Source organism: Rhodococcus sp. IEGM 1379 (genome assembly GCF_030056815.1).
Classification (GTDB): domain Bacteria; phylum Actinomycetota; class Actinomycetes; order Mycobacteriales; family Mycobacteriaceae; genus Rhodococcus_F.
In genome coordinates this window covers 55,816-109,661 of sequence record NZ_JASHKR010000015.1, presented here as the reverse complement: position 1 = coordinate 109,661, position 53,846 = coordinate 55,816, and the positions used below count along the sequence as shown (strand labels likewise).

The following is a 53,846-nucleotide window of genomic DNA, read 5'->3' as shown; positions in this document are numbered from 1 at the left end:
GTTCGTCGGTTCGGGAATCTTCAAGTCGGGTAACCCGCAGCAGCGCGCCGAGGCAATCGTCAAGGCCACCACCTTCTTCGACGACCCGGACGTGCTCGCCAAGGTTTCTCGCGGACTGGGCGAAGCTATGGTCGGCATCAACGTCGACGAGCTGCCCGTCGGTCACCGTCTCGCTGAGCGCGGCTGGTGATTTTCCCGAGTCGGTAATCCGGCTAGGTTTCTGACCTTCAATCCCTAGGTCCGTTGGGGTTGACCATGGTCGGTGTGGCGGCGGTGGTTGCAGAAGCGGCCCCCGCCGCCGCTGTGTTCGTCGGGCTAGCGTTCGAGTGTGGCGAGAACCTCGGGATTCGAGCAGCCGTTCGCGAATCCGCTTATGCGTTTGTCGATATCGCGGCCGAGCACTCGCACTCCGATCGTTTCAGCGATGGGAGCGAGCCATTTCGGACGACACGTGAAGCTATAACGCCACGTCGCGACAGTTCTGTCGGGATCGCCGTCCACGGGTACGAAGCGCCATCCGGCGGCTAGATTTTCGAGAAACCATGGTCCCTCGATCATCTTCATCCCGACATTGGTAGGAGGATTGAAAGACACGTATTGGCTGATCATTTTCAGATGCCAATGGTGGTGGGTCAGGGTCCGAACACCACGCGCGGGTTCGTCGGCTCCGTCCAGAAAACTTTGCGACGCAATGAACGGATCCCACAGCAATCGAGTCGTTCCTGTGGTTTGAGAGACAGCGAAGGCGATCTGAGCGCTTACCGGGATCTCGACACTCGACTCGATGACTGGCATGAGCTCATGCTGCCACGAGCGAGGCTAGTCTCACGGTTGTGAACGCTCGAGAGAAACCTATGATCAATTCCGGAATCGGCGACATGCTTGTCACCTCCAGATCCTTCGTCGAATATGTCGCGATGTTCGCCATCACCGATGCCGATCTTGCCGGCACAATTCTGGATTGCCCGGCAGGCGCCGCGTCGTTCAGTGCCGTTGCCAGAGAGCGTGGAACTGCCGTGACGGCCTGCGATGTGGCATATGGCGATATGGCCCGAACCGTGGCGAATGCGCGAGCCGAGGCTGTTCGCGGTAACCAGTACGTCCAAGCGAATCCCGAACAATTCGCTGGCCAATTCTTCACCGATGCCGATCACCATCTGAGTCATCGACTGCAGGCGTCTGAGGACTTCGTCAGGGATGTGGCGGAGAATCCTGACTCGTATGTTGCTGCCGCACTTCCTGATCTGCCGTTCGATGACCGTTCCTTCGATCTGGTCCTGTCGTCACACCTCCTATTCACCTATGGTGATCGGTTCGACCAAGCGACTCACCTGCAGTTCGTTCGTGAACTGCTCCGAGTGGCGCGGAAAGAGATACGGATCTTTCCCTTGGTCTCCCATGTCACCCACCAGCGATATGAGCATCTTGATGAGCTCCGGAAGGTGCTGCATGCCGAAGGGGTCGAAACCGAGATCGTCGCGGCGGACTACGACTTCGAGATGGATGCTCAGGAAATGCTCGTCTGCATCCGTTGAAATGATTTCTCGGCTCTGCCGAGTGGCGCGTCCTGTCGAGAAAGCGCCGACTAGGGGGTGGCCGATCGGGCTGTGCGACTGGCGGTTGTTCAATTCCCGATAGCATGGCTCCGTTAGGGAACTCGAGACGGAAATGGTGCCAGCTGTGATCGGATTGGGTGACCTCGAGGCAGCAGTCATGGAGGTGCTGTGGGGAGCGGACTCGGCACTCCGAGTCCGAGACGTGATGGACCGACTCACGCCTCCTCGTCCACTTGCGTACACCACCGTGATGACGGTTCTGGATAACTTGCACTCCAAGCACATGGTGACCCGTGAGCGGAACGGACGTGCGTACCGTTACCGCGCCAGTCGGTCACGGGAGGAGCAGGCTGTCGAACTGCTCCGCGAAGTGCTCCGCTCCAGCGGGAATGCTGAACAGGTCATGCTGCACTTCGCCAGGTCGGCGAGCGACGAAGAATCCAAGATTCTTCGCCGCGCGGCGCGCAGAACGTCGAAGCACAAGTGATTCTCGCTGCAAGCCTGTGCGCGGCCGCGCTCGTCATCGGCGTCACGGCACCGCGCTATCTCCGACCGTTGCTGTCACCCACCCGCAACCCGAGCCTCGCGCTCTCGGCTTGGACGATCTCGCTGGTTCTTTTTGTACTTACGCTGGTAGCGACCCCGGTCGCGCTGGTAACACGGCCGGGGCAGTACATGCCGCGCCTGCGATCACTGGTACTGACCTGCGCCGAGTCACTGCAGAACGACGATCAACTTGCGTGGATGCCCTTCGCGCAACTGGCCCTTGTTTCAGCGGCGATCGCGCTTGTACTTCGGATCGGATTCATTGGATTCACGTTGGTCTCACGCCACCGACAGCACACTGCTCAGCACCTGGCGATGCTGAAATTGGTGTGCCATAAAACATCTCGCGATGGTGTATCGGAAACACTGTGGCTGAAGAGTGACCGCCCGGCGGCATACAGTATCGCAACCGGTCGGGGCGTCGTCGTTGCGACCGACGGGTTGTCTGCTCTTACGCCGCAACAGCAGCGGGCAATACTTGGGCACGAGCGTGCGCATTTACGTGGCAGGCACCATCAGTTGGTGTTGTTTGCCGAAATTCTCAGTGCAGCACTACCGTTCGTTCCGTTGTGCCGACAAGCGCCTGATTGGCTTCGTGTTCTGACGGAACTGGCGGCAGATCGTCATGCCGCCCGCGAATTTGGGGCCGAGGCAGTTCGATCTGCGTTGGTGCGGTCATCCGGGCGTCGCGTCGATAGTCGGCATGATCCGCTGGGCAAGACATTCCGTTCGCCGACAGCAGTATCGGATCGGATTCATTGGCTCGACGCGATGCCGGAGCGAGGACATGTTTCGTCTGCCGTCGACTATCCCGTGGGTGCACTGCTATCGGCATTGCCGTTGTTTCTTGTCATCGCAGTGGGTTTCGGCTCGGTTGCCCTTTTCTGTCTCACCTGACGGTGGCCAGGTCAGTTGTGCATGTGTCGTCAGAGCAATCGCGTCGGCGCCACCGATAGGTTACGGCCACGGTGAGTAGGATAAGCGAAACCACTGCGAGTATGGGCTGAATTGGCGCCCAGATCCCGAGTGCCCCAGAAACTCCGAGCGCCGCGACGACGAGTTTGTTGCATACCGGACAGCCGACTGCGAACAACGCGAGCGCAACCCCTGCGTACGTCTTGGTTGGGCGTTCTTCACTGCGCTGTGGCGCTTGGATTCCGAACCAGGCAGCGGTAAGCAGCACAGTCGCACCGAAGACCGGGTACTCCCACCAGCGAACAGGGATCTCTCTGCTGAACAGGGCTGTATCGACGATATCAGTGGGAATCCCGACGATGAGTGCCGTCGCCGCTCCCGCGACAGCGGCGCGCAGCCAGTGGGATCGGGTACGAAATTTTCGTTCGGTAACGGCGTTCTGCGGGGAATCTGGGGCGGGCATGGAGTCCTCTCCGGCGGTGGATGGCGCCTTCGCCAACTACTAAGTAGCTTAGTAGTTGTACTACTATCCTTGATAGTAGTTAAGCGTGCGTACATGCCAGTCAGGTCGAGAGGTTATCCGTGGGAGCAACACGCAAAAAGCCTGGAATCCGTCGAGAATTCTGGTTGATCGGAATCCTGGCAGTGGTGGCTGTCGTGCTCGGCACGGTGCTCGTGATCGGCAACAACGGTGAAGAAAAATCAGGCGAATTGACACCGCCGGCTGTGGCCAAGGTGGGTCCCGCCGGAGATCACTCACGACGTATCAGCGGCGACCCGCTGGCCGTCGGCTCCGTGGACGCGCCAGTTTCGCTCGTGGTGTATTCCGACTATCGATGCCCATTCTGTGCGAAGTTCAGTCGCGACACTGAGCCCGCGCTGATCGAGAAGTACGTCAACGATGGCGTATTGCGAATGGAATGGCGCGATCTGCCGATCTTTGGTGAACAATCAACTGCGGCAGCGCGGGCCGGTCGCGCTGCGGCCGCCCAGGGCAAGTTCTGGGAGTACAACTCGGCCTTGTATTCGCAGGCCCCTGATCGAGGGCACCCCGACCTCGCCGCGGCAACACTCCATGACATTGCCGCCAAGGCCGGTGTACCCGATCTCCAGCAATTCCACGCTGATGCCGCAAGTTCGAAATTTGACGAAGCGATTTCGCGAGACATGTACGAAGCCAAGATGATCGGCATTTCGAGCACTCCGTCGTTTATCGTCAACGGCACTCCCGTCCTCGGAGCGCAACCTCTGACGACCTTCGAACAGGTAATTGATCGGGCTGCGGGATTCTAGCGGCTAATGACGAATATCGGATTGGTCGGAGCCTTCTTCGGCGGCCTGCTTTCGCTGGTCAGCCCCTGCTCGGCACTGTTGCTGCCGTCATTCTTTGCCTACGCGTTCGACGGGATCGGACGCCTCGCGATGAGGACCGCTCTCTTTTACGCAGGTCTGGCTACCGTCCTCATGCCGCTCGGTGCGGGACTCGGCATGATGGGGTCCGTCCTGGTCGAGCACCGGACGCTCATAACCCTGATCAGCGGCGTCGTTCTGATCGTCCTCGGTGTTCTTGCAGTTCTGGGAAAAGGCTTTGCCTTCGCGCCGGCCCAACGAGCGTCGCAGTCGATCACGGTGTCGGGTTCAGTGTCGGTCTTTGTGCTCGGCGCGGTGTACGGGTTTGCGGGATTCTGCTCAGGCCCGTTGCTTGGCGGTGTTCTCACTGTTGCAGTTTCCGGTGGTTCAGCGGGGTACGGCGCGGTTCTGATGGCGTTGTACGCCTTGGGAATGGCGATGCCGTTGTTCCTGCTTGCCCTGGTGTGGGACCGCTTCGATCTCGGTCGGCGAAGCTGGCTTCGAGGGCGGTCGATAAAGATCGGTCCGCTGACCACGCATACAACATCGCTGATCTCAGGGTTGCTGTTCATAGCCATCGGGATGCTGTTTTTGTTCACCGACGGAACGGCGAATCTCGGCGCACTGATGGGCGTCGATGAGCAGTTCTCACTGCAAGTCGCCGCCGGCAATGTGGCAGAGAAGGTTTCCGATCTCGGCATTCTGCTGGCGCTAGTGCTGGTAGCCCTCGTGGTGCTGACGGTTCGACTTATCCGACGGATGCGGGCAGATGCAGCTGATACCGCCGACGAAAACGAATCTGAGGTGTAGCTTCAAGTGCGGGGAATCTGACCCAAAAAGCAGGCAGCCCTCAATGTTTCACCAATATTCGGACTTTTCCGACCACTTTGCTGTGGCCATTGTCTCCGAACATAGTTTCGAATACGGTGGAGGAATGTTCGAGTCGGGGGTGGGAAACTACGGCCTGTCAGCACCGCTGACCGGTACCGAATCCGATTGCGCCCTCATCGATCTCATCTCCGACCTGCATTCCTGTGAAGCGAAGTTGGTGGAACGCAAACTTGCTGCGGTCGCGGAGTTCTTCACCCGGCGTAGTGCCGAGCGCACCGCCACCGGCACCTGGTCGTCCACAGCGCACGAATTGGCGGAATCGGAAATCGGCGCGGTGCTCACGATGGGGCGTGCCGGCGCCGGGAAACTTATCGGACTCGGATTCGCGTTGAAAACCCGTCTGCACCGCACCCGGGCGGCGATGGCGCGCGGAGAATTGGATCTCTATCGGGTCTCCTTGATCGAATCCGCGACCGCGAACGTCTCGGAGGAGTTGATCGACGAGGTGGAACGCGTTGTCCTGGAACAAATCTTGGCTCCGGCTGTGGATGGTGGGACGGGGTTGACGGGTCGGCGGTTGACGGGCGTGATCGATCGGATCGTGGCGCGGGTGGATCCGGAAGGGATGCGGGAGCGGCGACGGCGTGCGTTGGCGGAGAGGTTTGTCGGGGTCAGTGCGATGGAGGACGGGATGGCCCGGATCGTGGGAAGTATCCCGGCGGAACAAGCCCGACTGTTCGACGGCCGGTTGCGAGAGTTGGCTCTCTCGGTGTGCCGACATGATTCGCGGACGTACGAGCAGCGTCGGGCGGATGCGTTGGGTGCGTTGCTGGATGGTTCGGCGGTGTTGCCGTGTGACTGCGGAAGAGTTGATTGCCCGCAGGACCGTAGTGGATTGACGGTGGTGCGTCGTCCGTTGGTGGTTGTGGTGATGACGGAGTCGACGTTCCAGGGTGGTGGCTGTGGCACTCCCGGCGGCGATGAACCGGCGCATCTGGACGGGTACGGGGCGATCAGTGCCGAGCACGCGCGGGACATCGCGAAGGACGCCATCGTCAAGGAGGTGCGAGTGCCGGCAGAGGAAGTCCCGGCATCGGCGTTCGTCTACCGCCCCGGCACGGCACTCGATACGTGGCTGCGGGCGGCGGCGGGGAGTTGTCAGTGGTTGCACTGCGATGTCCCGGCGTGGAATTGCGACCTCGACCATCTGGTGCCGTTCGATCACGCCGATCCTGCTCGCGGCGGGAAGACGACCGCGTCGAATCTGTCGGCGTATTGCCGGAATCATCATCGGCTCAAGCATTCCGGGCATTGGTTGCATACCCCGAACTCCGATCGGACGGTTGGCCTGGTTTCTCCGACGGGGCATTGTTACCGGACCCGGGCGGCGGGATTGTTGGCGGAGATACCGGATCCGATCCCGCCGGAGGGTGGGCCCAGGAGGCGTACGAGGTTGGAGAACAAGCCTGCCCGGATCCGGGGTGAACGCCGTCGTCGGCGTGCGCGGATGGATGTTCGGCTCGAAAAGTTGGCGCGGCAAGAGCGGCGGCTGGAAGTTCGGAAGCGGACTCGGCTGTTGCAGCGGTTGATGCGGGTGCGTGCGAGGGTGGTGGGGCGTGTGGTTGTGGTGCGTGGGCGGAAGCCTGTTGATTACGGGGATGATCCACCGCCGTTCTGAAGTGTGGTCATTCTTAGGCGATTTACGGAGGTGAGAGGCGCTGCGGTCGAGATAATTCGGGAGACCAGTGTGCACTCTTGTGACAGGCTCGGATGATGAATACCGAGGAACGCGACGAGTTGGCGGGTGACAGCCGTCCGACTGCAGATAATGGGCCGTTCGCCTTGACTGTCGACTGGGAGATCTCCACAGTGACGCTTCGTCCAGACGAACCGGGCGCATGTGACTACGACTGGGAATCCGGACCGAACAAAGGGTACGGATTTTCAAGCTCTCGGCACGTGGCCTATGGCAGCGTTCTGGACCTAGCGAACTCACCAACCGCTGCACTTGAGCCCGCCACGATTGACGAGCATCGCGAGTCGATCCGCGACTTCCTCCTCCAGATCAACCCCGCGACCGGATACATCGGAGCCTAGCTACAGTTCGTCATGCCTGAAATTGCCAGCCGATGTCGCACCCAACCACCGCCGCGTCACATCGTCTACGAAGCTCTCGTTAGTCCTGATCGTGACCCCGCGCGTCCGTGGCTCATCCTGCACGACGACGAGCTGCGACCCACGATCGCAGAAGCCATCGAACCGGATCTCGTCGTATGGACCTCGATCTGGCCGTCCCGCCCAGATGCACGAATCCGCTTCGATTTCGCTGGTCCACCGAATGGCAGCGTGAACGAACTCATCAATCAAAACCTGCGCTTCACTTTTGGTCAGTAGCGAGATGGGGAACGTCTCCGCGCTATCGTTCTGCGTACTCAGCGATCAGTGTCGTCGTGCGAGAAGTGAGTTCATCGATAGATCCCGTCCACCCCAGGACCCTCATTGCCGCGTCCGCGATAACGTCGGGAGACGGTGGGGTGCCGGCGCTTTCCGCCTCGACGTCCGACCTTGTGTTGATCACGGTCTCGACGAGACGGAACGGCAACTGAGCGGTACGGATGTCGACATCGCGCCGTGGATCGATCTGAACCAGCGCGTCCTCGGCGAATTCGGTGTAGAGGTCCATGAGTATCCTGCGTTGGGCGCGGAACGGCTCGAACCGTTCGGTTCGCAGCTCAGGTAGTAGGTACAGGGCGCCGAGATTCCATCGCGAGGTCGCCAGTTGATGGGCGTCGAACCATGTCAGGGCGTACATACGCACGGTGGCAGGTTCCTCACTCTCCGATAGTTGCTGTGCGAATGCGACGGGGGAGGTGACCGTCTCTACGAGCAGTGCTGCCAGCAGGTCTTCCTTGTTCGCGAAGTGGTGATAGAGAGATGCCTGTCTGATGCCCACCGCATCGGCGATCATCCGCGTCGATGTGGTGGTGAACCCGCCGGTTGTGAAGAATTCGGCCGCCGCATCCAGAATCTCGTCGCGTGCAGTTGCTCCGGGACGCTTGCGTGTCGACAGCCTCGGACGGCCCGCTCCGGTAGTGGTCATCACACCATCCTTCCATCACGGCGGTCCACGAGCGCGCGTCGCAGCAGCGGGATCAGCGGGCGCGGCGACGGTGCGCCGGTGCGGCGGAATGGGGCCGAGTCTTGCGAGCTGGCAACCCATTCCGCCGCATCGATGCTCGACAGGTCCAGGAGGAATCTGGTCGATCTGGTGAGCTGGTGCAGCAGCAGGGTGCCGGTGCGGCCGTTGCCCTCACGAAAGGGATGCGCATGGTTGTAGGTGACGTAGACGGTTGCCAATGCGTACGCGAGGCGGCCCCGGTCGACGCGATGCCAGTCCGTCGCGGCTACCGCGATCTCGACCTCACGCAGGTAGCGGCCGATCGCCCCGAGTGGTGCGAAGGTGTCGCCGTTCTTGGTGATATCGACGATGCGTTGTTGCCCCGCCCAGCCGAATACGTCGCCGAAAACATGCCGGTGCAGCCCGAAGATATGGTCGGCGTCCACCAATCGTGGCGACGGTACGGGCCGAAGGTGGGCCTGTAGCAGCCGGGCTGCCGTCGCGGCGAACTCGACGTCCCGCAGTTGGGCAGAGTCCCGAAATCCGAAGTTGTTGCGCAGCACAGTGGTTCCCGTGACCAGGTACGGGCGGGGTAGCGCTATTCGTCGTCGCCGGTGCGGGACCGGTCGAGCGGCGGCGTCTCGGCGGTGACGTTCGATGTAGTCCTCGTACGTGAGTGTGCCGGTGGCCAGTTCATTCAGATCGGTCAGGATTTCGCGGTGTGGCTGCCATCCCTCGAGCCGTTCGGCGGCCACGGTCTGACGGACCGCGTGCCGCTGTGTGGCGGTCAGTTCCGTCATGCGGGTGGTCCCGCGTAGGCGAGTTTGCGCTGCACCCCGGCGATCTCGCGAACCGCACTCGCGAGCAGGCTCCGATGCAGCGGTGTCAGGGAGTCCAGTTGGGTGACGTCGGTCGGAGTTTCGCCGCGGTCGATCTGCTCGCACTGGTGCCGCAGCCGGATCTGGGCCAGCGCGTCGAACGACTCCGCGAGCACTGCTGCGTCGTCGTCCGGCAATACCCCAGCGCCGGCTGCAGTTCGCAACCGAACCGCGGTGGACGGGTCGGTGCAGCCGGCCGCCAGCCCGGCCCAGCGCGCGATGTTCACGATCGGCATGACGCCCTGCGCTTTGATGTCGACAGTATTGGCTCGGCGGGTGAGTCGTTCGCGAAGCGAGTGCATCCGGGCCTTGCCTTCGACGGCGTCCTTCAGCAGCAATCGCAGTGAGTCCGGACCCAGTCGCTCGAAGACGGCGGGGGACAGGGCGAGCCGGTTGTGGCCGAACGCGACGCGGCTGTCGGCGAGCAGCGACACCATGACTACGCCCTGATCGGCGTACGGATCAGCGAGCCAGCCTTCCAGCCCGCGCAGCCAATCGGATTCGGAACGAGCGAACCTCGAACTCGACGCAATCGCCCCGTTGGCGTCCGAAGGGAGCCCGCAGCGTTCCAACAGTGCATGCACCCGATTTCCGTACCCGAGTTCGCGAGCCTGCCGTTCCGGATTGCCGTCTGCCCAGATCAGGGCGCTGTCGACGTCGGAGCTCGGCATGGCTTCGCGGCGGGCGATACTGCCGAGAGAGAGCCAGGTGGACCCTGAATCCGCGAGCAGAATGGCAGCGCGGGTGACAGTGGCGTCCATGATCACCGACGTGATGGCGCTGACGTCGAGCGCCGCTATTCGCGCTCGCCACAGTCCGACCACGAGCTCCGGTATCCGCGCCGTCGCAGCCACCAGTTCGTCCGCATCGGCCGCGCGGGAAATGCTGCCTCGCAGTAGGAATCCGCTCCGAGTAGCGGTAGCAAACAGGTCGGCGTCCTCGACCACACCCAAGACGTCCCCGCGTTCGGACAATATCGGTAGGTGCCGGATGCCACGTTCGAGCATGTCGAGCAGCACGTCCGCGCCCAGTCTGTCGGCGGTCGCCGTCTGCACGGGGGTGGTCATCACCTCGGCGATGGGAGTTGTCGTACCAAGCCCGGCAGCGACGACCCGCCGGCGCAGGTCTCCGTCCGTGAAGATGCCGAGCCGGCCGTCGCCGAGTGGAACGAGTACGTAGCGGCGGCTCGCGGATGTCATGGCGCGGGCGGCGTCGGCGGCAGTTGCTTGGGGCGTGCAGGTCAGTGCCGGTCCGCGCAACAGCTCACCGACCGGGCGCATGGATGGATCGCGGACGACGTTCATGTCCTTCATCTAAGGCTGTGCCGCGTCGCCCCGCGTCACCGACTGCCGCTGTGAGGGTTCGGAAACGCGTCGTTAACGGAAGTCATCGACTCGCAACGTAATTGCTACACGGCGAAACGTGCGGGACACCGCGTGGGAACGAAGCGACGGAAAACTATCAACTGACAGAAATACCGCCCACCGTTCCTCTCAGGAGAACCCATGACGATCGCGGCACCTAAGCCCAGCGACGACAACGACCTCGCCGAGTTCGGCTACGAGCAGCAACTGCATCGCTCGCTCGGCAAGTTTGCCTCGTTCGCGGCAGGCTTCTCGTTCGTCTCCATCCTGACCACGATCTTCCAACTGTTCGGGCTCGGCTTCGGTTTCGCGGGACCCGCGTTTTTCTGGACCTGGCCTTGCGTGTTCCTCGGCCAGTTCATGGTCGCGCTGTGTTTTGCCGAACTTGCTGCGCGGTACCCGATTTCGGGGGCAATCTACCAGTGGGCACGGCGGATGGGCGGCGAGATCATCGGATGGTTCGCTGGCTGGTTCATGATCATCGCGCAGATCGTCACTGCTTCGGCCGCGGCCATCGCACTGCAGGTGGTTCTGCCGAATGTGTGGAGCGGATTCCAGATCGTCGGCGACGACAGCTCACTCACCTCGTCGAGCGGTGCGACCAACGCGGTACTGCTCGGTTCGGTGCTGTTGGTGCTCACTACGGCGATCAACTGCGTCGGTGTCAACTGGATGTCGCGCATCAACAACATTGGCGTGACCTGCGAGATCATCGGCGTCATCGCGGTGGTCGGGATGTTCTTCACACATGCTCAGCGCGGCCCGCAGGTTGTGTTCGATACGGGCGCCGCCGGCACCGAGCCCGGTTACATCTGGGCCTGGATCGTCTCCGGCTTGATGGCCGCATACGTCATGGTTGGCTTCGGCTCGGCGGGCGAGCTCGCTGAAGAGACCCGTAATCCCCGCCGTGTCGCACCGCGGACCATCCGCCTTGCACTGTCGGTGTCCGCTCTCGGCGGCGGCCTGATGATCGTCGGCGCGCTGATGGCGGCTCCGAGCCTGACCGATGGTCGACTCGCCAGCGAAGGTCTGCCGTACGTGCTCGGCGCGATCCTGACCTCCCCGTGGGGAACCCTGCTGCTGATCGACGTTGCGATCGCGGTCTTCGTGTGCACCCTCGCGATCCAGACCGCGGCATCCCGGCTGATGTTCTCGATGGCCCGCGACGGCCGGCTGCCCGCATCGAAGACTCTCTCGAAAGTCAATGCCCGCACCGGAACTCCGATCGCTCCGTCGGTACTGATCGGGATCGCCTGCATCCTGGTACTTGCCGTAAACGTCGGAAACTCGGCAATCTTCACCACTCTGTCGAGCGTATGCATCGTGCTCATCTATCTGGCCTACCTCATGGTTACCGTTCCGCTGCTGCGTCGCCGGTTGCAGGGCTGGCCGTACGGGGACGTCCAGTACGACTCCGAGGGCCGCAAGTTGTTCTCGCTGGGCGTCTTCGGCATCCCGATCAACATTGCCGCGGTGCTCTACGGCGCAGCGATGGTGATCAACCTGTCCTGGCCGCGCGCAGAAATCTTCAATCCCTCCGGTGACATGCCCATCCTGCAATGGGCCGCACCGATCACCATTGTTGCCGTCGTCCTGGTGGGCAGTCTCTGCTACCCGCGCGGAAAAACCGTTCCGAACCCCGTCACGATTGGAGCCACGAAGTGACCACAAGCAGTACCCAGACCGACACAACGGCGGCCGCTCGCGACCATGCCCGCTCGCAAGCCGGCGCGATCACCAACGCGATGCCCGTCCTACCTGCCTCTCACTGGCCCGCATCTCCCGCCGGCATCGATGCCGACCGGCTGACCTGGGCGGAGACCGTGCCCGGCGGTCGGTACACCTCGAAGGTGCTGGCCCGTGGCACTCGAATCCGGTTGCGCGACATCGACGGCAGCGCGTGTGCGAACCTGTTGCTCTACCGGACCGATGCCCCACACGAGCGACTCAATATCGCCGACACCGTCAAGGTGCCGTGGCAGGCGTACCTGAGCGTCGGCCATCCGCTGCTCTCCGATCAAGGCCGAGTTCTGGCCACCGTCGTTGCCGACACCTCCGGTCACCACGACGCATTCTGCGGAAGTACGTCATTGGCCACGAACACAGCGAAGTACGGCGAGGGATCCGTGCACTCGGACGCACCCGCCGGCCGAGAACTTCTGACGCTGGCGGCAGCCAAGCACGGCCTGACTGCCCGCGACCTTCCTCCGGTGCTCACCTTTTTCCACGGAGTACGGGTCGAACCTGACGGTGCGCTTGTCAGCACCGGAAATGCCGGTGCCGGCAGGGAACTGGAACTGTTGATCCACCTGCCGGTGATCGTGCTGATCGCGAATACCGCCCACCCTCTCGACCCGGAACCCACGTTCAGCACTACGGCACTTGAAGTCCTGGCCTGGGCTGCGCCTGCAGACCTCGAATCCTTGCCGAACAACGACCCCGAGTATCTCCGCGCGGTCCTCAATACCGAGGACGCCTGGAACGCCGTCATGCCCGTCAATGAAGCCCAGTTTGGAAGGGACGTCAAATGACCACCGCTGTAGACACTCTCGCGCTCGTCCCCGGCGCCGTGATTCTCGACGAGACGGTCGGTGCGCGCGGGCCCTGGTCCGCGATCGTGCAGGCCGGCGACATCCTGACCATCGTGGACCTGCACGGCAATCAGGCCGTCGACTCTCTCTTCTATGCTGCTGACGATCATGGCATCCGATACTCGGCAGCGGCCACCGTTGCGGCACAGCGCAACCTTTTTCTCACGACGGGGTCCGTGCTTCGGGCTGACGACGGCACGGCGCTGATGACTCTGGTCGGCGACGAGGTCGGAAACCACGACACCGTCGGCGGCGCTTGTTCCCAGGAGTCGAACACCCTGCGCTACGGCCACCACACCAAGCACCAACACGCCTGCGTGGAGAACTTTCTGATCGAAGGTGCCAAGTGGGGACTGGGCAAACGAGACCTGGTCTCGAATATCAACTTCTTCATGAATGTCCCGGTCGACGCAGACGGCACCCTCGGCATCGTCGACGGACTGTCTGCGCCCGGTAAGCGGCTGGCACTTCGTGCCGAGATCGACACGCTGGTGCTGGTGTCGAACTGCCCCCAGATCAACAACCCCTGCAACGGTTTCGACCCCACTCCGGTGCGAATGATCGTCACCCGGCCCGAGGAGCAGCGATGACCGAGATCACCGTGCAACGTCCCGGAATGCTGAGCACAGTCCAGGACTGGCCCGGTCGTGTCGGCTACTGGCAGATCGGTGTGCCCCCGTCGGGGCCGATGGACGATCTGTCCTTCCGCCTGGGCAACGTTGCACTCGGCAACGAGGAGGGAGCAGCCGGACTCGAGTGCACGATGGCCGGTCCCGCATTGCGCTTCGCCGAGGCAACGGAAGTCTGCGTCACCGGTGCACCCGCCACTGTCCTGGTGGACGGTGTGCCGGTGCGGACGTGGGCGCCGGTGCAGGTTCCGGCCGGCGGCGTTCTCGATGTCGGGGCAGCCTCCGGACCGGGACTACGAATTTACGTGCTGGTGCGCGGCGGCATCGACGTGCCGGATTACCTGGGCAGCGGTGCGACGTTCACCCTCGGCAAGTTCGGCGGTCTCGAGGGCCGGACACTACGCGAGGGGGATGTGTTGCACTGTGGCGCCGGCCGTTCCAATCCCGATGACGCCCAGCCGGTTCCGATGGAGCACGTGCCCGTCATCGGAGGCCGCTGGGAGATCGCTGTCACCGAGGGACCACACGGTGCGCCGGAGTTCTTCACCCGCAAGGATATCGACACGCTGTACGCCACGGACTACGAGGTGCACTTCAACTCCGACCGCACCGGGGTCCGGTTGATCGGTCCGCAGCCGGATTGGGCGCGCGGTGACGGCGGCGAGGCAGGCCTGCACCCCTCGAACATCCACGACAACGCCTACTCGGTGGGTGCGCTCGATTTCACCGGTGACACTCCGATTCTGCTCGGACCCGACGGGCCGAGCCTCGGTGGATTCGTCTGCCCGGTCACCGTCGTGTCGGCAGAACGGTGGAAGCTCGGACAACTCAGCCCCGGCGACACCATCCGGTTCGTACCGATTCGGGCCGAGCGTGCCGCGTCGAAGCGTCAACTGGGTCTGCGTCGTCGCGCAAGTCAGCCGGCGGTATTCGGTGCCGGCGGCGACGGAGATGACGGCGTGATCGCCCGACGCGACGGCGCAACCGCGGTGACCTACCGCCGCTCCGGTGACGACAACGTGCTCGTCGAATACGGAGACATGACACTCGACCTCGCGCTTCGGGCGCGTGCGCACGCCCTGCATCAGCGACTCGAGGCCGAAAAGCCTGCCGGCCTACTCGATCTCACGCCGGGTATCCGGTCCCTGCAGGTGCGCGTCGACCCGGACGTGCTCCCGGTGTCGAAGCTGATGGGTCTCCTCGCGGAGGCCGAAGGGCAGATCCCGGACTCGTCCGAACTCGTCGTGCCCAGCCGGTCGGTGCGAATGCCCCTGTCCTGGGACGACCCGTCGACGAGGGAAGCGATCAAGCGGTACATGCACGGCGTGCGCGCCGATGCGCCGTGGTGCCCGTGGAACATCGAGTTCATTCGGCGGATGAACGGACTGGACTCTGTTGCCGATGTCTTCGACACTGTTTTCGACGCCGAGTACCTTGTGCTCGGACTCGGCGATGTTTATCTCGGTGCGCCGGTGGCTACCCCGCTCGATCCGCGGCATCGACTGGTCACGACGAAGTACAACCCGGCACGCACTTGGACGCCCGAGAACGCGGTCGGTATCGGCGGTGCGTACCTGTGCATTTACGGCATGGAGGGGCCGGGCGGTTACCAGTTCGTGGGACGCACCACGCAGGTCTGGAACCACCGCTATCCCGAGAAATCCGGTCCGTTCGAGCACGAAACACCGTGGCTGCTGCGCTTTTTCGATCGAATTTCCTGGTATCCCGTCGAGCCGGATGAGTTGCTCGAATTGCGCGCCGAGACCGCGGCCGGTGGGCCCGGCGGCGTGCAGATCACGGATGGCACCTTCTCGCTCGCCGAACATGAGCGGTTCCTGACCGACAACGCGGATCCCATCGCGGCGTTCCGGGCCAGTCAGGCGCTTGCTTTCGGAGCTGAGCGGGAAGCCTGGTCTGCCGCGGGCGAATTTGCCCGCGCCACAACAACAGTCAAGGAGGTGGCCGCATGAGTGCTCGGGAACGGGTATCGGCTGCGTATCGGGCTATCGAGGGCGCACACCGGCCGGAGATCTGGATACACCTGCGCCCGGAGGTCGACGCGTTGGCTGAGGCCGCAACTCTCGACGCGTCCGCAGCCCACTTGCCACTGCGAGGGGTGGTGCTCGCGGTCAAGGACAACGTCGACGTGGCCGGACTGCCGACCACCGCCGGGTGTCCCGAATACGCCTACACGCCAACAGTTGATGCCGCCGCAGTAGCGGCACTGCGGGCAGCCGGTGCCGTCGTACTGGGCAAGACCAACCTCGACCAGTTCGCGACCGGGCTCGTCGGTACGCGCAGTCCGTACGGGGCCGTTCGTGATGCCCGTCGGCCGGATTACATCTCGGGCGGCTCGAGTTCAGGGTCTGCGGTGGCCGTGGCGCTCGGATTGGTCGACATTGCGATCGGTACCGACACCGCCGGCTCCGGCCGCGTCCCGGCCGGCCTGCAGGGCATCGTCGGCATCAAGCCGACTTTCGGGGTCGTCTCGACGGAGGGCGTGGTGCCGGCCTGTCGCTCCTACGACTGCGTGAGCATCTTCGCCGCAGACTTGGCCGGTGCGGAGTCCGCGATGGCGGTGATGGCAACTGGTGCGCCGGACCGCTCGTGGCCGAGCGAAGTTCGGTTGGCCGCACCGCCGCGTCCGCGAGTGGCGGTACCGCGCGAGTTGCCCGGTCTCGACCCGCAGTGGGCGGCGGCGTTCGGTGCGGCCGTCGAAGGACTACGCGCCGCAGGCGCCGAGATCGTGGAGGTGGACCTCTCACTCTTCCTCGATGCCGCGAAGCTCCTCTACGACGGTGCGCTGGTTGCCGAAAGATATTCGGCGGTAGGCGAATTCGTCGATAGGCATGTCGATGCCGTGGACCCGACGGTGCGTTCGATCGTCGCGCCGGCGGGCGCCATCCCCGCGCATCGACTACTCGAAGACCGGGAACTGTTGGCGCAATTGCGGAATCGAGCCATGAATGAGCTCGACGGAATAGATGCCCTGATGGTGCCGACGGCACCGGAGCACCCAACGATCGCCGAGGTCGCAGCTGATCCGATCGGGGTGAACTCCCGGATGGGGACGTACACCAACTTCTGTAATCTGTTCGATCTCTCGGCCGTCGCGGTACCTGCTGGGATGGCCGGCGACGCGCAGTTCGGCGTGACGGTGCTGGCGCGCGCGTTCGAGGACGCCGTTGCCGCGGATATTGCGGCAATGGTGACGGGGGAGTCGGCCGGCGGATGGACCGACACACCGGCGGAGACCGTCGAACTGGCAGTATTCGGCGCGCACCTGCGTGGTCAACCGCTCGAACATCAGTTGACGACGTTCGGTGCCCGTTGGCTCGGACCAGTCGCCACTTCTCCCTACTACCGGCTCAGTGCCTTGGATAGGACCCCACCCAAGCCCGGTCTTGTCCGCGTCGCCGAGGGCGGGGTGTCGATAGTCGGAGAGCGCTGGAGTCTGGCACCCGCAGCACTGGGCAAGTTCCTGGCAGCTCTGCCGACGCCGATGATGCTCGGCGCCGTGGAATTCGACGACGGAAGCTGGGGAACGGGGTTCGGGTGCGACCTGGAAGCCGCGTCGAGCGGCAAGGACATCAGTGAGTACGGGGGGTGGACGGCGGCGTTGGAGGCAGGAGCGGTGGGCTGAGCAGTTTTCGCGTCGGTATCCGGTTTCACATGACTGCCGACCATCAGGCATTGTGTGAGGGTCGGAATTGGTCGGCTCACCTCAAGGTTTGGAGCATCGATGGCGAAGATCGAAGAAATCCTGGAACTGAAACGCCTCGAGCGCGATATCTTCCGAGGAATCACCGCTGAGACGACTTTGCCAAAAACTTTCGGCGGCCAGGTTGCGGGCCAGGCCCTGGTATCCGCGGTTCGCACCGTCGACCCCGCGTACTCGGTCCATTCACTGCACGGGTACTTCCTGCGTCCGGGAAACACCTTGAAGCCCACGGTCTTCCTGGTCGATCGGGTTCGTGACGGTCGATCCTTCGCCACTCGGTTGGTGACGGGGATCCAGGACGGCCAGGCGATTTTCACGATGTCGGCGTCGTTCCACGTCCAGGACGACGGCATCGAGCATCAGGACGAGATGCCGCCGGTTCCGGACCCGGAGTCGCTGCCGCTGGCTCGCGATTCAGAGGACGGGGAGACTGCCTGGCTGGCACGAGAATGGGCAGACTGGGATCTCCGACTGGTCCCGAACGCCGATGTCAGCAAGCGGCCAGGTTCAGTTGCCCAACAACAGGTGTGGTTCCGATCCCGTGAGGCGCTGCCCGACGATCCGGTTTTTCACGTCTGCACCCTCGCGTACATGAGCGATATGACGTTGCTCGGCTCTTCGCGTACGCCGCACCCAGATGTCGCGATGCAGTCTGCGTCGCTCGACCACGCGATGTGGTTCCTGCGCCCGTTCCGCGCCGATGAATGGCTGTTGTACGACCAGACGTCGCCGTCGGCCGGTTTCGGTCGGGCTCTCACTCAGGGGCGGATTTTCGACCGACGGGGAAACATGGTGGCGGCGGTTGTCCAGGAAGGTCTGACGCGTCTTTATCGGCCCAAGTGAGTGCGTACGGCCGGCCTAGCGGGATGGTCGTAACGCACTTCCAGATCAATCGGCTCCGTCACGGTTGCTCGATGCTCGAGCAGTGCGTCGACCGTCCACAAGGCCGCCGACGGCGTGTGTCGTCGCAGGGCGGCTTCGCTCATGTCCAACCGCACGGTGATGTCGAAGTCGAGTCCGCGGCCGAGCAGCATCGGTCCGGCGACGACGAGGACGTGGCGTTCGTGAACCGCCTCACGTGTAGACCGCACTGACCGGTCGGTGGCTTCGTCCCAGAGCTTGGGGAGCCACGTTCGCCGCGACCTCGACGACGTGATGACTTCCCGGTCGAGGGCCCCATAGTCAAACCACATGGTCCGATAGCTCAGGGTGTCTTCGTGCCCGAACTCGAACCGCAGAGATGCCGGGCGCACGTAGTCGTGAAGTGAGGCAACAGCACTCGGTCGATCGAGCGCTTCAACGGCAGAACCGATCAAACTGGCGAGTTCGACGGGCCGAGCACAATCCGCGCCGTCGACGGCTACCACCGTCACCGACGGACGTGACTGACACAACGCCGCGACCTGTCCGGCGAGAGCCTGTGGTGTGGAAGGTATGAAGATACTCACGTCACCATGGTGCCGTGCGCACCCGTCGAGGCGATAATGTGAACCAGTTCGGCCGGCGTTGTCGGCATCTACATCGCCGGAGGACACATGGTTGGTATCGAGGAGATCCTCGCTCTCGAAACGCTCGAGAAGGACATCTTTCGCGGGGCAGTTCATCCCACCGGGTTGCCGCGGACGTTCGGCGGGCAAGTGGCCGGCCAGTCGCTGGTGTCGGCGGTGGGAACGGTGGACGAGAGCTACCGCGTCCATTCACTACACGGTTACTTTCTGCGGCCCGGAAATCCGAAGATCCCGACGGTGTACCTGGTGGACCGGATCCGTGACGGGCGCTCGTTCTGCACTCGCCGAGTGAACGCAGTGCAGGACGGCAAAACGATCTTCACGATGTCGGCGTCGTTCCACATCGAAGATGAGGGAATCGAACATCAGGACCAGATGCCGACTGTGCCGGCGCCGGAGGATCTTCCCGACGCACTGACGATTCCGGAACTCGCGAAGCTGCCGTACTACCAGGAGTGGAAGAACTGGGATGTACGGATCGTGCCGGCCGACGAAGCGAGCGCGTCGCCCGATCTTGCAGCACAGCAGCGAGTCTGGATGCGGTACCGGGACACCCTGCCGGATCGTCCTCTCCTGCATATTTGCACGTTGGCGTACCTCAGTGACATGACCTTGCTCGGCACGTCCAAAGTTCCGCACAGAGATGTGCCGACGCAGAATGCGTCGCTCGACCACGCTATGTGGTTTCTGCGCCCGTTCCGGGCGGACGAATGGTTGCTCTACGACCAGACTTCGCCGTCGGCCGGTTTCGGCCGGGCACTGACGCAGGGGCGCATCTTCGACCGTGCGGGCAATATGGTGGCAGCGGTTGTGCAGGAAGGGTTGACGCGGATCGAGCGTGAACCTGCAGAACGTGAGAACAAGACAGGAACTTCGGCATGACTCGTCCGTTGATCGGTGTACTCGCTCTTCAAGGTGACGTCCGAGAGCACCTTGCTGCTCTGACGGATTCCGGGGCCGACGCGATCGGTGTCCGTCGTCCGGAAGAGCTCGACAAGGTTGACGGAATCGTCATTCCCGGTGGGGAATCGACGACGATGAGCCGACTCCTTCAGGTCTTCGAGTTGTTGGATCCGCTCCGTGAGCGGCTTCGCGGCGGTCTGCCGGCTTATGGTTCGTGCGCTGGAATGATTCTGCTCGCCAGCGAGGTGCTCGATACCCGGCCCGACGCCGAGAGCCTCGGTGCTATCGATATGACCGTGCGCCGCAACGCGTTCGGTCGCCAGGTCGATTCCTTCGAGTCCGATCTGGACTTCGAGGGAATCATCGGTGATCCGATCCGCGCCGTGTTCATTCGCGCGCCGTGGGTCGAGCGGGTGGGACCAGGTGTCGAGGTGTTGGCGCAGGTACCGGCAGCAGCGGGCGAAGCAGCGGGTCGCATCGTGGCGGTGCGGCAAGGTTCCGTGATCGCGACATCCTTCCACCCCGAGGTCACGGGAGACCGCCGCGTTCACGAACTTTTTGTCGACCTGGTGCGCGGCTAGCTCTCGTGCGGGCTGTGTGCCTGAACCAGTGAATTAATCAGGCGGACACCGTCTTCCGGTTGGTCGATGGTGACTGCGAAGACGCGACCAGTGTCGAGCGTCAGCACGATGGCTTCGCCGGATCGCAGAGTGATTGCAGTTCCGCGAGGGGTGAGGCGGTAGCCCCAACCGCCCCACTCCATCGGCCGGATGTTGTCGACGGATGCCGATTTCACCCGGGTGATGGCGATCTTCTTCCATCGAACGCCCCACGAACTGATACTCATGCCCGTGTTGTCGACTCGCACGGTCACCGATGCGAAGGCCGTGATGAGGACAGTCGAAGCGAGCAGGACCAGCACGACCCACCAGTCGGAGTAGGCGGCAGTTCCGACGGTGAGCGCCGTCAGGCCGACGGCGAGAATCCACGGCCAGATGCTGTGCGCGCGACCGATCCACACGGCGCGTTCAGTGGCCGAGAGCGGCGTGTCCAACGTCGGGGTGGGAAGTGCGGACACGGAATCTGATGCCGCCCGTGACGTCAGCGCCCACGCGGCGATTCCCGTCAGTGCTGCTGCGATCGGTGCAATGATCCACCAGCCGATTCGAGCGTTCTCCGGAGATCCGGCATCCAGGGTAAGCGCAACACTGAGGATCCAGATCGTTGCGAAAGTGGCACTGGTTGTCGCTGTGAGGGAGAGCAGAAGGGGCGAATTCTCGCTCGCGCGAACCGGCGAATTCTCGCTCGCGCGAACCGCAGTGACCGCGGCGACTACGGACGCGATCAGGGACAATGCCAGCGCACATGCGAAAAGTGTTGTGGTCGTGCTGAACCCGTCCGGAGTTGAACCGGACCAGTGGCTGGCGACGGTGTGTGGGAGTTCATGTCCCCACACCAAGCGCGCAATGATCAGGGCGGCCGTCGGAACGAATGTCAACGTCGCGGCAGTCCACAGTCGGACCTTGCTGATATTCATGAGTTGCTGGTCTCCTTGATGAGGTCGAGCATCTGGGCGGTATCGAGCCCCAGATTGCGGGCTAGCTTGACGAACTCACGGGCTGATTCGTTGAGAGCTGTTCGGCCGGAATCGAATTCGGCACGAATCACCGCGCCTCGGCCACGTCGTAGGTCAATGAGGCCTTCGTCGCGAAGTGCCGCGTAGGCGCGGAGCACCGTATGCAGGTTTACGTCGACCGACTCGGCGAGAGCGCGTGCCGACGGCAGTCGATCACCCGGTCCGATCTCGCCGCGGATGACGGAGCCACGGACACCCGCTGCAATTTGATCGGCGAGGGGGGTGGTGGACGCGTGGTCTATTCGAACCAACATGTTTGCATTCTATGCAAACAATCTCATGTTTGGCGAATTCATCTGCGGGGGATGCAGCATGTGGCGACGTGGGGCGGGTAACATCGGCAGAGCTGAAACCGCGCATTCGGCGTGCGCAACACAGCAGGAAAGGGGCTTGAATCGCATGAGCGGCCACTCAAAATGGGCCACCACCAAGCACAAGAAGGCTGTTGTCGACGCACGTCGTGGCAAATCCTTTGCGAAGCTGATCAAGAACATCGAGGTGGCGGCACGAACCGGCGGTGGCGATCCCACGGGCAACCCCACCTTGTTCGACGCCATTCAGAAGGCGAAGAAGACTTCTGTCCCCAATGACAACATCGAACGCGCGCGCAAGCGTGGCGCCGGTGAAGAAGCTGGTGGCGCAGACTGGCAGACCATCATGTATGAGGGCTACGGGCCCAATGGTGTTGCCGTGCTGATCGAGTGCCTCACCGACAACCGTAACCGTGCAGCCGGTGAAGTTCGTACCGCGATGACCCGTAACGGTGGCAACCTCGCTGATCCGGGTTCGGTTTCGTACCTGTTTGCTCGTAAGGGCGTCGTGACGCTCGAAAAGCATGGGCAGTCCGAGGATGACGTCTTGATGGCAGTTCTCGACGCCGGCGCTGAAGAGGTCACCGATCTCGGTGAAACCTTCGAAATCGTCTGTGAGCCACATGATCTCGTAGCGGTCCGTACGGCGCTGCAGGAAGCCGAGATCGATTACGACTCGGCTGAGGCAGATTTCCGTGCGTCGGTCGAGGTTCCCCTCGACGCTGACGGTGCGCGCAAGATCTTCAAGCTCGTCGACGCGCTCGAAGATTCCGACGACGTGCAGAACGTGTATACCAACATCGATCTGTCCGACGAGGTCCTTGCAGAACTCGACGCTGAATAAGTCGACAGTTTTCTCACTCGACCCGGTCGCGACGCACTCGTCGTGGCCGGGTTGCGTGTTGATGTCGGCAGTTCGCCCGCGCACCGCTAAGCTATCGAACAGCTGTTCGGTGTGGAGAGGTGTGATGGTGTGCGCGTGCTCGGGGTGGACCCTGGCTTGACCCGATGTGGATTCGGTGTGGTCGACGGGAGCAACGGCAGAGTTGTGCGGCCCATCGCAGTCGATGTGGTGCGAACGCCCCCCGACATGGCCCTGGGCTCACGGCTTCTACTGATCTCCGATGCAGCCGAACTCTGGATCGAGCAGCACAAACCGCAAGTGGTCGCCATCGAGCGGGTGTTCGCACAACACAACGTCAGTACCGCCATGGGTACGGCGCAAGCGGGCGGCATTGTTGCCGTCGCGGCAGCCAGACGCGGAATCCCGGTGTTCTTCCATACGCCTTCCGAGGTGAAGGCCGCAGTCACCGGCAGCGGCAATGCAGACAAGGCGCAGGTCACCGCGATGGTGACACGAATTCTCAATCTCAAGGAAGCCCCCAAGCCGGCAGACGCCGCGGATGCGCTGGCCATCGCGATTTGTCACTGCTGGCGGGCGCCGATGATCGAACGGTTGGCAAAAGCCGAAGCGATGGCGGCAGAACAGATGCGTAAGTATCAGGCAAAATTGGCCGAGACAACCAGAGTCGAAGCCGGCAGAGCAGAAATCACCAAGAAGGCAGGTTCACGATGATCGCGTCGGTACGCGGCGAAGTACTCGATATTGCGCTCGACCATGCGGTCATCGAGGCGGCCGGTGTCGGCTATCGAGTCAATGCAACTCCGATAACTCTGGGCGCGTTGCATCGGGGGAGTGAGGCTCGGCTCTTCACGACGATGATCGTTCGGGAAGATTCGATGACCCTCTACGGATTTTCCGATACCGAGTCCAAGGACTTGTTCAGCCTGTTACAGACGGTGTCCGGCGTCGGCCCCCGGTTGGCGATGGCAACGCTGGCGGTTCTCGAACCCGATGCGCTCCGACGGGCTCTGTCGGAGGGCAACCTGACGGCGCTGACGCGAGTTCCGGGAATCGGCAAACGCGGTGCCGAACGTATGGTCGTCGAACTGCGAGACAAGGTCGACGCAGTGCCTGCGACGGCCGGTGCATCCGGCGTGATTGCAGCCAACGCGATTCGCGATCAGATCGTCGAAGCACTCGAAGGTCTCGGATTCCCGCTCAAGCAAGCAGAACAGGCTACCGATTCGGTACTGGCAGAAACTCCCGAGGCGACCACGTCCGTTGCGCTTCGGTCCGCTCTCTCGTTGCTCGGTAAGACTCGATGAACTTCGATCCGATCGAAGATTTCGACGACGAGTCCCAGGTCAGCGCCGAGTTGGTCGCGGGCGATGGTGAGGTCGAAGCAAGTCTGCGCCCCAAGAGTCTCGACGATTTCATCGGCCAGCCGCGCGTTCGCGAGCAACTTCAATTGGTGCTCACCGGCGCGAAGATGCGCGGCGGAACCCCCGATCACATCCTGATGTCAGGGCCGCCCGGACTCGGCAAGACGTCGATGGCCATGATCATCGCGGGCGAGCTCGGTTCCTCACTTCGGCTCACGTCGGGTCCGGCTCTCGAACGAGCGGGTGACCTTGCGGCGATGCTGAGCAACCTGGTGGAGGGTGACGTTCTCTTTATCGATGAGATTCACCGTATTGCCAGGCCGGCCGAGGAAATGTTGTATCTCGCGATGGAAGACTTCCGCGTCGACGTCGTCGTGGGCAAGGGCCCCGGAGCCACCTCGATTCCGTTGGACGTTGCGCCGTTCACACTGGTCGGGGCAACAACACGATCCGGCGCTCTGACGGGCCCGCTGCGTGACCGTTTCGGTTTCACCGCGCACATGGATTTTTACGACCCGCATGAACTGCACCAGATTTTAATGCGGTCGGCCGGGATTCTCGGTGTGAATCTCGAGTTGGATGCGAGTGCGGAAATCGCACGACGGTCACGGGGAACGCCGCGTATCGCCAACCGGTTGCTCCGACGAGTGCGAGATTTTGCCGAAGTTCGTGCCGACGGCATCGTGACGATGGAGGTCGCGAGAGCGGCGCTTGCGGTCTACGACGTCGACCAACTCGGATTGGATCGCCTCGACCGGTCCGTTCTGAGCGCACTGGTGCGTTCTTTCGGCGGCGGCCCCGTAGGTGTGTCCACTCTGGCGGTTGCGGTCGGTGAAGAACCGTCCACAGTCGAAGAAGTGTGCGAGCCGTTCCTCGTCCGCGCCGGCATGATTGCCAGAACTCCTCGTGGGCGTGTGGCGACGGCCGCGGCCTGGACTCAGCTCGGAATGACGCCACCGCCGGACGCCGCTGCGGGCGGTATCGAGGTTCGCGTCAACGAACCACCGGCAATGTGACGCGCACCGGCAATCCCGCCGGCACCGGATGCGGTGTGATTGCCCGATCACTGAGGGAACCTTTCGGCCGAACTGTCGGGATTCTTAAGGAACTAGTGGCACACTGGTGTCTTGCGTAGGTCCATCCGGGGCCCGCGCGTCGAAAAATATGCAACAAAACCTGAGGTTGATCAAGACATGTCGAGTTTGCTTTTCCCCCTCCTGATCCTCGCGCTGCTGGTGCCCATGTTCCTGGGTATGCGCAAGCAGAAGAAGGCGCTGGCCGTGACTGCCGAAATGCAGGACTCGCTGCAGGTCGGTGACCGTGTGCAGACCACTGCCGGTCTGTACGCAACCATCGAGTCGATGAACGAAGACACCGTAGATCTCGAGATCGCACCCGGCGTCGTCACCACGTGGTCGCGTCTCGTTATCCGTGAGCGCGTCATTGAGTCCGTTGACACGGAATCCGTCGACGAAGATCTGGACTCCGAGTTCGAAGAGTCTACGTCCGACACCGAAATCCGACTCACCAAGGAATCCTGAACACACCCGTTTCAGGAACCTGTTCTAGAGTTGCCGCGTAGTTCGCGTACATCGCACGTTCGCGCATAAGTAGCTCTCGTGGTCATCGACCGCGCTCGTCCGGCACCTACTGAGGAGACTTAAAGATCGTGGCACCTTCCACCGGAACGGTGCATCCGGTCCGCTACCTAGCCCTTTTCGGGGTTTTGGTCGTGGCACTGTATGCACTGGTGTTCTTCACTGGCGATAAATCGGCCACGCCGAAGCTCGGAATCGACTTGCAGGGTGGAACGCGTGTCACGCTGACTGCGCGCACGCCGGACGGCAGCGCGCCTAGTCAGGACAGCCTGAAGCAGGCTCAAGAAATCATCGAGACCCGCGTCAACGGACTCGGTGTGTCCGGGTCCGAGGTTGTGATCGACGGTGACAACCTCGTCATCACGGTTCCCGGCGACGACAGCGCACAGGCGCGGTCGTTGGGTCAGACCGCACGTCTCTACATCCGACCGGTCACCGGATCGATCCCCGTGTCGACGCGCGATGCGAATCGCACTGCAACCACGCCACCGGCGACTGACGTACCGACGACAGAAGTGCCGGCTACCGGTGCCGAGACCCCGGCACCCGCCCCGCAGAATCGTCCGTTCCCGGCGCAAGAGCCGCCCACAGCGGAAGCAACACCCCCCGTAGAAGTAGCGCCCATCTCGGGAGTGACTCCGACTCCGGCACCGGAAACGTCGAGTGACGGAACGGATGCGGGTGATGCAGCAGCCGCAGAGATTACCGCTGCGCGGGCGCTACGTCAGAGCACTGATCCGGCTGTTCAGGAACAAGCTGTCGCCAATTTGGACTGCTCGGTACCCGACCCGTTGCGTGGCAATGACGATCCGGCCCTCCCGTTGGTGGCTTGCTCGCAGGATGGTTCGACCATCTACCTGCTCGGCCCCGCGATCATCGATGGTCAGGAGATCGCGGACGCGTCGTCGGTATTCAACTCGCAGCAGTCGCGTCACGAGATCAGCCTCTCGTTCAAGACCACCGGCAGCAACACTTGGGCACAGTTCACCTCGGCCAACATCGGCAAACAGGCAGCATTCACCCTTGACTCCAAGGTTGTCAGTGCGCCCACCATCCAGGGTGCAACGCCGGCCGGTAGCGCTACATCGATCACCGGCAGTTTCACGGCGGACAGCGCCAAGGAACTTGCCAACACACTGAAGTACGGTTCACTTCCGCTCTCGTTCGCGGCTTCCGAGGCCGAGACGGTCTCGGCCACACTCGGATTGGCTTCGCTGCAGGCAGCACTGATCGCCGGTGCGGTCGGCCTGGTGCTGGTGCTGATCTACTGCCTCGTCTACTACCGGATGCTCGGCGTTCTGATCGCGCTGTCCCTCGTGCTCTCAGGCATCATGGTGTACGCGATCATGGTTCTGCTCGGCAGATACATCGGGTTCACTCTCGACCTCGCGGGTATGGCGGGTCTGATCATCGGTATCGGTATGACAGCCGACTCGTTCGTGGTGTTCTTCGAGCGCATCAAGGACGAAATGCGAGAAGGCCGCAGTTTCCGTTCCGCGGTTCCGCGTGGTTGGGCACGAGCGCGTCGCACCATCCTGTCCGGTAACGCTGTCAGCTTCATTGCCGCCGCCGTTCTGTACGTGCTGGCAGTTGGCCAGGTGCGAGGTTTTGCCTTCACTCTCGGCCTCACCACGATCCTCGACGTCGTCGTGGTCTTCCTCGTGACCTGGCCGCTGGTCAATCTGGCCTCGCGTTCGGCGTTCTGGTCCAAGCCCAGCGTCAACGGCTTGGGAGCAGTGCAAGAGGTTGCCCGCGAACGTAAGGTTGCCGCCGCTTCGTCGGCTAAGGAGACACAGGCATGAGTGAGTCCAACAACAACTCTGCAGAAAATTCTTCGGCGGATACCGCAGCACGGTCCGAAACCACGGATTCCGGAGTTGACCAGACTTCGATGCCGAAACACAGCCTCTTGTCGAGGTTGTACACCGGTACCGGAGCGTTCGAGGTCGTCAGCAGGCGTCGGTTCTACTACGGGCTGACCGGTGCCTTGGTCGCGATCGCTCTGCTGAGCATCATCCTGCGCGGTTTCACATTCGGAATCGACTTCGAGGGTGGATCACGGATCCAGTTCCCGGCTACCGAAGGCATCGAGACGTCGCAGGTAGAAGCGGTGTACACCGAGGCTCTCGGGTTTGAACCGGTGACGGTGCAGACCGTCGGTTCGGGTTCGAGCGCCACGGTCCAGATTCGGTCCGAGACGTTGGACGAAAACCAGGTCGGAACGCTGCAGACAGCGCTGTTCGACGAGTTCCAGCCCGAGGACAAGAACGGAAATCCGTCAGTCAACGCGATCAGCTTCGCCGACGTCAGTGAGACGTGGGGTGGTCAGATCACCAAGAAGGCGTTGATCGCGCTGGTGGTGTTCCTGGTGATCGTGAGTATTTACATCGCCGTTCGGTTCGAGAGAGACATGGCGATCGCCGCGATCGTGGCCCTCTTCTTCGACATCATCGTCACAGCCGGTATCTACTCGCTGGTCGGCTTCGAAGTCACACCCGCGACAGTCATCGGGTTGCTCACCATTCTCGGTTTCTCCCTGTACGACACCGTCGTCGTGTTCGACAAGGTCGAGGAGAACACCAGAGGAATCCTGCATCTGACGCGTCGGACGTACGCCGAGCAGGCCAACCTCGCTGTCAACCAGACGCTCATGCGCTCGATCAACACCACCGTCATCAGTGTGCTTCCCGTGCTCGCCTTGATGGTTGTCGCGGTCTGGATGCTCGGCGTCGGTACCCTCAAGGACCTCGCGCTGGTGCAGCTGGTGGGCATCATCGTCGGCGCATACTCGTCGATCTTCTTCGCGACGCCACTCCTGGTGTCGATGAAGGAACGTTGGGGACCGGTCGCGGATCACACTCGTAAGGTTCTCGCTCGCCGGGCTACGCTTGCAGAAAAGGGGCTCGGCGACAAGGGGCTCGAAGACAAGGGCGCAGAGACCGTCAGAGTGGGAGCGTCGGCTGCACGACGTAGTGCGGTTGCCCCTTCGCCTGGTGCTCGGCCGACAGGAAAGCGAAACAAGAAGGCGCACTGATCATGCTCCACAGGAGGCGAGCACTAGTTCGCTCGCTGTCATTGGTTGCTGCCACGGCGGTGGTCACAGGTTCGTTGGCAGCCTGCTCGTCGGAAAATTTCGAGCAGGTTCCGTCCATCGGATATGCAATCGACAACACCATCACGACGTACAACGCGAATACGACGGCCGGATCCGTTTCGGGAGCGATGGCAGCTCTCGGCCGGGTCCTGCCGGGCTTCACGTTCACCGGTCCCGTCGGGGCGCCGGTGTCCGATACCGACATGGGTACCGCGGCAGAGTTGCCGGGTCAGACGTTGACGGTGGCGTACAAGCTGAATCCGTCATCCGTGTACTCGGACGGAATTCCGCTCTCGTGTGACGATCTGGTGCTCACGTGGGCGGCGTCTAACGGCCGGTTCACGAAGGACGCTGACGGCGCACAGGTACCGATGTTCGACGTGGCAAATACGTTGGGATATTCGGATATCGACCGGATCGATTGCCAATCGGGTTCCAAGGACGCCACCGTCGTCTTCAAGCCGGGCCGTGCGTTCACGGAATGGCGAACGCTCTTCGGAGCTACCTCGTTGATGCCGTCGCATATCGCGGCGCAACGTGCTGGGGTACCGGATCTGGTTGCCGCGGTGAATTCAGGCGACACCGCAGCACTCTCGAAGATTGCGGATTTCTGGAACACCGGCTGGAACATGGTGCCGGGGCAGTTGGACAAGACCGTCCTGGTGTCGTCCGGTCCGTATCGGGTCGACGAGTACACCGAAGACGGTGGGCTGGTACTGGTCGCCAATGAGCGATGGTGGGGCAACAAGCCTGCCACCGATCGCATTGTCGTCTGGCCCCGCGGGGTGGATCTTGTCAAGGATGTGGATTCGCAATCCATCGAAGTGATCGACGTGGGCGCCGGCGCGGCCGGAGATCTCGGCGAGCTGTCAGGATTTTCGACGGTCCACATCCCCTCGCGATCCATCGAACAATTCATCCTGGCGACGTCGGGGGTTCTCGGCGACGAGGCGGCCCGCCGAGCGTTTGCGCATTGTGTTCCGCGAGGAGCGTTGTTCGATCAGTTCGGCAAGACGCCGAATGCGCCGGCAACAGGTGTCGGGTCGGGTGTCGTGGATTCCCGTCTGGCCGTTCCTGATTCGCTCGTCTACCGCGATGCCGCGGCCACCGACGGCGATCGCTACAGCAATGCGGACGTTGCGGCGACCAAAGTTTCGCTGTCCGAGGCGGGGCTGGACGGGTTGACGGTGAGAGTCGGATATCTTGCTCCGGATCCGGCGCGCGCCCAGATCGTGTCCGAGGTGAAGGCTGCTTGCGCACCGGCGGGAATCACGATCGAGGATGTCAGTAGTTCGAGCTTCGAACCGCAGGTTCTGCGTGCCGGTGACGTCGATGCCGTCCTCGCCGGTACCGCCGGTCAGGCCGGCGCAGCGGGCATGGTGGACATGATCGACGCCCGGGGAGCGTTCCGCGGTGGAAACTCCTCGAATTTCAGTGGATACCACAACACGCGGATCGACCAGATTATCGATCAACTGGACACCGATCCAGGAATAGCTGCGCAATTGGGACTGTCGGTGGAGGCGGAGAACATCCTCTGGACGCAGGTGCCTACTATTCCTCTGTTCAATCAGGTGCGAACTGTTGTCGTTGCTCAGGGTATGAGTGCGGTGGTAGCCAATCCGACTCGCTCCGCCACAGGCTGGAATATGGATAGATGGGTATTGCGTAGATGACGATTTCGAGTGAGATCACTGTAGGGACTTCTGTGGCTGATCTGAGGGAAATTAACCGGGCGGCCGCGGACGCCGTTGTTCGTTTGACTCGGTGGGCGGACAATTTTCCGGCACCGGGTGTTCGATTCGCAGACTTGACGCCGGTCTTCGCCGACGCCGAAGGTTTCAGTGCGGTTCTCGACGCTTTGATCGCTTGCGCACCCGACGCAGACACGATTGCTGCCGTCGATGCGCGTGGCTTCCTGCTCGGTGCCGGTGCGGCGGCGCGTATGGGCGCTGGAGTCGTTGCGGTCCGCAAGGTCGGCAAACTGCCACCACCGGTGCTCTCGCGCTCGTACAGCCTCGAATACGGTTCGTCGACCCTCGAGATTCCAGCTAACGGCTTCGATCTCACCGGACGGAATGTTTTGGTGATCGATGACGTTCTGGCTACCGGAGGGACACTGGAAGCAGCGGTGCAGTTGGTGGAGTTGGCGGGCGCGAACGTCGTCGCCGTGGCAGTGGTGCTCGAGATCGAGGAACTTCGGGGCCGAAATCGCTTCGTTAAGTACCCACTGACATCCCTGGTCAAGGTCTGAGTATTAAAGTTGGCTCCTGGGGGTCGAAGTAGACCTCCAGGGCAATTTCCCGTTGCAGGGCGGTTGCCTCAACCAACTCGGTGGTAGGAGGTGGCGACATGACGTCGAATCTTGATCGATCACAGAACTCGGGTGCAGTGTCGCAGGAAGCGGGTAACACCCCGGTTCCGGATACGACACCATCGAAGTCCGGAATCCCGGATGCGGATACTTCTTCGCAAACAGCAGGCAACCGGATCGGTCAGGGTGTGGCGGTGCCCGCATCTGCGTCTCGGCGCGTTCGGGCGCGTCTGGCTCGCCGCATCACGGGTCAGCGCAACGCCACCATCCGCCCGGTTCTCGAACCGCTGGTCAGCCTGCACCGTGAGCTGTACCCGAAGGCCGATTTGGCGCTGCTGCAGCGCGCCTACGACGTCGCGGAAGAACGGCACTCGAGTCAGCGTCGCAAGTCCGGCGATCCCTACATCACCCACCCGTTGGCTGTCGCGAGCATCCTGGCCGAGTTGGGTATGGACACCACAACTCTGGTGGCCGCGCTGCTTCACGACACGGTTGAGGACACCGGGTACTCCCTGGAGGAGTTGACCCGCGACTTCGGTGACGAGGTTGCGCACCTCGTTGACGGTGTCACCAAACTCGACAAGGTTGTTCTCGGAACAGCAGCCGAGGGCGAGACCATCCGCAAGATGATCATCGCGATGGCACGCGACCCTCGGGTCCTCGTCATCAAGGTTGCCGACCGCCTGCACAACATGCGGACCATGCGCTTCCTGCCACCGGAGAAGCAAGCTCGCAAGGCGCGCGAAACTCTCGAAGTGATTGCGCCACTTGCGCATCGGCTCGGTATGGCGACTGTCAAATGGGAACTCGAGGATCTCTCCTTCGCGATCCTGCACCCCAAGAAGTACGACGAGATCGTGCGTCTGGTGGCTGATCGTGCGCCGTCACGCGACACGTACTTGGCGAAGGTCCGGGCGGAGATCAGCTCGACGCTGTCGGCTTCGCGGATCAATGCCGTCGTCGAAGGACGGCCCAAGCATTACTGGTCGATCTATCAGAAGATGATCGTCAAGGGCCGCGACTTCGACGACATTCATGACCTTGTCGGCGTCCGCATTCTGTGCGACGAAGTTCGTGACTGTTACGCCGCTGTCGGCGTCGTGCATTCGTTGTGGCAGCCGATGGCCGGGCGATTCAAGGACTACATCGCGCAGCCGCGATACGGCGTCTACCAGTCTTTGCATACGACCGTCGTCGGTCCCGAGGGTAAGCCGCTCGAGGTGCAGATCCGCACTCAGGACATGCACCGGACGGCCGAATTCGGTATCGCTGCTCACTGGCGATACAAGGAGACCAAGGGCAAGCACGCGGGCGACATCGCCGAGGTCGACGACATGGCGTGGATGCGTCAGCTACTCGACTGGCAACGTGAGGCCGCGGATCCGGGGGAGTTCCTCGAATCGCTGCGCTACGACCTCGCGGTCAAGGAGATCTTCGTCTTCACGCCCAAGGGTGACGTGGTGACCTTGCCGGCCGGTTCGACGCCCGTCGACTTCGCGTACGCGGTCCACACCGAGGTGGGGCATCGCTGCATCGGCGCACGCGTCAATGGTCGGCTGGTCGCGCTCGAACGCAAACTCGACAACGGCGAAGTCGTGGAGGTCTTCACCTCGAAGGCTGCCACGGCGGGGCCGAGTCGCGACTGGGCGACGTTTGTCGTCTCACCGCGCGCCAAGGCCAAAATTCGTCAGTGGTTCGCGAAGGAACGACGCGAAGAAGCCCTCGAGTCCGGCAAAGATCAGATTGCCAAGGAAGTTCGCCGCGTCGGACTTCCGTTGCAGCGCTTGATGAACGCCGAATCGATGAGCACCATCGCGCACGAACTCCGCTACCCGGATGTTTCCGCGCTCTACACGGCGGTGGGTGAGAGTCAGGTCAGTGCTCACCACGTCGTACAGCGGTTGGTGGCGCATCTCGGTGGCGTCGGCGCAGTCGAAGAGGAACTGGCCGAGCGCTCCACGCCGTCGAATATGCCGATCCGCACGCGCAGTACCGGCGACGCCGGAATCTTGGTTCCCGGTGCTCCGGGAACTGTGGCGAAACTCGCGAAGTGCTGCACCCCGGTGCCGGGCGATTCGATTCTCGGCTTCGTGACGCGCGGTGGCGCAGTCAGTGTTCACCGCACCGACTGCACCAACGCAGACTCGCTGCACGGTCAGTCCGAGCGGATCATCGAGGTGGAATGGGCGCCGTCGGCGTCGTCGGTGTTCCTGGTCGCCATTCAGATCGAGGCCCTCGATCGTCATCGTCTGCTCTCCGATGTCACCAAGGCGTTGGCAGACGAGAAGGTCAACATCTTGTCGGCGTCGGTCAATACTTCCGGTGACCGAGTTGCGATCAGTAAGTTCACGTTCGAGATGGGTGACCCCAAGCATCTGGGTCACGTTCTCAATGTCGTTCGAAACGTCGAGGGAGTCTACGACGTCTATCGAGTGACGTCGGCTTCTTAGGGGCTGAGGCGTGAAGCATGCACCGAGCAGTCTTGCTGCTCGGTGCATGCTTATCTCTGATCAACCGCAACGAGCGACCTACGGCGTTGAAACGCCCAACGCCTTCTCGAGCGTCGGCCACGCCTTCGGCAGTTGGTCCTTCCAGTACGGCCACGCGTGCACCCCGGCGGGTTCGTACGTCACCGTCACCGGAATATCCAATTCGGTCAGGCGATCTTCCATCGTCTTCGTGCAACGGTTCGAACCAGCCTCGATTGCACCGCCGACAACGACGGTTTTTGCGTAGTCCGCGTCCTCCGAATCTTCGTGCGGGCCAGGCGTTCCGTCTGCGGCCGACAGGTAGATCTGTTTGCCGCGCAGTGCTTCTGCATTGATGACGGAATCGTGCGCTTTCCACGTATCGTTCCCGAACTCGCCCCAGATATTGGCGGGGTCGCCGCTCTGGTGGGATACGGTCAGTTGGACCGAGAGTCGGCCCACGGCGTCAACGGTCGAATAGCACCCACTGAAAGCTGCGACTCCGCGGTACAGGGCTGGGTTTCGATGTGCCAGCATCATTGCTGCCTGGGCGCCCATGGAGTTGCCTGCGATGGCGTTGACGCCGTTGGTGTTCAGTTCGTTGTTGATCAGTGGCGGTAATTCCTTCGTGATGAAGGTTTCCCACTTGTTCAGGCCGAGGACGGGGTCGATCTCGGCCCAGTCGGTGTATAAACTCGAGCGGCCTCCATTGACCATCACGACGTTCACGTTCTTGTCCGCGAAGAAGTCGCGCCCGCCTCCCTGATTCATCCATGCATTGCGGTCGTCGCCGGTGTCCACTCCGCTGAGCATGTAAAGCGTCGGGCGCTGTACGGAATTGTCTTTTGGCAACAGGACATCCAGAGTTACTGCGCGCCGCAGTGCCGGAGATTCGACTTCGTACCGAATGTGCTTTCCGGATTCACTCGTCTTCATGATTGCCGGAACGAGGATGTCGTCGCGGAGAACTGGCGGCGGGCCGGGGTTCGTCTGGAACATCTCTGGCAGTACCGACCCGGAACTGACGCTGCCACTGCCCTGACTGCCGCTGCCCAGACTGCCACTGCCCAGACTGCCACTGCCCAGACTTCCGAAGTCCGGTGCGGCGGTCGAGATTCCGCTGAACATCAGAGTCGTGGCGGCGGCAATTGCCCCGACTGTACCGATCCGCGAGGTGCGGCTGAGAAACTGTGAACGAGCAGAGCGAACTGTGTGGCGCATCGGCAACTTCCTGATTTTTTCGAGTACAACTTTTGGATAAAGGTACAGCTAACAGAAATAGGCCTAATACGGACCAGCTGAAAAGTGATAATACGTTGTCGCGATATCTACCCCCTTGCGGTCTGAAATCAAGAAAAGGCGGTGCGAGATTATCTCTCGCACCGCCTTTGTGTCTCTGCAGTCGTTAAGCGACTACGGCTGTTTCAATCGTGATCGGGGTGTTGGGTGCACCGCCACCGGCTGACATTGAGCCGTCGTCGCCGCCGGCCGCAACCTTCTCGATGGTCGCCAGTCCGGCGTCGTCGATGGTCCCGAAGACCGTGTAGTTGGGCGGCAGGACCGAATCTTCGAAGACGAGGAAGAATTGGCTGCCGTTACTGCCGGCCTGTCCCGAGTTGGCCATCGCGAGGGTGCCGCGAGGGTAGACGGCCGAGAGCGTTGCCTTGGGATCACCTTCGGTGAATGCTGTAGTCGGGTACTCGTTGTCGAAGCCGTAGCCCGGGCCGCCGGTGCCCTTGCCCGACGGATCGCCGCACTGCAGGATCTGTAGACCGGGGCTGGTGACGAGTCGATGGCACGGGGTGTTGTCGAAGTACTTCTGCTCGACCAGGCTGACCATGCTGTTGACGGTGCAGGGGGCTTCGGTGCGGTTGAGATCCATACCGATGGGGCCGACAGTGGTGGTCAGCTGGACCGAGACGATGCCCTCAGCCGGCACGCCCGTGGCGTTCGGCGGGTTGACCGTCTTGGCTGCGCCCGCAGCGGCCGGGTAGGAGCAGTCGACCGTTGCGCCGGCGGGAGCCGGAACGGGAGGCAACTGAGCGAACTGTGACATATCCAGTGGCGGTGCCTTGGTTGTCGACTTTGCACTCGACTTCGCGCTCGACGTCGCCATCGTCGCAGTTCCGGAATTGTTGCTGGAGCAGCCGGCCAGGACCAGAGCGGTGGCGCCGAGAGCTGCAATCACCAGGGAAGCGCGTTTCATCAGTCGATCCTCACGGTCTTGATGTCGATGGGCGTGTTGGGCTTTCCGCCGCCGGCTGACATTGAGCCGTCGTCGCCGCCTGCAGCGACCTTCTCGATGGTGGCGATGCCCGTCTCGTCGATGGTGCCGAACACGGTGTAATTCGGCGGAAGCTGTGAATCGCCGTAAACCAGGAAGAACTGGCTACCGTTGCTGCCCGGTGCGCCGGAGTTCGCCATCGCGATGGTGCCGCGGGGGTAGGTGACTGCGGACGTCAATGCGGGATCTGACTCGGAGTACTGGTCTGTCGGGAATTCATTGGCGAATCCGTAGCCCGGTCCGCCGGTGCCGGTTCCGGTGGGATCGCCGCACTGGAGGATCTGGAGCCCACTGCCGGTGACCAATCGGTGGCAGGACGTGTCGTTGAAGTAACTCTGCTCCGCGAGGCTGACAAAGCTGTTGACCGTGCATGGCGACAGTGTCCCGTCGAGATTCAACCCGATGTTCCCCTGCGTCGTTTCGATGCTGATGCTCGGAGTTGCATCCGGAGCGGTGGTGGGAACGCCATCGGTGCGCGGCGGGTTGTTTGGCTTGGACGCCGACCCACCGTCCGTCGGGTACGAGCAGCTCACAGTGTCGGCGAGAGGCGTCGAACGACCGGCCGGCATGGATCCTGCCGACTGCTCCGACGTCGGTGTGGCGTCGGCTGCGGTGTTGTCGGTGTTGTCGTCGCCGCCTCTGGTGAGCGCCACGATGACTACGACAGCAGCGATGACCGCCACGACACCAGCTGCCGAATAGACGATCGTCATCTGCTTGCGCTTACGGGCACGTTCTGCGCGGTTCTCGAGCTGGCGCTCGAGCTTGCGTTTGGCCGTCTCGCGGCGCTGCTCGTTACTCGGCACTGCTGTAGTCCTCCATATTCGCGGGTGGAACGGGTTCTAATCAGTATTACGTGAGGCGTGAAGAAGTCTCCCACTGCAACCTGAGAACTTACTGGCTGGGCAGCGGCTTTAGGCTGTACGTGACACCGTGTTGCCTGATTGTGCCTTCGAAGAGGAGTTACCCAACGTGCTCGTGACTGGTTTTCCGGCCGGGATGTTCCAAACCAACTGCTACATACTCGCTCAGGATGACGCGTGCGAGTGCGTAGTCGTCGATCCGGGCCAGGATGCTGCTGCGCCGCTGTTCGAGTTTCTCGACTCCAAGGACATGACGGTGACGGCCGTATTGCTGACTCACGGGCATCTCGACCACATCTGGTCCGCCCGCGAGGTGTGTGAGCGGTACTCGGCTCCGGCATACATTCATCCGGACGATCGTTACATGCTCAGCGATCCGGCGCGGGGAATCGGACCAACGATGAAGGACTTCATTCAGGGAATGTCGTTCGTCGAACCGGACGAGGTCATCGAACTTGCGGACGGCGACGCTTTCGAACTTGCCGGAATGTCGTTCGAGGTCGATCACACTCCGGGGCACACCCAGGGATCCGTCGTCTTCCGCACCCAGGCCGGTACGGAAGAAGGGCCGGTCGATTTGGCCTTCACCGGCGACACCTTGTTCCAGGGCTCGATCGGCCGAAGTGACCTTCCGGGCGGCAACGGTGAGCAGTTGCTTGACTCGGTGGCCCGCAAACTTTTGATCTTGGACGACGCGACCGTCATTCTTCCCGGCCACGGCGATAACAGCTCCATCGGCTCCGAAAGAAACTCCAATCCGTTTCTCGTTGGACTCAGCGGACAGAAATAAGGAAAAGTAACCACTCGTGAGTAAAGCCAGCACCTTCTCTGCACCCAAAGGCGTTCCGGATTACGTTCCGCCGCAGTCCGCCGAATTTGTTGCCGTCCGCGACGGATTGACGCGCGCCGCACGACTTGCCGGATACGGCCATATCGAATTGCCGATCTTCGAGGACACCGCACTGTTCGCCCGCGGCGTCGGCGAATCGACCGACGTCGTCAGCAAGGAGATGTACACCTTCGCCGATCGCGGTGACCGTTCGGTGACGCTTCGTCCCGAGGGCACTGCGGGTGTCATGCGCGCCGTCATCGAGCACAACCTCGATCGGGGAACGCTTCCCGTCAAGGTCAGCTACGCCGGTCCCTTCTTCCGCTACGAGCGTCCGCAGGCCGGCCGCTACCGTCAGCTGCAGCAGGTGGGCGTGGAGGCCATCGGTATCGACGATCCGGCGCTCGACGCCGAGGTCATCGCCATTGCCGACGCCGGATTCCGGTCGCTGGGCCTTGACGGTTTCCGGCTCGAGATCACCTCGCTCGGTGACGACACATGCCGTCCGCAGTACCGGGAACTGCTTCAGGAGTTCCTGTTTGCACTGCCGCTCGACGAGGAGACCCGTCGCCGCGCCGAGATCAACCCGCTGCGTGTCCTCGATGACAAGCGTGAAGACGTCCGGGCGATGACGGCTGATGCACCGCTGATGCTCGATCACTTGTCGGAGAGCTGCAAGGCGCACTTCGACGAGGTCCTTGCGCACCTCGACGCGTTGGGTGTTCCGTACGTGGTCAATCCGCGTATGGTTCGCGGGCTCGACTACTACACCAAGACCACTTTCGAGTTCGTCCACGACGGTCTGGGCGCTCAGTCCGGTATCGGCGGCGGCGGTCGCTACGACGGTCTTATGGAGCAGTTGGGCGGACAGCCGTTGTCCGGCATCGGTTTCGGTATCGGCGTAGACCGCACGGTGTTGGCGCTCGCGGCCGAAGGCAAGTCTGTTGCACCGCCGGCGCGTGTCGACGTTTTCTGTGTTCCGATGGGAGCAGAGGCGAAGGGCAAGCTCGTTGCCATCGCACATCAGTTGCGCGGCAGCGGTATTCGCGTTGATCTTGCGTACGGTAACCGTGGCGTCAAGGGTTCGATGAAGGCCGCAGACAAGTCCGGTGCCGCCTTTGCGCTGGTTCTCGGCGAGCGTGAACTCGAAGAAGGCGTTGTCGTTCTCAAGCACCTCGCGACGGGTGAACAGGAATCGGTTGCTCTCGACGAGGTCGTCGGCAGGCTCGGGACTCTCGTTGTCTCCTGACCCCGAACCGGTTTCTCTCGACCTGGTTCCGATCGCACTGATTGCGCCGCGGCTCAAGAAGATCGCCGTGGTGGTGATCATCTTGGGCGTGGTGATCGGTCTGATCGTGAGCGTGTTTGCGTCGAACACGGTGGCGCTGTTGGTCGGCTTCATCATTTCGGTTCCGACCTCGCTCGCGATCTTGATGACACTGCGTCGACATATCACGTTGTACGGCAACAAGGTTCGGGCGCAAGCCGGGTTCCGCACCGCTGAGGTCGATGTGGCACAGGTCGTGTCCGCCGAGCTCATGGTGCGGACCAGCCGGATCAGTGAAGCCAGCATGAAACTGACCGACGGACGGTCGACCGTGCGAATTCCTCTCGCGCTGTACACCGCAGGCGGCGGGCGCGAGCTGGAGATTCTGGCGCTCCGCAAGCTTGCCGACGCCTTGGCGTCGAGCGAGTTGGTGCCGGCGGCAGCATTGTCGTCGGTGCTGATCGAACAACTTCGCGCGGAAGCGCGTGGTGCGGGGCTTGCGGAGCGGCCACTGTACCGGGCTGTCGAGCTTGTGACGACCGCTGGGCGAGTGCCGAGAACCACACTCACGGACCACGAAGTGGCGGGTTTGCTGGACTAGCGTGGAAGTCGTTCGCAGATGCGAAAGCAGAACGGCAAGTGGAGGAGTCGGCAATGAGTGTTTCGCCCGTGACTGTCACAGTAACCGGAGCGTCGGGCCAGATCGCCTACGGCATGCTATTCCGTATCGCTGCAGGTGACATGCTTGGTCTCGACGTTCCGGTTCGATTGCGACTGCTCGAGATTCCTTCTGCGGTGTCTTCCGCTGAGGGGGTGGCGATGGAACTCGACGACGGTGCGTTCCCGCTGCTTCGCTCCATCGACATCACTGACGACCCTGACACTGCATTCTCGGGGGCAAACGTCGGAATGCTGGTCGGTGCCCGGCCTCGCACCAAGGGTATGGAACGTGCTGACCTGCTCAGTGCCAACGGGGCGATCTTCTCGGTGCACGGCAAGGCAATCAACAACAACGCGGAGTCCGACGTGAAGGTGCTCGTGGTGGGAAATCCCGCGAATACCAACGCATTGATCGCGATGAACAATGCTCCCGATGTTCCGGGCACTCGCTTCACTGCGTTGACCCGGCTTGATCACAATCGCGCAATTGCGCAGGTAGTCAAGAAGACCGGCGCGCGGGCGTCGAGCGTTCGCAAGGTGTCGATCTGGGGTAACCACTCTGCTACCCAGTACCCGGACCTGTCTCGTGCCACGGTTGAGGGTAAGTCGGCGCTCGAGGTCATCAACGACCGCGAATGGGTGGAAAACGACTTCATCCCGACGGTCCAGGTGCGGGGTACTGCGATCATTGCGGCTCGGGGATCGTCGTCGGCGGCGAGTGCAGCCAGCGCCTCCATCGATCACATCCGTGACTGGGTGAGCGGTACCGCCGACGGGGATTGGGTATCGATGGCCGTGCCGTCGGACGGTTCGTACGGTGTTCCGGAGGGTTTGATCTCCTCGTTCCCGGTGACCTGCGCCGATGGTGACTACAGCATTGTTCCGGGTCTCGAGATCGACGATTTCTCACGCACTCGCATCAACATCTCGGTGAACGAGTTGGAGCAGGAACGAGATTCGGTACGCGCACTGGGATTTGTCTGAGTTCTTTCGCCGAACGCGTCTGATCGTGAAGGATTCTGCTCGCTCAGCGAGCAAAATCCTTCACGATCAGATGGATATCTAGGGAGCGACGATGCAACCAGGTCCGATGGGTACTCCCGGATTTACCGTCACCGTTTCGATCGGACCACCAGCTGAAGTTTGGTACGCCATCAAGGAATGCTCACCCGGTGCAGTCGGGGTCCACAGAGTGAAAGCGTGGCCGAGGATGACAGGGGAGGAGTAGTAGGGATCGATCGTGTCCCACATCAGTTCCTGTGGGAAGAACGTCGAAGCACGGTTGAAGTCGACGATGCCCACGCCCGGTTCTGTCAGACCGGAAGTCCTGGCCACCACCAAGTACGTGCAGCCTGCACCGTAGGGAGTGGTGGGTCCATTGCCGAGTCCGGGAATGACGCTGACGTCGACAACCTCAGCGGTAGCACTGGGCGCCGCCCACACGCCCACAACTGCACAGATGGCAACGGCTAGAGGAGTGGCACGGGCAAATCGCGAATGGCTCATACCGGTAAGTCGGTTTCATTGATGATGGCGTTACAGTCGATGTGAGCCGGAATTGCGCGGAAGATCAACGAGCTCACGCTTGGGGTTCTGCGTTCGCTGGATCCGGTGTCGCCTGCATGCACCGGCAATGGGATTTCGAAGGTGAAAGGCGCCGAATCAATGGGCATCGGACCTGTGTACTCACTGGGCTGAGATGTTTGCCAGCGGTCCTTTGGGGAGAATCGCGGACTAGTTTGAGCCCGGCACCTGAATTGGACAACTACATTGTCGGGCATAGGAATTGGAGTGATTCATCCCAGAAGGGAAAGAGGTCTGTAGTCGTCGCGGTGGGTTGATCGACACGTGCCAGATCATAGAAGTCGAGAACGGTCCGTCCCGCAGTGTTGTTGATGCCACATGCTTGCAGGCTCAGCTTTGCGGCAGCGGTGAAGCGGATTTCGCGGGAATACGGACCGAGTGCCCCCGAGTCGACAAAGCTCTCGAGACCGTGCCCCCACTGGTTGTATCCGGACTGCAGATCGAAACTGCAGGTTTCGTGAAACAGTCCGGCGCAGGTGACCGGCTGCCCGTGGATGACGACGACCGCATCCGCGGCCGTGTGCGAGTCGGGTTGCCGCGTGAAGCCGGTGAAAAACAGAATGGCGGAGGCCGCGAGAGCGAATACGACCGTTACGCCCAGCAGAAACATCAGGTACACCTTCATGAGCATTCCTCCTCGCGAGGTGCGCGCTGTGAGTCGTTTCTGTGTTACCCCAGCGGATGCCAGGTACCCGCGCCGTTCCGGCCACAAACATTCGGAGACAGGCGCCGTGGTCCGGTTCAGAAGGGCATCCCCTGATTGTGAAGTGGGGCATCTCCGAGTGCGTCGATGTCGGATACGAGGCTCACGTGAGAATTCGGCGAAGCTGTCTGGCCTGTGCCGCGAGTTCTCCTGTAGCGGTGAACAGCTCGGTTTCGTCAACGCACAGGGATTCCGTCGCCCACACCGTGCGGTGCCGTAGGCGATGCCACGGCGACCGTGCGGGGGACGTTGGTGCGAAGTGTGCACTGAATTCGACGGTCGGTATGGCTACCGGCATGGTGAGTGTCGCGAAGAGTCCTGGTGGCAGTGCATCGAGCAGGACTGCCGAATGTTCTTGTGTCGTGAAGTCGAGGTCGTCGAGTAGCCGGATCCAGACATCGAACTCGGGGGAGTCCCCGCCGGCAAAGGGTCTCGCGGCGTTGATCGGGCGGATATCGAGGTGCTGAGAGAAGGGGACAAAGTCGACGGGAATCTCGAGCGGTGGCAAGGTCGACGGGTCATCGGATTCCGGTGCAACACTCAGGGTGGATCGTGTCGAGGCGCCTATGTCGCGAGCAAGTCGGACGAGTGCCGTTCCTGAACCGGTAAGCGTGACAAGGCAACTGATGGTTCGTCCGCCAAGTGTCCGATCGACGACCATCTCTGCAGGTCCGGGTGGCACGGGTCGATCGAGGTGTGCTGTGACGGCGACTGGAATTGCCCCGGTTGCGTCGGCAGCAGACCGAATCATTTTCGCAACAGCAAGTCCGCCGTGGATTCCGTCGAAACTTTTCCAGGTGGCGTCAAATTCGGTGCGATGTGTTGTTGCGGTGGTGACGCTCATGTCGAGGCTCCGTAACTGGGAATGCTGGGTAACTGGGAATGCTGGCTATGCAATCTCGTAGTCAGCAAACTAGAAGCTGGCTATGTTTTTAGCAAGTCAGCATCGGATGCCCGGATGATTGTTTCAGTCCTTTCTGAATTCAGAAATTGATGTACTGTTTTCTCATGGAAACCAGGATTCACCGCGATGCGTTGTCCCGCTTCGGCAATGCGCTGTCGGACAAGACTCGAACCGAGATACTTTTGAGCCTGCGCACTGGCCCGCGATATCCCTCAGACCTTGCCGAACAGATCGGAGTTTCACGGCAGATCCTGTCGAACCATCTCGCATGCCTGCGTGGGTGTGGACTAGTTGTTGCGGTGCCCGAGGGGCGACGCAGTCGGTATGAGCTCGCAGATCCACGGATCGGGCGCGCGCTCGAGGATTTGATCGGCCTGGTTCTGGCAGTCGACCCATCCTGCTGCCCCGACGCCGATGCCGACAGATGCTGCTGATGGGTTCCGAACTCGAGGACGTCAGGCCCGTGTCCATGCTGTCAGATCAACGGCGGCAGGTACTTTCGCGGCGCATCCGAATTTTTGTCGCAGTGACCATCAGCTACAACGTGCTCGAGGCGATTATCGCGCTCACGGAAGGCGTTCGAGTCTCGTCGACGGCGCTGATCGGCTTCGGTCTGGATTCTGTGATCGAAGTATCGTCCGCAGCGGCTGTGGCCTGGCAGTTTTCGGCAAAGGATCCAGAGTCGCGGGAGAAGGTGGCGCTTCGGATCATTGCATTTTCGTTCTTCGGTCTCGCCATCTACGTCACCGTCGATGCTGTCCGATCACTGTTCGGTATCGGCGAGACGCAGCATTCTTCTGTTGGAATCATGCTTGCGGCAGTGAGTGTGGCGATTATGCCCGTACTCTCGTGGGCCCAGCGTCGTGCAGGTCGCGAACTCGGCTCGCTCTCCGCGGTTGCCGATTCCAAGCAGACACTTCTCTGTACGTACCTGTCCGCTGTCCTTCTGGTCGGACTGCTCCTGAACAGCCTCTTCGGCTGGTCGTGGGCAGATCCCATCGCTGCCTTGGTTATCGCCGTCATTGCCGCGAAGGAAGGGATCAATGCGTGGAAAGGCGACACGTGCTGCCCTGCGCCGGTGAAGATCACGGCCAGCGAGGAGTGCCACGAGTGTGGCTGTGGGAACGAGTAGTCACCACCAGTCGGTCGCTTAGATAACGGCCCCGCCACTCAGTACGCTCACGAGTCCGATTGTAATAAACGCGACGACGCAGAGGGTCCCGCGAATGGGGTCTCCGGCACTTGCACCCTCTTGAAGCCAATTCAATATGTTGACTGAACCCATCTGCATACTCCTTGCTCGATACTGACATTCGATACTGACAATCCTTCAGCGAGTTCATCGCGATCAGGATTGCGTTACGACGTGTAGCGAAAGTCTTCTTTCGAGGTGCCCTCTGGCCCCGGGGCATTCGGCCGAAAATGTGGTCCGTGCTCGGTAGCTGCGACCAGGGCGCCAGGTGGTGCCTGCCCGTACCGTCACACGAACAAGACGATAATTCGATCCCGTCTCGGAGGTCTTGTGACCTGGCGATCGCTCAGAACGGGTCGCCGTTCAGCATGAGCGGGAAATCGGCCACGATGAACAACAACGTGGAGAGGGTTTGCCTGAATAGGTCGTCTCCTTCTAGCCCAACGACTCTCACTGTGAGCTAGGTTGGGGACTAGTGCTCAGATGCCGGAAAACAACGCGCCATCGGGATCCTCGGTTCCGATCACGGCAGGTGTGACCATCGGCAGTTCTCCGATGACGGCGTGGTTATCGGACACGTCGATCAGGTAACCCGGCGTGGTGCGGGAAGATTCGTCATCCTGTTGTCCGCGCGTGCCCGCACCGCTGGCGCCGCCGCCCATCATCCCGCCGCCGGCAGGGCTGGTGCCCGGCATCGAGCCGGCCGGACTGCCCACTGCCGGTGCAGCAACGGAGGTCCAGCCGCTAGTCGGTCCGGACAGTCCTGCTGCTCCCGAAATTCCGCCGACCCGGCTTCCACTGGAGGCTCCGAATGTGCCGCCTCCAGCGCTGGCTCCGGTCACCGATCCGCCTGAGCCAACGGCATTCGCGACGTGTGGCGACGAGGATGCGGCGGTGGGAGAGAGTGGATTTCCCGTGCCCCAGAGTTTGTCGACGCCCGCGAGTGGCGATGCAGAAGCATTGGCCGCTGTGGTGCGCGCCGAGGTTGATTGAAGTTGACCATCCGGCGTCGATCCGCCTGCTGGCGGATGGCCTTGTGTTGCAGCGTCGATTGTTCCGGAGCCGGCTTGTTCGACGACCTGTGTCAGCTGTTGTGCTGCTGTCTGTGCGATTGGTGACAACGCAGCGAGAGCGTCGCTCACCGGAGGTGGTGGAACCGGGATCGATCCGGCAAGCGAGTTCATGACGGTTGTGTGCGCGAGCATTTCGCCGCGGGTCTGATTGACAGCAGCGATGGCTGCCTGCATGTGCTCGGACGCGGCGGCCAGCAGCATTGCCTGTCCCGGAGGAGTCCACGCGATTGGCGCTGCAGCAACAACTGCCGTCGCAAATGATTGCGCGATGGCTGCCAACTGAGCATTGCCGCGTTGTACTGACTCCGCAGCGGCAGCTGTTGTCGTGGAGATCGCGTTGCCGCGTTCGCTGAGTTCGGACCCGCTGCGATAGGCGGCTTCATTGGTATCTGTGGCAACTTCGTTGCCGGTGCCGTTCCAGGTCTGACTGACATCGGCCAGACCGCTCTTGGATAATCCGCCGGCCTTCTCGATGAGGGCACTGGCTTGATTGAGGACGTTGACGGGGTTGGTTCCGTTGAAGACTCCCGATCCGAGGCTCTTCGCCAGATCGATCAGGGGCTTGAACAGTGCGTCGACCCCTGGGAGCGACGGAAGTGCAATCCCTTGCGTCAGCGATTCGGCAGCGTTGGTCGGGAGTTGCGGCGTCGCCGGCGCGACGAGAAAATCGGGAATTGACGGTAGGTCGACTGCACCGGGGATCTGCATCCCGAGAACCGGAGCCAGCGCCGAGTGCTCGACGGCACCGAGCATCGCGGTACCGGCAGGGGTGTCGAGCATGGGTCCCACCGCACTGCCCTGCAGGAACTCGAGCACGGTTGTCGGATCGTGGGGACTGTTCATGCGAGGTCACCGTTGATTGTGGTCGTGCGTCGAAGTTCGGCCGCTGTCGATTGGTCGGTGGCGTCGTACGTGTCGGCTGCCGCACCGGCCGTTGCGGACGCTCCGGCATAAAATACTGCGAGAGCCGCAACATCTTTGGTGTGGGCGGCCTGTGCGCGCGCGAAGGCTTCGAGGAATTCGATACCGACAGGCCCCACTGCCGGTGCCACCGCTGCAAGATTTGCATTGAGATCGACAATAGCGGCTTGTGCAACGTGGCCCGCGGCTTCGGCAGTCGTAGCGCCGTACTTGCGGATGTCGTCAGTGACGACAGAAAGTTCGCTCATCTTTACCCCCGTATTTGGTAAGCGTCGTCAGGACTGTAACGGAAGCGAGTCTCCGAGTGCATGTTCGTGGGCGTCGGAACCTTTGACAGACTGAACCCATGAGAACCGCTTCGGACGTTATTGCCCGCCTCACGTCTGATCCCGCACGATCTGGACTGGTGATGGACTTCGACGGGGTTCTGGCCCCGATCGTCGACGATCCTTCGACGAGTGCTCTTTTGCCGGGCGCAGCAGACGTCCTCGGCTCGCTCTCACGTCATCTCGGATTGGTGGGTTTGCTCTCGGGTCGGCCGGTGTCCTTCTTGCGGGATCGAGTGTCGTTGGAGTCGGTGGTGCTTATGGGTTCCTATGGTGTCGAAACGTGGACGGACAGCGGCCTCGCGGTGCTTCCGGCCGTTGCAGAGTGGAAACCGACCGTTGTGGACGCCGAGGCCGAGTTGCGACGGGTGTTCGCAGCGTCGGCAACACCGGGGATCCATGTGGAGGGCAAGGGCCTGGCCGTGGCGGTTCACTGGCGGCAGGCAGGTGATCGAGTCGCTGCACAAGAACTGGTGGAGCGGGCAACCATCGATATCGCCGCCCGGACCGGGTTGCGCCGTGAACCCGGCAAGCTTGTCGAAGAGTTGCGCACACCGGTCCACGAGGACAAAGGGACGGGATTGCTGCGTGCAATCGCGGCAGCAGGCGTTGAAGTAGTTGCATACGCAGGCGATGACCGCGGGGACTTGCCGGCATTTGCGGCAGTCCGAGCTGTCGGGGGCGACGCGTTGGTGGTGGGCGGCGCCGATTGCGCGCCTGAGGTTGCCGCTGTGGACGGCGTCATGTTCGGCGGGCCGGAGGAATTTTTGGCCTGGATGAAGGAACTTGCATCGGCCTTCGAGGCACAGATGTGATAATAAGTCCGGCAATTCGGTGCGGCGAGTCACAAAGATCCTGTGATGGTAGTCACGTAACGGACGGATAACGATTGGTACGGTTGAAGTCTCAATTGAACCGTTGAACTGCGCATATAGGTGTCATCTGGTCAATTTTCTAATACGATCGTGCCAAAATATTGACCCGTGACCTTTCCGTGATCATCGCCTAGCGTCGTTGGCAGTCCGAAACAACCGGACAAACACCGACCCGCAACTGCGTGCTTCTGCCCCGCGGGTCCGGTACTCCCCAAACCTTCGCGGGGCAGGAGTGAAATAGGCGAGTCGTTCGATCCGGCGCACAAGTGCCCGATCCGATGTCGTCCGCGGTAGCGGAGAGGATTTCCCCTGATGACCAGCATTACCTTCAAGCGCGCCCTCGGCGCAGTTGCAACCGCAGGCGCAGTAGTCGCAATCCCTCTCGCCATGAGCACCGGCACCGCCTCGGCTGCAGGCCACGACTGGTCCGGAGTCGCAAACTGCGAGTCCACCGGAAACTGGGCGGCCAACACCGGAAACGGCTTCTACGGCGGCCTGCAGTTCACGCAGAGCACCTGGAACGCATTCGGTGGATCCGGCAACGCTGCCAACGCCAGCCAGGCAGAACAGATCCGCGTAGCCGAGAACGTTCTCGAAGGCCAGGGCGTCGGCGCATGGCCCGTCTGCGGTCAGTACCTCACCGGCGGAACCACGGCGGGCACCTATGAAGCAGTCTCGGCCCCTGTCACCACAGAGGCTCAGGTCGAATCTGCTCCCGCAGCAACCACCGGCGGCAACTACGTCGTGAAGGCCGGCGATACGTTGTCGAAGATCGCTGCAGCCCACGGTATTTCGCTCGAAAACCTTGCAAGCCAGGTCCCGAACCTGAACCTGATCTTCCCCGGACAGAGCCTGTCCGTCTAAATCTGCCGCTCATTCGGGCATAAGAACGCCGAAGTTGTTCGGAACCATAGGGTCCCGGACAACTTCGGCATTTCTGCATTCAGGCCAGATTCAGTTGATAGACGCCGTTCAACGCGGCGTCTGCGAAGATGAGTGTCTGCCCGTCAGAGGTGAGCGTGAGGCCCGTCAGACCGACTTTGCCGGTCTCGAATACTCGCCTGGGTGTGCCGTCCCAACCGAACTCGAGGATGCGCCCGTTTTCGTTGTCGGCGACGAACCACGAATCTTCACCTGCAGCGAGGCCGGACGGGCGGCCGACGATTCCTGAGTCGGTGGCGTCCTCGCGGGTCGCATTCCAGACGTACGAGTATTCGGAGAGAGTTTCCATCGGCGGAATCCAGTTCTCGCCGGCGGCGGCGATACGTTCGAGGTTGCCACGCGTGTTTACCCACTCCGTGACGGTGGCTGGGTCGTCGCCATCCCCAGGGCCGTTTTCGATGTGGCTCCAATCGATGACACCGGCACCGTGCTCGCCGTGGCTTGCGGGTGAATTGTTCCAGTTCTCGACCATGACTTCGGTGGTGCCGCTGTCAGGTTGGAAACGTCGCACCACGCCGGCGCCGGTATCGGAGTAGTAAACCCATCCGTCATGAGTGAACATGCCACTGGGTACCCTGTCCACTCGCTGAAACGGTAGGTCGATGTACCGCGCGGTGGTGCCGTCGCCGTGGAACCCGTTGCCTTCCTGATGATCCCGGTTGAAATCGACCCGACTTACATGGCCGGGCCCACGGCAGGTGTTGGTGTCGTCACGAGCGCCGCAGCCGTCAAGCACGAAGAATGCGTTGACCTGATCGTGCACGATTCCGGCGCTGAGCGGATTGCCGTGAAGCATGTCGAGGTGGCTGCCCTGGCGTGGCCATACGCAGCGGGCGGTCGAATCGGACCAGTATTCTGCCGGGCATTGATTCTGCGGAGTGTCGTCCGGCGGGTCGTGGCTGATGCCGGGTTGCGGCCAGTCGTCCATGTACTGCTTGTTTTGTCCCGCGATCGCAAACGTGTTGGTGGAGAACAGTGTTGGCCCCATGAAGTTGTTGCCCTTGAAGTGTGTTTCGCGTTCGGGGTTCAGTTTGAATTCGAGACCGCGGACCTCATTGTTGGAGTTGTTCGAGACCGCGAAGAACTGCCCGTCGTCGTTGAACGCGATCCCCGAAGGGTGTGCCATGAAGTGCTCGCCGTATCCGTCGCGTTGTTGCTGAGCAGGCTCGGGGTTCTCGAGGTCGATCACGGTGAGGGAATCGTTCCCGGCGTTGGTGATCCACAGTTGCGAAGTTCCCGGTCTTACCGCGAGCGACGACGGTGAGTCGAGAACTGCTCCCTGAGTGACGGATTTGATCTGACTTTCCTCCGGCCCGCCGCCGGCCTCTGTCGAGGACGAGCATCCCGCCAAAATCAGTACCGCGGCAGCTGGAAACACTCGCAGTGCGGTGCGAGCAACACAGAACCGGCGGCCCCATGTATTGCGGCGGGTATCGCTCATCCAAACCTCCGAAGTTATTCACAAAATCGGACAATTATGGCACGACGTCGGGCACGGCCGACGCAGATGCGGCGTACTCGAGGCGTCGTTGAACACCAGCCACCTCACGAACAGCGTTACCGAGCAGGTTGCGTGAAAGGGGAGTGAGATCGGCGATCATGATTTCGTCGGTGGGAGGGTTCCCGGCCGCAAACTGCTCCGTCTGGTGTCGGACACGGATTTGCTGGAGCACCTCGAAGGATTCGATGAGAACCTGGGCGTCGTCGCCGGGCAGGAAACCGTTGTCCGCGGCCACTTTCAACCGTTCGAGAGTGGTACTGGTTCGTGCTCCGACTGAAATGCCGGCCCAGCGTGCGATGTTCACGATCGGTTGGACGGCCGTGGTCTTGAGATTGACTGTGCCGGTGTGGCGGGTCATCACGTCACGTAGTGAATGCAGTTTCGCCTTCTGGCCCACAGCTTCTCGCAGGAGTAGTTGCATGACGGCAGGATGCAGACGCAATTGATCCAGCGCCGAGGCGCGCGGGTCGAGTGCGGGGTCGCCGGCGACAACCCGAGCATCTGCCAACATCGACAGCATGACGAGGGCATGGTCCTGGTAGGGATTGGACACCCATTTCCGTAAGGCCTCGCGCCACTGCGGAAGAGTGCGCGCGAATCTGGACTGAGCTCCCGCACTGTCCAGTTCGCGAGGGAACCCGCATCGGTCGAGGATGTCGTGAATACGTTTTGCCGCATCGGCACCTTCGCGGTGCGACTCGCCGCCCCACACGAGTGCACTGTCGATATCCGAGGAAGGGAGTGCTTCACGTCTGGCGACACTGCCCAGTGAAAGCCAGGCAAAGTCCGGGCTTTCGTCGCCGCCGACTACCAGTTCGATCGCACGCCTCACCGTCACGTCAATCAGAACCGACAGTGTTGCGCTGATATCGAGGGGTGAAACTCGCGACGCCACGAGGGCGGTCACCAGTTCCGGGACAGCACGAGCAGTGGTGATCAGCGCGGCGTCGTTCTGGGCGGTGGCAAGTTGGGCCCGGAGTTGGAAACCCTGATTTGTTGCCGACGTCAGGAGGTCGCTCAATTCGAGCACACCCAGGAGTGTCCCCGTGGCGGTGACAACCGGAAGGTGGCGCAATCCATGTTCGAGCATGTCGGTGACAGCGTCGACTCCGAGGCGGTCCGGATCGACTGTCACCGCTGACGGCGTCATCACGCTGGATACGGGTAGTGCGCTGTCGATTCCGCCGACAACCACGCGAGCGCGCAGATCGCCCTCCGTGAAAATTCCGTAAGTGCTTGTGTCTGTAGGGATCACGACGGCGCGACGGCCGGCTTCGGTCATCAGGGCGGCGGCTTCACGAATGGACGTATCCCCGGAGCAGACAATTGCCGGTCCGTGCAGCAGATCTCGCACCGGACGCATGGCCGGGTTCGGTGTTGCTGTTCGCGGTCCGTGCCCCGTCATGGACTCATTGTTGCAGGTATGTCCGATTTAGTGTGGGTGTTTACAGCCCGCCGACCTGCGAGAGGACGCCGAGGGCAGTATCGGTGGTGCGCCACAACGAGTCGATTTCCTGTTCGGTCCCGGCGCGGGTCTGCGGATTCTGTAGGGCGAATCCGTTGGCCAAAGTGATGGTGTTGTATCCGCTGTCGGCGGCGCGTAAGAGCAATTGTGACGGTTCGGATGTGCCGGCCAGTTTGTCGAGGCCTTCGCCGAGGAAGTAGAACCGCCACAGCGGACCCAGATCGGCGTTGTACTCGGTTTTGGTCTCCGTGACAATTGAACCACCTTTGACTGCAATGGAATCGACGATCTTGTAATAGTCCGGGATGTCGACTGGCTGGGTACCGGAGGCTTCGACGGCATGTGCGAGGTCGACAGTGAGGTGCGCGTTGTATCCAGCCATGGCGACTCGCGCTGGGCTGACGCCGCATTGGCGTGTCAAAGCAAAATAGTTGCTCCACGCGGGATCCGTCGGGGTACCGGTGAATTCGGCATGGACGTTGACGAGATAGCGGCGAAGCAGTTCGTAACTCACCGAATGCGCCCACTGTGCATCGGCGAACGACGCGGGGTCGCGTTGCAGGGGCATGACAGCGTCGTGTTCGACGGCGTCGAGGCCGATCGAGAACAAGCCGCGCCAATCATGATGGGAAACAAGGATTGTCGTGATCTGGTGATGGCGTTCGACGGCTGTTTCCAGGCGTTCGAGGCCTTCGCCGCGCAGGGTTGTGACATCGCTGAGGTCGGCAATTCTCGCGACGTCGCCGGGAGCCAACGGAGTTCCACAGGCGACCGAAAGACTCTCGCCCGGTTCCGCTGTTGCGAAACCGGGCGAGAGGAGAGTGATCGAGATGCCGAGTGCGATTGCCAGCGGTGTGAACCGACTCGATTTCATCCGCTCACACTAGGCTCGTTCACTCAGTGGTGCTGGGTGAACGATCAGCTCAGGACTGCGTCGGCTTCGATTTCGATGAGCAGAGCGGGATCGATCAGCGAGCTGACCTCGAGAATCGTGGTGGCCGGACGGATATCGCCGAAGACCTCGCCGTGCGCGAGTGCAGCCTGCTCCCACTGCGACATATCGCGCAGGTACATGCGGGTGCGGATGACATCGCCGAGAGTCGCACCCGCTTCTTCGAGCGACGACTTGATTGTTTCGAGTGCCGCACGAGTCTGGTCCTCGAGGGTTTCGCCGGGGGCGGTTGTGCCGGATACTGCGACCTGGTTGCCGATGCGGACGGCGCGCGAGTAACCGATCTTGGGTTCCCATTCGGAACCGGACGAGATGTTGATTCTGTTCGACATTGTCCAGATTCTGCCAGACCGGGAAGGGCGGGTTCGCAACCCTTTCCACTTTCAATTTATAGCGCACTGGTGGACTTGCGGCAAGGCCGGGGTGGTGCCGCAGAATGGCTGGCCTAGGCCGCAATTCAAGGAAATGGCAGTTGACGATGAACAGTGTGTTCGACCTTCCCGACCAACTCGCGCGCAAGGCTGATCCGGTTCTGATCGCCCGCGACGAGGAGCACTTCTCGGCCATCGCCGAGAACCTCGAGCGGGCCATGACCGACCTGACCGAACGTATCGATACCGAACGTAAGGCACCTCGCCGCTTGGGCCAGGAAGTCATGGAGCGCGACTTGATGGTCCATCAGCTCAGTTCCCAGTTGCGCACCCTTCGTCGATTCGGTGTCGACCTGTGCCTCGGGCACATCGTGACCTCGGACAGTCCCGAACCTGTGTACATCGGGCGTCAAGGCCTCCTTGACCGTGCGGGAAACCCACTGCTTGTCGACTGGCGCTCGCCGGCGGCCGAAACCTTCTTCGGGGCGACCCACGCCAACCCGATGGGCCTGGCGCGTCGTCGCCGGTACCGCTGGAGCCTGGGGCAATCGAGCGGGGCGCGGATCAGCGATTACTGGGACGAGGTGTTCTCCGCCGACGGACTGATCGGGTTCGAGGAATCGGCCGCGCTCGACGACCAGTCGGCATTCATCGCCAGCCTGGGCAGTAGCCGGTCAGCACGAATGCGAGACGTGCTCGGGACCATCGCATCCGACCAGGACGCCATCATCCGCGAAGGCTCGCGTGGCGCGCTCGTCGTCGACGGCGGTCCGGGTACGGGCAAAACTGTCGTCGCGTTGCATCGCACCGCGTACCTGCTGTACTCCGACGCACGACTGCGCCACGGCGTGCTGTTCGTCGGTCCGCACGAGCCTTACCTCGCCTATGTCGCGGACGTCCTGCCCAGCCTCGGTGAGGACAGTGTGCAGCTGTGCACTGTGCGTGACCTTGTCGACGAGGGCGCCGGCGCAACGATGGAGACCGATCCGGAGGTGGCCCGTCTGAAGTCGTCCGCGGACATGGTGAAGGCGATCGAGACCGCCGTGAGGTTCTACGAACAGCCGCCGACCGTGGGAATGACGGTTGAGACCGACTGGGCCGATATCTGGCTGAGCGCCGACGACTGGGCCGAGGCGTTCGGAGCCCCGGACCCGGGTACACCGCACAACGAAGCGCGCGAACAGATTTGGGACCTGTTGCTCACGATCCTGACGGATAAGTGCCGGGCCGCTCCGACCAGTCAACTCCGAAAATTGTTGCTGCGCAGCGATGAGCTACGTAAGGCGCTCGAGAATGCGTGGACGCTCGTCGAAGCAGCCGACCTCGTCGGCGACCTGTGGTCGGTTCCCGCTTACTTGCGCACGTGTGCTCCCTGGCTCAGCTTGGCGGACGTTCGGAAGTTGCAACGCGCCGATACCAAACAGTGGACCGTGTCCGATCTTCCGCTTCTGGACGCAGCGCGGCAGCGGCTCGGGGACCCGGAGGCGTCGCGACGTCACCAGCGCCGTATCGCCGCTGTTGCCGCCGAGCGGGAGCAGCGGTCCAGCGTCATCGATGATCTGATCGCGTCGGATGTC

Annotated in this window: 55 protein-coding genes and 1 pseudogene (1 of these 56 running past the window's edge); 36 read left to right on the top strand and 20 right to left on the bottom strand. The window is 62.0% G+C overall.

The features are described 5' to 3' along the window. A pseudogene (locus QM600_RS11690) lies at nucleotides 1–190 on the top strand (pyridoxal 5'-phosphate synthase lyase subunit PdxS); the annotation flags it as partial. Between the two features lie 125 nt (nucleotides 191–315). Here QM600_RS11690 and QM600_RS11685 read toward each other — a convergent pair. Beyond that, nucleotides 316–795 carry an SRPBCC family protein gene (locus QM600_RS11685; RefSeq protein ID WP_283261622.1) on the bottom strand — a complete coding sequence of 160 codons (480 nt, stop codon included), beginning with the start codon at nucleotides 793–795 and terminating at the stop codon, nucleotides 316–318. A gap of 59 nt (nucleotides 796–854) precedes the next feature. Between QM600_RS11685 and QM600_RS11680 the strand changes: the two genes are divergently transcribed. From QM600_RS11680 to QM600_RS11670, 3 genes are all read left to right on the top strand, one after another. After that, entirely contained in the window at nucleotides 855–1,535 is a 681-nt protein-coding gene (locus QM600_RS11680; protein ID WP_283261621.1) for a methyltransferase domain-containing protein, read from the top strand. A 136-nt stretch (nucleotides 1,536–1,671) separates the two neighbouring features. Next, on the top strand, nucleotides 1,672–2,043 hold the full coding sequence (locus QM600_RS11675; protein ID WP_283261627.1) for a BlaI/MecI/CopY family transcriptional regulator: 372 nt from the start codon (nucleotides 1,672–1,674) through the stop codon (nucleotides 2,041–2,043). Beyond that, a complete protein-coding gene (locus tag QM600_RS11670) occupies nucleotides 2,040–2,999 on the top strand; it encodes a M56 family metallopeptidase (RefSeq protein WP_283261620.1) in 960 nt (319 codons plus the stop codon). The genes QM600_RS11675 and QM600_RS11670 overlap by 4 nt, the downstream gene beginning before the upstream one ends. Here QM600_RS11670 and QM600_RS11665 read toward each other — a convergent pair. Further along, nucleotides 2,992–3,480 carry a hypothetical protein gene (locus QM600_RS11665; RefSeq protein ID WP_283261619.1) on the bottom strand — a complete coding sequence of 163 codons (489 nt, stop codon included), beginning with the start codon at nucleotides 3,478–3,480 and terminating at the stop codon, nucleotides 2,992–2,994. The two genes, QM600_RS11670 and QM600_RS11665, sit on opposite strands and share 8 nt — an antisense overlap. Nucleotides 3,481–3,599: 119 nt before the next feature. Between QM600_RS11665 and QM600_RS11660 the strand changes: the two genes are divergently transcribed. The 5 genes from QM600_RS11660 (at nucleotide 3,600) to QM600_RS11640 (ending at nucleotide 7,592) form a co-directional block, all read left to right on the top strand. Then, the gene (locus QM600_RS11660; protein ID WP_283261618.1) at nucleotides 3,600–4,310 is read left to right on the top strand and encodes a DsbA family protein; all 711 of its coding nucleotides are present in this window, start codon (nucleotides 3,600–3,602) and stop codon (nucleotides 4,308–4,310) included. Nucleotides 4,311–4,316: 6 nt separating this feature from the next. Then, nucleotides 4,317–5,177, top strand: a complete 861-nt coding sequence (locus tag QM600_RS11655; protein WP_283261617.1) for a cytochrome c biogenesis CcdA family protein — start codon at nucleotides 4,317–4,319, stop codon at nucleotides 5,175–5,177. Nucleotides 5,178–5,301: 124 nt separating this feature from the next. Next, complete coding sequence (locus QM600_RS11650) at nucleotides 5,302–6,876, top strand: HNH endonuclease signature motif containing protein (RefSeq protein WP_283261616.1); 1,575 nt, start codon at nucleotides 5,302–5,304, stop codon at nucleotides 6,874–6,876. Between the two features lie 95 nt (nucleotides 6,877–6,971). Beyond that, the gene (locus QM600_RS11645; protein ID WP_283261615.1) at nucleotides 6,972–7,295 is read left to right on the top strand and encodes a hypothetical protein; all 324 of its coding nucleotides are present in this window, start codon (nucleotides 6,972–6,974) and stop codon (nucleotides 7,293–7,295) included. A 12-nt stretch (nucleotides 7,296–7,307) separates the two neighbouring features. Then, the gene (locus QM600_RS11640) at nucleotides 7,308–7,592 is read left to right on the top strand and encodes a hypothetical protein (RefSeq protein ID WP_283261614.1); all 285 of its coding nucleotides are present in this window, start codon (nucleotides 7,308–7,310) and stop codon (nucleotides 7,590–7,592) included. 22 nt (nucleotides 7,593–7,614) lie between these two features. On the opposite strand, the gene QM600_RS11635 is transcribed toward QM600_RS11640, so the two are convergent. The 3 genes from QM600_RS11635 to QM600_RS11625 are packed head-to-tail and all read right to left on the bottom strand — an operon-like array spanning nucleotide 7,615 to nucleotide 10,498. After that, nucleotides 7,615–8,298 (bottom strand): TetR/AcrR family transcriptional regulator, encoded by a 684-nt coding sequence (locus QM600_RS11635; RefSeq protein ID WP_283261613.1) that lies wholly within the window; start codon nucleotides 8,296–8,298, stop codon nucleotides 7,615–7,617. Beyond that, a complete protein-coding gene (locus tag QM600_RS11630) occupies nucleotides 8,298–9,116 on the bottom strand; it encodes a Fic family protein (protein WP_283261612.1) in 819 nt (272 codons plus the stop codon). The genes QM600_RS11635 and QM600_RS11630 overlap by 1 nt, the downstream gene beginning before the upstream one ends. Further along, nucleotides 9,113–10,498: a putative nucleotidyltransferase substrate binding domain-containing protein gene (locus QM600_RS11625; protein WP_283261611.1), complete on the bottom strand. Its 1,386-nt coding sequence runs from the start codon at nucleotides 10,496–10,498 to the stop codon at nucleotides 9,113–9,115. The genes QM600_RS11630 and QM600_RS11625 overlap by 4 nt, the downstream gene beginning before the upstream one ends. A gap of 201 nt (nucleotides 10,499–10,699) precedes the next feature. On the opposite strand from QM600_RS11625, the gene QM600_RS11620 reads away from it, so the two are divergent. From QM600_RS11620 to QM600_RS11595, 6 genes are all read left to right on the top strand, one after another. Then, a complete protein-coding gene (locus QM600_RS11620; RefSeq protein ID WP_283261610.1) occupies nucleotides 10,700–12,223 on the top strand; it encodes an amino acid permease in 1,524 nt (507 codons plus the stop codon). Then, nucleotides 12,220–13,089, top strand: a complete 870-nt coding sequence (locus tag QM600_RS11615; RefSeq protein WP_283261609.1) for an urea amidolyase associated protein UAAP1 — start codon at nucleotides 12,220–12,222, stop codon at nucleotides 13,087–13,089. Before QM600_RS11620 ends, QM600_RS11615 begins: the two co-directional genes overlap by 4 nt. Further along, nucleotides 13,086–13,739, top strand: coding sequence for an urea amidolyase associated protein UAAP2 (locus QM600_RS11610; RefSeq protein WP_283261608.1), 654 nt, complete (start codon nucleotides 13,086–13,088; stop codon nucleotides 13,737–13,739). The genes QM600_RS11615 and QM600_RS11610 overlap by 4 nt, the downstream gene beginning before the upstream one ends. Continuing rightward, nucleotides 13,736–15,748, top strand: coding sequence for a 5-oxoprolinase/urea amidolyase family protein (locus tag QM600_RS11605; protein WP_283261607.1), 2,013 nt, complete (start codon nucleotides 13,736–13,738; stop codon nucleotides 15,746–15,748). The genes QM600_RS11610 and QM600_RS11605 overlap by 4 nt, the downstream gene beginning before the upstream one ends. Next, nucleotides 15,745–17,421, top strand: coding sequence for an allophanate hydrolase (gene atzF / locus QM600_RS11600; RefSeq protein ID WP_283261606.1), 1,677 nt, complete (start codon nucleotides 15,745–15,747; stop codon nucleotides 17,419–17,421). The genes QM600_RS11605 and atzF overlap by 4 nt, the downstream gene beginning before the upstream one ends. 99 nt (nucleotides 17,422–17,520) lie before the next feature. Further along, entirely contained in the window at nucleotides 17,521–18,342 is an 822-nt protein-coding gene (locus QM600_RS11595) for an acyl-CoA thioesterase (RefSeq protein WP_283261605.1), read from the top strand. Here QM600_RS11595 and QM600_RS11590 read toward each other — a convergent pair. Next, the gene (locus QM600_RS11590; RefSeq protein ID WP_283261604.1) at nucleotides 18,327–18,947 is read right to left on the bottom strand and encodes a hypothetical protein; all 621 of its coding nucleotides are present in this window, start codon (nucleotides 18,945–18,947) and stop codon (nucleotides 18,327–18,329) included. The genes QM600_RS11595 and QM600_RS11590 overlap by 16 nt on opposite strands. A gap of 87 nt (nucleotides 18,948–19,034) precedes the next feature. On the opposite strand from QM600_RS11590, the gene QM600_RS11585 reads away from it, so the two are divergent. Together QM600_RS11585 and pdxT are read left to right on the top strand one after the other, a co-directional pair. After that, a complete protein-coding gene (locus tag QM600_RS11585) occupies nucleotides 19,035–19,889 on the top strand; it encodes an acyl-CoA thioesterase (protein ID WP_283261603.1) in 855 nt (284 codons plus the stop codon). Next, a complete protein-coding gene (gene pdxT / locus QM600_RS11580; RefSeq protein WP_283261602.1) occupies nucleotides 19,886–20,491 on the top strand; it encodes a pyridoxal 5'-phosphate synthase glutaminase subunit PdxT in 606 nt (201 codons plus the stop codon). The genes QM600_RS11585 and pdxT overlap by 4 nt, the downstream gene beginning before the upstream one ends. On the opposite strand, the gene QM600_RS11575 is transcribed toward pdxT, so the two are convergent. Together QM600_RS11575 and QM600_RS11570 are read right to left on the bottom strand one after the other, a co-directional pair. Further along, nucleotides 20,488–21,447 (bottom strand): hypothetical protein, encoded by a 960-nt coding sequence (locus QM600_RS11575; protein WP_283261601.1) that lies wholly within the window; start codon nucleotides 21,445–21,447, stop codon nucleotides 20,488–20,490. The two genes, pdxT and QM600_RS11575, sit on opposite strands and share 4 nt — an antisense overlap. Continuing rightward, nucleotides 21,444–21,800: a GntR family transcriptional regulator gene (locus tag QM600_RS11570; RefSeq protein ID WP_283261600.1), complete on the bottom strand. Its 357-nt coding sequence runs from the start codon at nucleotides 21,798–21,800 to the stop codon at nucleotides 21,444–21,446. The genes QM600_RS11575 and QM600_RS11570 overlap by 4 nt, the downstream gene beginning before the upstream one ends. Nucleotides 21,801–21,945: 145 nt before the next feature. On the opposite strand from QM600_RS11570, the gene QM600_RS11565 reads away from it, so the two are divergent. The 10 genes from QM600_RS11565 (at nucleotide 21,946) to QM600_RS11520 (ending at nucleotide 33,539) form a co-directional block, all read left to right on the top strand. Next, entirely contained in the window at nucleotides 21,946–22,701 is a 756-nt protein-coding gene (locus tag QM600_RS11565) for a YebC/PmpR family DNA-binding transcriptional regulator (RefSeq protein WP_283261599.1), read from the top strand. Nucleotides 22,702–22,830: 129 nt separating this feature from the next. Beyond that, the gene (ruvC, locus tag QM600_RS11560) at nucleotides 22,831–23,433 is read left to right on the top strand and encodes a crossover junction endodeoxyribonuclease RuvC (RefSeq protein WP_283261598.1); all 603 of its coding nucleotides are present in this window, start codon (nucleotides 22,831–22,833) and stop codon (nucleotides 23,431–23,433) included. After that, nucleotides 23,430–24,026 (top strand): Holliday junction branch migration protein RuvA, encoded by a 597-nt coding sequence (gene ruvA, locus QM600_RS11555; RefSeq protein ID WP_283261597.1) that lies wholly within the window; start codon nucleotides 23,430–23,432, stop codon nucleotides 24,024–24,026. Before ruvC ends, ruvA begins: the two co-directional genes overlap by 4 nt. After that, a complete protein-coding gene (ruvB, locus tag QM600_RS11550; RefSeq protein WP_283261596.1) occupies nucleotides 24,023–25,099 on the top strand; it encodes a Holliday junction branch migration DNA helicase RuvB in 1,077 nt (358 codons plus the stop codon). Before ruvA ends, ruvB begins: the two co-directional genes overlap by 4 nt. Before the next feature lie 177 nt (nucleotides 25,100–25,276). Then, a complete protein-coding gene (yajC, locus tag QM600_RS11545) occupies nucleotides 25,277–25,624 on the top strand; it encodes a preprotein translocase subunit YajC (protein WP_283261595.1) in 348 nt (115 codons plus the stop codon). Between the two features lie 128 nt (nucleotides 25,625–25,752). Continuing rightward, entirely contained in the window at nucleotides 25,753–27,483 is a 1,731-nt protein-coding gene (gene secD / locus QM600_RS11540) for a protein translocase subunit SecD (RefSeq protein ID WP_283261594.1), read from the top strand. Continuing rightward, nucleotides 27,480–28,715 (top strand): protein translocase subunit SecF, encoded by a 1,236-nt coding sequence (gene secF / locus QM600_RS11535; protein WP_283261593.1) that lies wholly within the window; start codon nucleotides 27,480–27,482, stop codon nucleotides 28,713–28,715. The genes secD and secF overlap by 4 nt, the downstream gene beginning before the upstream one ends. Nucleotides 28,716–28,717: 2 nt before the next feature. Beyond that, nucleotides 28,718–30,451, top strand: a complete 1,734-nt coding sequence (locus QM600_RS11530; RefSeq protein WP_283261592.1) for an ABC transporter substrate-binding protein — start codon at nucleotides 28,718–28,720, stop codon at nucleotides 30,449–30,451. A gap of 32 nt (nucleotides 30,452–30,483) precedes the next feature. Beyond that, nucleotides 30,484–31,029 (top strand): adenine phosphoribosyltransferase, encoded by a 546-nt coding sequence (locus tag QM600_RS11525; RefSeq protein ID WP_502942941.1) that lies wholly within the window; start codon nucleotides 30,484–30,486, stop codon nucleotides 31,027–31,029. A 98-nt stretch (nucleotides 31,030–31,127) separates the two neighbouring features. Then, complete coding sequence (locus QM600_RS11520; RefSeq protein WP_283261590.1) at nucleotides 31,128–33,539, top strand: RelA/SpoT family protein; 2,412 nt, start codon at nucleotides 31,128–31,130, stop codon at nucleotides 33,537–33,539. A 78-nt stretch (nucleotides 33,540–33,617) separates the two neighbouring features. On the opposite strand, the gene QM600_RS11515 is transcribed toward QM600_RS11520, so the two are convergent. The 3 genes from QM600_RS11515 to QM600_RS11505 all read right to left on the bottom strand — a co-directional run bounded on the left by QM600_RS11515 (nucleotide 33,618) and on the right by QM600_RS11505 (nucleotide 36,647). Beyond that, nucleotides 33,618–34,778: an alpha/beta hydrolase gene (locus tag QM600_RS11515; RefSeq protein WP_283261589.1), complete on the bottom strand. Its 1,161-nt coding sequence runs from the start codon at nucleotides 34,776–34,778 to the stop codon at nucleotides 33,618–33,620. Between the two features lie 184 nt (nucleotides 34,779–34,962). Next, nucleotides 34,963–35,763 (bottom strand): peptidylprolyl isomerase, encoded by an 801-nt coding sequence (locus QM600_RS11510; RefSeq protein ID WP_283261588.1) that lies wholly within the window; start codon nucleotides 35,761–35,763, stop codon nucleotides 34,963–34,965. Then, nucleotides 35,763–36,647, bottom strand: coding sequence for a peptidylprolyl isomerase (locus QM600_RS11505; protein WP_283261587.1), 885 nt, complete (start codon nucleotides 36,645–36,647; stop codon nucleotides 35,763–35,765). The genes QM600_RS11510 and QM600_RS11505 overlap by 1 nt, the downstream gene beginning before the upstream one ends. A gap of 166 nt (nucleotides 36,648–36,813) precedes the next feature. On the opposite strand from QM600_RS11505, the gene QM600_RS11500 reads away from it, so the two are divergent. The 4 genes from QM600_RS11500 to QM600_RS11485 are packed head-to-tail and all read left to right on the top strand — an operon-like array spanning nucleotide 36,814 to nucleotide 40,444. Next, nucleotides 36,814–37,494, top strand: a complete 681-nt coding sequence (locus QM600_RS11500) for an MBL fold metallo-hydrolase (RefSeq protein ID WP_283261586.1) — start codon at nucleotides 36,814–36,816, stop codon at nucleotides 37,492–37,494. 16 nt (nucleotides 37,495–37,510) lie between these two features. Further along, nucleotides 37,511–38,782: a histidine--tRNA ligase gene (hisS, locus tag QM600_RS11495; RefSeq protein ID WP_283261585.1), complete on the top strand. Its 1,272-nt coding sequence runs from the start codon at nucleotides 37,511–37,513 to the stop codon at nucleotides 38,780–38,782. After that, entirely contained in the window at nucleotides 38,772–39,401 is a 630-nt protein-coding gene (locus tag QM600_RS11490) for a hypothetical protein (RefSeq protein WP_283261584.1), read from the top strand. The genes hisS and QM600_RS11490 overlap by 11 nt, the downstream gene beginning before the upstream one ends. 53 nt (nucleotides 39,402–39,454) lie before the next feature. Continuing rightward, nucleotides 39,455–40,444 carry a malate dehydrogenase gene (locus tag QM600_RS11485; RefSeq protein ID WP_283261583.1) on the top strand — a complete coding sequence of 330 codons (990 nt, stop codon included), beginning with the start codon at nucleotides 39,455–39,457 and terminating at the stop codon, nucleotides 40,442–40,444. Nucleotides 40,445–40,522: 78 nt separating this feature from the next. Here the strand turns inward: QM600_RS11485 and QM600_RS11480 are convergent, their stop codons facing one another. From QM600_RS11480 to QM600_RS11470, 3 genes are all read right to left on the bottom strand, one after another. Further along, complete coding sequence (locus tag QM600_RS11480; protein WP_283261582.1) at nucleotides 40,523–40,966, bottom strand: hypothetical protein; 444 nt, start codon at nucleotides 40,964–40,966, stop codon at nucleotides 40,523–40,525. 259 nt (nucleotides 40,967–41,225) lie between these two features. Continuing rightward, nucleotides 41,226–41,669 (bottom strand): hypothetical protein, encoded by a 444-nt coding sequence (locus QM600_RS11475; RefSeq protein WP_283261581.1) that lies wholly within the window; start codon nucleotides 41,667–41,669, stop codon nucleotides 41,226–41,228. A gap of 181 nt (nucleotides 41,670–41,850) precedes the next feature. Then, complete coding sequence (locus QM600_RS11470) at nucleotides 41,851–42,591, bottom strand: acyl-CoA thioesterase (protein ID WP_283261580.1); 741 nt, start codon at nucleotides 42,589–42,591, stop codon at nucleotides 41,851–41,853. A gap of 164 nt (nucleotides 42,592–42,755) precedes the next feature. Between QM600_RS11470 and QM600_RS11465 the strand changes: the two genes are divergently transcribed. Continuing rightward, nucleotides 42,756–43,085, top strand: coding sequence for an ArsR/SmtB family transcription factor (locus QM600_RS11465; RefSeq protein ID WP_283261579.1), 330 nt, complete (start codon nucleotides 42,756–42,758; stop codon nucleotides 43,083–43,085). After that, nucleotides 43,076–43,783 (top strand): cation efflux transmembrane domain-containing protein, encoded by a 708-nt coding sequence (locus QM600_RS11460; RefSeq protein WP_283261578.1) that lies wholly within the window; start codon nucleotides 43,076–43,078, stop codon nucleotides 43,781–43,783. The genes QM600_RS11465 and QM600_RS11460 overlap by 10 nt, the downstream gene beginning before the upstream one ends. A gap of 539 nt (nucleotides 43,784–44,322) precedes the next feature. Here the strand turns inward: QM600_RS11460 and QM600_RS11455 are convergent. Next, complete coding sequence (locus QM600_RS11455; protein WP_283261577.1) at nucleotides 44,323–45,759, bottom strand: hypothetical protein; 1,437 nt, start codon at nucleotides 45,757–45,759, stop codon at nucleotides 44,323–44,325. After that, nucleotides 45,756–46,085 (bottom strand): type VII secretion target, encoded by a 330-nt coding sequence (locus tag QM600_RS11450; protein WP_283261576.1) that lies wholly within the window; start codon nucleotides 46,083–46,085, stop codon nucleotides 45,756–45,758. The genes QM600_RS11455 and QM600_RS11450 overlap by 4 nt, the downstream gene beginning before the upstream one ends. 98 nt (nucleotides 46,086–46,183) lie before the next feature. Here QM600_RS11450 and otsB point away from each other — a divergent pair, with 98 nt between their 5' ends. Together otsB and QM600_RS11440 are read left to right on the top strand one after the other, a co-directional pair. Further along, nucleotides 46,184–46,978, top strand: coding sequence for a trehalose-phosphatase (gene otsB / locus QM600_RS11445; protein ID WP_283261575.1), 795 nt, complete (start codon nucleotides 46,184–46,186; stop codon nucleotides 46,976–46,978). Between the two features lie 372 nt (nucleotides 46,979–47,350). Continuing rightward, entirely contained in the window at nucleotides 47,351–47,902 is a 552-nt protein-coding gene (locus QM600_RS11440; RefSeq protein WP_283261574.1) for a LysM peptidoglycan-binding domain-containing protein, read from the top strand. Nucleotides 47,903–47,981: 79 nt separating this feature from the next. Here the strand turns inward: QM600_RS11440 and QM600_RS11435 are convergent, their stop codons facing one another. The 4 genes from QM600_RS11435 to QM600_RS11420 are packed head-to-tail and all read right to left on the bottom strand — an operon-like array spanning nucleotide 47,982 to nucleotide 52,230. Beyond that, nucleotides 47,982–49,421, bottom strand: coding sequence for a hypothetical protein (locus QM600_RS11435; RefSeq protein ID WP_283261573.1), 1,440 nt, complete (start codon nucleotides 49,419–49,421; stop codon nucleotides 47,982–47,984). Nucleotides 49,422–49,455: 34 nt separating this feature from the next. Further along, complete coding sequence (locus QM600_RS11430) at nucleotides 49,456–50,886, bottom strand: putative nucleotidyltransferase substrate binding domain-containing protein (RefSeq protein WP_283261572.1); 1,431 nt, start codon at nucleotides 50,884–50,886, stop codon at nucleotides 49,456–49,458. A gap of 40 nt (nucleotides 50,887–50,926) precedes the next feature. Continuing rightward, the gene (locus tag QM600_RS11425) at nucleotides 50,927–51,820 is read right to left on the bottom strand and encodes a DUF5995 family protein (RefSeq protein WP_283261571.1); all 894 of its coding nucleotides are present in this window, start codon (nucleotides 51,818–51,820) and stop codon (nucleotides 50,927–50,929) included. A 44-nt stretch (nucleotides 51,821–51,864) separates the two neighbouring features. Then, entirely contained in the window at nucleotides 51,865–52,230 is a 366-nt protein-coding gene (locus tag QM600_RS11420) for a RidA family protein (RefSeq protein ID WP_283261570.1), read from the bottom strand. A gap of 146 nt (nucleotides 52,231–52,376) precedes the next feature. Between QM600_RS11420 and helR the strand changes: the two genes are divergently transcribed. After that, nucleotides 52,377–53,846 carry the 5' portion of an RNA polymerase recycling motor ATPase HelR gene (gene helR / locus QM600_RS11415; protein WP_283261626.1) on the top strand. It continues 687 nt past the right edge of the window, so only the first 1,470 of its 2,157 coding nucleotides appear in the window; its start codon is at nucleotides 52,377–52,379; its stop codon lies beyond the right edge, outside the window.

What these genes read in the sequence shown, in the direction of transcription:
- QM600_RS11530 (WP_283261592.1), top strand. Translation starts at nt 28,718, where the DNA reads ATGCTCCACAGGAGGCGAGCACTAGTTCGCTCGCTGTCATTGGTTGCT.
- otsB (WP_283261575.1), top strand. Translation starts at nt 46,184, where the DNA reads ATGAGAACCGCTTCGGACGTTATTGCCCGCCTCACGTCTGATCCCGCA.
- QM600_RS11640 (WP_283261614.1), top strand. Translation starts at nt 7,308, where the DNA reads ATGCCTGAAATTGCCAGCCGATGTCGCACCCAACCACCGCCGCGTCAC.
- QM600_RS11625 (WP_283261611.1), bottom strand. Translation starts at nt 10,498, where the DNA reads ATGAACGTCGTCCGCGATCCATCCATGCGCCCGGTCGGTGAGCTGTTG.
- secF (WP_283261593.1), top strand. Translation starts at nt 27,480, where the DNA reads ATGAGTGAGTCCAACAACAACTCTGCAGAAAATTCTTCGGCGGATACC.
- QM600_RS11420 (WP_283261570.1), bottom strand. Translation starts at nt 52,230, where the DNA reads ATGTCGAACAGAATCAACATCTCGTCCGGTTCCGAATGGGAACCCAAG.
- QM600_RS11450 (WP_283261576.1), bottom strand. Translation starts at nt 46,085, where the DNA reads ATGAGCGAACTTTCTGTCGTCACTGACGACATCCGCAAGTACGGCGCT.
- QM600_RS11585 (WP_283261603.1), top strand. Translation starts at nt 19,035, where the DNA reads ATGGTTGGTATCGAGGAGATCCTCGCTCTCGAAACGCTCGAGAAGGAC.
- QM600_RS11435 (WP_283261573.1), bottom strand. Translation starts at nt 49,421, where the DNA reads ATGAGCGATACCCGCCGCAATACATGGGGCCGCCGGTTCTGTGTTGCT.
- ruvB (WP_283261596.1), top strand. Translation starts at nt 24,023, where the DNA reads ATGAACTTCGATCCGATCGAAGATTTCGACGACGAGTCCCAGGTCAGC.
- QM600_RS11685 (WP_283261622.1), bottom strand. Translation starts at nt 795, where the DNA reads ATGCCAGTCATCGAGTCGAGTGTCGAGATCCCGGTAAGCGCTCAGATC.
- QM600_RS11635 (WP_283261613.1), bottom strand. Translation starts at nt 8,298, where the DNA reads ATGACCACTACCGGAGCGGGCCGTCCGAGGCTGTCGACACGCAAGCGT.
- QM600_RS11480 (WP_283261582.1), bottom strand. Translation starts at nt 40,966, where the DNA reads ATGAGCCATTCGCGATTTGCCCGTGCCACTCCTCTAGCCGTTGCCATC.
- QM600_RS11455 (WP_283261577.1), bottom strand. Translation starts at nt 45,759, where the DNA reads ATGAACAGTCCCCACGATCCGACAACCGTGCTCGAGTTCCTGCAGGGC.
- pdxT (WP_283261602.1), top strand. Translation starts at nt 19,886, where the DNA reads ATGACTCGTCCGTTGATCGGTGTACTCGCTCTTCAAGGTGACGTCCGA.
- QM600_RS11485 (WP_283261583.1), top strand. Translation starts at nt 39,455, where the DNA reads ATGAGTGTTTCGCCCGTGACTGTCACAGTAACCGGAGCGTCGGGCCAG.
- QM600_RS11570 (WP_283261600.1), bottom strand. Translation starts at nt 21,800, where the DNA reads ATGTTGGTTCGAATAGACCACGCGTCCACCACCCCCCTCGCCGATCAA.
- ruvA (WP_283261597.1), top strand. Translation starts at nt 23,430, where the DNA reads ATGATCGCGTCGGTACGCGGCGAAGTACTCGATATTGCGCTCGACCAT.
- QM600_RS11575 (WP_283261601.1), bottom strand. Translation starts at nt 21,447, where the DNA reads ATGAATATCAGCAAGGTCCGACTGTGGACTGCCGCGACGTTGACATTC.
- QM600_RS11630 (WP_283261612.1), bottom strand. Translation starts at nt 9,116, where the DNA reads ATGACGGAACTGACCGCCACACAGCGGCACGCGGTCCGTCAGACCGTG.
- QM600_RS11430 (WP_283261572.1), bottom strand. Translation starts at nt 50,886, where the DNA reads ATGACGGGGCACGGACCGCGAACAGCAACACCGAACCCGGCCATGCGT.
- yajC (WP_283261595.1), top strand. Translation starts at nt 25,277, where the DNA reads ATGTCGAGTTTGCTTTTCCCCCTCCTGATCCTCGCGCTGCTGGTGCCC.
- QM600_RS11510 (WP_283261588.1), bottom strand. Translation starts at nt 35,763, where the DNA reads ATGAAACGCGCTTCCCTGGTGATTGCAGCTCTCGGCGCCACCGCTCTG.
- QM600_RS11440 (WP_283261574.1), top strand. Translation starts at nt 47,351, where the DNA reads ATGACCAGCATTACCTTCAAGCGCGCCCTCGGCGCAGTTGCAACCGCA.
- QM600_RS11645 (WP_283261615.1), top strand. Translation starts at nt 6,972, where the DNA reads ATGAATACCGAGGAACGCGACGAGTTGGCGGGTGACAGCCGTCCGACT.
- QM600_RS11605 (WP_283261607.1), top strand. Translation starts at nt 13,736, where the DNA reads ATGACCGAGATCACCGTGCAACGTCCCGGAATGCTGAGCACAGTCCAG.
- QM600_RS11565 (WP_283261599.1), top strand. Translation starts at nt 21,946, where the DNA reads ATGAGCGGCCACTCAAAATGGGCCACCACCAAGCACAAGAAGGCTGTT.
- atzF (WP_283261606.1), top strand. Translation starts at nt 15,745, where the DNA reads ATGAGTGCTCGGGAACGGGTATCGGCTGCGTATCGGGCTATCGAGGGC.
- QM600_RS11680 (WP_283261621.1), top strand. Translation starts at nt 855, where the DNA reads ATGATCAATTCCGGAATCGGCGACATGCTTGTCACCTCCAGATCCTTC.
- QM600_RS11470 (WP_283261580.1), bottom strand. Translation starts at nt 42,591, where the DNA reads ATGAGCGTCACCACCGCAACAACACATCGCACCGAATTTGACGCCACC.
- QM600_RS11595 (WP_283261605.1), top strand. Translation starts at nt 17,521, where the DNA reads ATGGCGAAGATCGAAGAAATCCTGGAACTGAAACGCCTCGAGCGCGAT.
- QM600_RS11425 (WP_283261571.1), bottom strand. Translation starts at nt 51,820, where the DNA reads ATGAAATCGAGTCGGTTCACACCGCTGGCAATCGCACTCGGCATCTCG.
- QM600_RS11655 (WP_283261617.1), top strand. Translation starts at nt 4,317, where the DNA reads ATGACGAATATCGGATTGGTCGGAGCCTTCTTCGGCGGCCTGCTTTCG.
- QM600_RS11460 (WP_283261578.1), top strand. Translation starts at nt 43,076, where the DNA reads ATGCTGCTGATGGGTTCCGAACTCGAGGACGTCAGGCCCGTGTCCATG.
- QM600_RS11650 (WP_283261616.1), top strand. Translation starts at nt 5,302, where the DNA reads ATGTTCGAGTCGGGGGTGGGAAACTACGGCCTGTCAGCACCGCTGACC.
- QM600_RS11515 (WP_283261589.1), bottom strand. Translation starts at nt 34,778, where the DNA reads ATGCGCCACACAGTTCGCTCTGCTCGTTCACAGTTTCTCAGCCGCACC.
- QM600_RS11465 (WP_283261579.1), top strand. Translation starts at nt 42,756, where the DNA reads ATGGAAACCAGGATTCACCGCGATGCGTTGTCCCGCTTCGGCAATGCG.
- QM600_RS11475 (WP_283261581.1), bottom strand. Translation starts at nt 41,669, where the DNA reads ATGAAGGTGTACCTGATGTTTCTGCTGGGCGTAACGGTCGTATTCGCT.
- QM600_RS11665 (WP_283261619.1), bottom strand. Translation starts at nt 3,480, where the DNA reads ATGCCCGCCCCAGATTCCCCGCAGAACGCCGTTACCGAACGAAAATTT.
- QM600_RS11620 (WP_283261610.1), top strand. Translation starts at nt 10,700, where the DNA reads ATGACGATCGCGGCACCTAAGCCCAGCGACGACAACGACCTCGCCGAG.
- QM600_RS11520 (WP_283261590.1), top strand. Translation starts at nt 31,128, where the DNA reads ATGACGTCGAATCTTGATCGATCACAGAACTCGGGTGCAGTGTCGCAG.
- QM600_RS11610 (WP_283261608.1), top strand. Translation starts at nt 13,086, where the DNA reads ATGACCACCGCTGTAGACACTCTCGCGCTCGTCCCCGGCGCCGTGATT.